We start from the raw sequence: 57,671 nt of genomic DNA on the forward strand, positions 1-57,671 counted from the left end.
GTTATCGAGCAGGTGGTTGAATGGCAAAGCCGTCCTCTAGATGCTATTTATCCCGTTGTTTATTTAGATTGTATCGTCATTAAAATCCGCCAAGATAAACGAGTTATCAGCAAGTCTATTTTCCTTGCTCTGGGCATTAACCTTGATGGCCATAAGGAGTTAATGGGGCTTTGGATAGCTGAAAATGAAGGCGCTAAGTTTTGGTTAGGCGTACTGACTGAGCTGCAACAGCGTGGCGTTGAAGATATTCTTATCGCTTGTGTAGATGGTTTAAAAGGCTTCCCTGAAGCCATCAATACTGTCTACCCTGATACGCATGTTCAGCTCTGTATTGTCCATATGATCAGAAACTCATTAAAATATGTATCGTGGAAAGACTATAAAGCTGTGACGAGCGGGCTTAAGAGCATCTACCGTTCGGCCACAGAAGAGGAAGCATTACTCGAACTCGACCGGTTCAGTGATACCTGGGACAGTCAGTACCCTCAAATTAGTAAGTCATGGCGTAACCATTGGCATAACCTAAATACGTTCTTCAATTATCCTGAGGACATACGCAAGGCTATCTACACAACAAATGCAATTGAGTCGTTAAATAGCGTGATTAGGCGAGCATTGAAGAAGCGTAAGGTCTTTCCTAATGATGACTCAGCTAAGAAAATGATATACCTTGCAATAAAAGAAGCCAGTCAAAAATGGACAATGCCCATTCAAAACTGGCGTGCTGCAATGAGCAGATTTATTATTGAGTTTGAAGACAGACTTGTGAAACATATTAACTAAAACTGCAGTTACACAGAATCTGTTACACCCTCCTTAATGCATACACTTTTAATAACGAGATTTATCAGTGATATTTCCCTTATGCTTGTTCATTAGTCTCTATAGGCTCATGGCTGCTTAAAAACTGACAACAAGCGACTAGTATCACCGCCGAAAGCATTAAGGCTGAGAACGGCACTGCTGTACCTGTATAAAATAGGGCTAACAAGGGGCCTGCTAACGCGCCAAAACCAAACCTTAAGGTACCAATTACAGCTGTTGCAGTACCTGTTTCCTTTTGAAATTTCATCAGCACAATCGCATCAGCGTTAACCGACATCACACCTAGGCAAGCCATTAAGGGCAATAACATCATCACTGTAAACAGGTAGTTTAGTCCTAATAGGTTAACTATTAGCAGAGCTGTACCTGCTATAGCGCCGAAAAAGGTTGCTACTTTGAGCATACGTTTTGAACCATAACGTCCAACGATTTTGCTATTAATCACATTGGCTAGCATTAATGCGCCTACGTTAGTACTAAACAAAATTGCAAACACTGATTTATCGAGTCCAAACACTTCCATATACACAAATGGTGATGCGGTTAAGTAGCAGAAAAAAGCAAATGAGGTTAATACGCCACTGGCTATATTGAGTTTAACTCCCTTCTTAGTAAACACGGTGGCATAAGCACCAAAAAAGGATTGTTCACTTCTACTTGAAGGATCTTTATCGCTTGGCATATTCAGCTTTAGGCTTACTAAAATAAGCAAGGTTAGTGCATAAAATGCCAGGATAAAAAAGATAAGCTGCCACTCACCAAACTCTAGAATTAAGCTCCCAATGCTTGGGGCTATTAATGGTGCTAACATCATGATTAAGCTGACATAAGACATGCCTTTAGCGGTGTTTTTCCCATACAGCTCTTTGATATACCCCGGAACAACAACCGTGGCTGCAGCGCCGATAAATGCCTGAAAAAAGCGTAAAGCCAAAAAGCTTTCTATCGTGGTGACGAACGCAAGACCTAAACTTGTGAGCATAAAGCCAGTTAAACCAAGAATGACCAATTTTTTTCTGCCAAACCTGTCGGCTAGGGGGCCGAAACAGAGCATGCCTAAGGCGTAACCTGCTAAATATAAGCTTAATGATTGCTGTACTAAGGTAATGTCAGTATGAAAACTCGATGCAAGTGTAGCCATTGCGGGGAGATACATGTCAATGGCGAGTGGCGTGATAGCGACAATAGCCGATAGCATAGGGATCAACAGCGTTAGGCTGGCACCAAAAGGATATTTATTCGTCGTCTGGTTATTTGCTGAGTTGTTCAACGGGACCTCTACATCTTGTTGCTTAATTGTGTAAATAAAACGAAAACTATCATTTCAATAGCTGAAAACTGTTTGCTTATGGCAAAAGACTTTGCGGAGAAATTTCAATTTAACGCTAAAAGTGTATGTACTCGATCTGGTGGTACTTACATTGCGGTCTAAACAGGTAAATAACGGGTTTAGCGAATGAAAGGAACACTTTAATGTAAGGAATAACTAAAGTGTCAGATGCCATTATATTAGCGTTTTAAACTTAATAATCAATCCTTGTTGAGCTTTATTTTCCGCGTTAGCCCAGGCAATTTGTAAGCAAACATCTTTGTCTTTCCAGTGTCTCTTTTCTGTAGCGAGTACCTTTATTGTCCGTTAAAGATTGTCTTAAAAATGTCTTTTAGCTGTCATCTTAGCGTCTTTTATTAGACCTAAATTGGGTGGCTTTAAACAATGCTTGTGTTTACAAGTCGTCGATAATGCCGGCTTTCTTACCCTGAAGATGGATGAAAGGAATAATAATGAATAATCAATTTAAGCTGCTCCCAGTTTTACTTGCAGCTTGTTGGGTTACCGCTTGTAGTGATGATGGTGATCAGGGCGCGGCTGGCCAAGATGGAATGAATGCGCTCGTGTCAGTCTCTGAACTTGCACTAGGCAATGACCAATGTCCATTAGGCGGACAAATGCTGACCACAGGATTAGATTCAAATTCAAATGGTATGTTAGATGACAGCGAGATTGATACGACTCAAACTCAGTATCTTTGTAAGGAAAGTACCAATGGCTCTCAAGGGGGGCTGACCGCAGAGTTGATTGGCCGCTATCAGAGTCATATTTACGGGTTAAGTGCTGCAGAGATTGTTGATTTCCATGTGGACTCACAACGGATCTTTGTCGTGAACGCTAAAAGCGGAAAAGTCGATGTTTTAGACGGTGCAAGTTTGAGTTTAGATGATGCAGTGACTGGATCGGGGGCATTAGCGCTCAATAACATCAATAAACTTACCGATATTGATGTCAGTGCGGATTTAAACTTGCAAAGGTTGGGTGGTGTAAACAGTTTAAGCGTATATGGTGATCTACTTGCTGTAGCGGTAGAGCGCGCAGATGATAAAGGTAATAGTCGGCAGGGACGCGGCTATATTGCGTTTTATCGTTTAGACAATAGTGGTGAAAGTGAATTGATCCAACAGGTTGAGGTTGGTTATTTGCCTGATAATGTTGTCTTTAACCGAGATGGGTCATTGCTGTTAGTGGCTAACGAAGGTGAGCCTAACTCGGCGTACAGTGTCGATCCTGAAGGGAGCATTTCAGTGATTGAAATCAAAGATGGCACTCCTGAACCTACTGCGACAGAAATGGGCTTTACAGCGTTTAATGTTGGCGCTTTGAGAGAAGATGAACTGAGTCCATTAATTAAAGTGAATGGACCCGGGGCGAGCGTCGCTCAAGATCTTGAGCCTGAATATATCGCAGTGAGTGAAGATAATACTAAAGCTTATGTGTCATTACAGGAGAATAATGCCATTGCAGTGATTGATCTAAAGAGCAAAACGATTGATTCAATATTGGCGCTCGGGCTTAAAGATTATGGTATTGAGCAAAATAAAATTGATGCCAGTGATAAGGATAATCGAGTTAACTTCGTTGCCTATAAAGATGTTTATGGCATGTATCAGCCAGATACTATTCAAAGCTACCAATGGAAAGGTGCTAATTTTATTGTCACTGCGAATGAAGGCGATGCACGAGATTATGATGGTTTTTCTGAAGAAGCACGAGCAGACGATTTAATCTTAGATCCTGCACACCCGCAGCTTATTGCCGCGCAAGATAAAACTCAACTTGGCCGTTTAAAAGTCACCACAAGTATGGGCGATAGCGACAATGATGGCGATATGGATCAAATCATTAGTTATGGTGCGCGTTCATTTTCTATTTGGGATGAGCAAGGGGAGCAAGTCTTTGACTCAGCATCTGATTTTTCCAGAATCACAGCCGCCGTTCTTGGTGAGCAGTTTAATAACAATAATGATGAGAACAAAGGTGATAGTCGAAGTGATGATAAAGCCGGAGAACCTGAAGCGTTAGCTATCGGCAAGATTGCTGGCAAGTATTACGCTTTTATAGGCCTTGAGCGCAATGGTGGCTTTATGATTTACGATATCAGTAACCCTTTCGAGGTCAGCTTTGTTGATTATCTTGTTAACCGAGATTTCGATGCCGATTTTGAAATTAATACCGATACAGGTGAGGTGGTAGGCGATGCGACCTTAGCGGGCGATTTAGGTCCAGAAGGAATGAAGTTTATTGGAGCAGAAAACAGTCCAACAGCACAGCCTCTGTTAGTGATTGGCAATGAGGTTAGCGGCACAACTAGCGTTTATGGGTTAACGTTTAAACAAAATTAAAAATTGCTAATGTTTTAACGTATTAGATAATAAAAAACTCCGTTACCCTAAAGTGACGGAGTTTTTTATTAATCGAAGCTAGCAAGGGGGATTGCCTCTTCAATCAGTCTTAATCAATGAAGCTTAGAAACCGCGAGGTAGTTGACCTTTACCCGCTAGCTTTTCACGCCAAAGTTCTTTTGGTGTTTTACCACCGTTTTTGGCTGCAGGTTTAGCCGCTTTTTTCACTGTTGCTTTCTTCACAGTAGCTTTCTTAGCGGCTGGCTTAGCGGCTGGCTTAGCCGCAACGGTCTTTGTTTCTACTTTAGCTGCTACAGGGGCACTATTGCCGCCAACTTCAGCTAACATCGCTTCTAACTCACTAAAGCGTAAAGATTTACCGCCATCGATTTTGTACCAGCTACCTTTCTGTTCAATCTTAACAGCTTGGCCATCACGCTGAGTTAGTGCTGTCTCAAGTGAGCTGATAACTTCTTCTTTGGTCAGTTTTGACATAATAATAACCTGTTTATTTTTGTGTGTACTTGAAGGTTTGTAATGATTTTATCGTTTAATGTACCGTAAAGTCCAATTTTAGCCGGATCTGGCTGAATTTCTATGATGTTTTGAGCACTTTAGCCTAATTGGTGAGCTAAGTCGGTGTGATTTTTGAGCAATGATTATAAATGGCGTGTTTCTGCTTCAACTATATATTTGTAGTAACAATAGGTTAAAATGCATTTTTGAGTATTCTTGGCGGATTTATGACTCGGACCGAATTAAGCCAATATTTGGCAAGTTTTTTACAAATTTCGAACTTTAAAGACTATGCACCAAATGGATTGCAGGTTGAAGGTAAGCTACAGATCAATACCATAGTAACAGGTGTCACAGCTTGTCAGGCGTTGATTGATGCTGCCATTGAGTTGAACGCAGACGCTATTTTGGTTCATCATGGATTTTTCTGGAAAAGTGAACCAGAAGTGATTGTAGGCATGAAACAAAAGCGTATTAAGGCCTTGCTGACAAATGATATTAATTTATTTGGCTATCACTTACCGTTAGATGCGCATCCTGAGATTGGCAATAATGTCCAGTTAGCAAAAGTGTTGGGGATCGTGGAGGCTGAAGTTATCGACAATGTAGCCCAAGGTTTAATTTGGCGAGGAAAGCTGGCAACGCCCACAATGGCTAGTGACTTTAATCAACAGATCTCTAATAAGCTAAACCGTCAATGCCAGCATTTAGGCTGCCAAGATGCCATGGTTAGCACTGTGGCTTGGTGTACCGGCGGCGCACAGGATTATATTGATATTGCAGCAAGTATGGGGATTGATGCCTTTATCAGTGGTGAAGTGTCTGAGCGCACTTATCACTGCGCAGTAGAGCAGGGCGTACAGTATTATGCTGCTGGCCATCATGCTACCGAGCTTTATGGTATTCAGGCGTTAGGCGCACATCTAGCAGAGCAGTTTGGGGTTAAGCATCACTTTGTTGATATCGTGAATCCGGTATAACAGCTTAATATAACAAACATTTGATAATAAAAAAGCCGCTAATTAGCGGCTTTTTTTGTTTTGAATGACTCTAAACCCGATATTGGGGTTACTTCACTTTCATGCCAGGCTGCGCGCCTTCATGTGGCTCCATGATCCAAAGATCTTTGCCACCAGGCCCTGCGGCCAATACCATGCCTTCAGATACACCAAAGCGCATTTGACGTGGGGCAAGGTTAGCGACCATGACAGTAAGCTTACCTTCTAGATCTTCTGGAGCGTAAGCTGACTTGATACCGGCAAAGACTTGCTTGGTTTCACCGCCTAAATCTAGCTCTAGTCGTAAGAGCTTGTTGGCTTCTTTAACGTGTTCAGCTTTTGCAATGCGCGCAATACGCAGATCAATTTTAGCGAAATCATCAAAGCTTATCTCTTCAGCGATAGGATCTTGCTCAAGCGGAGTCTTAATCTCTTGCTTCACTTCAGGCTCAGCAGTCACTTGCAGGTTTTCTTTTGACGCTTCGATAATTGCTTCAATACTCTTCATCTCAACGCGTTGCATCAAGGCTTTGAATTTAGCAATTTCGTGATCAGCAAGATCGACATCTAAATTGTCCCAAGTCAATTCCATCTGTAAGAAGGCTTCAACATCTTGAGCAAGTTTAGGTAGCACAGGCTTAAGGTAGGTCACCAAGATCCGGAACAGGTTAAGTGCATTACTGCAAACCTGATGCGCTTCTTCTTGCTTATCTTCTTCTTTAATTAACTGCCATGGCGCTGAGTCAGCGACATAAGCGTTAGCGATATCAGCAAGTGCCATGATTTCACGCATCGCTTTGCCGTATTCACGGGTTTCATAGAAGTTCGCAATGATTTCTTGCTTAGCTAAGAAACTTGTCGTCAGGCTAGTGTCTGCAATTTTAGCGAGCTTGCCGTCAAAACGCTTACTGATAAAGCCTGCGGTACGTGACGCCAGGTTAACCAACTTGCCGACTAAATCTGAGTTTACGCGCTGGGCAAAATCTTCTAGATTCAAGTCTAAATCATCGATTCTGCTGCTAAGCTTAGCCGCGTAGTAGTAACGAAGATATTCTGGATCTAGGTTATCAAGGTAAGTACGTGCCTTAATAAAGGTACCTTTAGACTTTGACATCTTAGCGCCGTTAACTGTCACATAACCATGTGCATAAACACTGGTAGGCTTACGCAGACCTGCACCTTCAAGCATGGCTGGCCAGAAGAGACTGTGGAAGTAAACGATATCTTTACCGATGAAGTGATAAACTTCAGCTGTAGAATCTTTGCTCCAGAAATCGTCAAAGTTTAGATCATCACGCTTATCACATAGGTTTTTAAATGAACCCATGTAGCCGATTGGCGCATCTAACCAAACGTAGAAGAATTTACCGGGTGCATCTGGGATCTCAAAGCCAAAGTAAGGTGCATCGCGAGAAATATCCCACTGCTGCAGACCTTGCTCAAACCACTCTCCCAGCTTATTGGCCATCTCTTGTTGTAGAGAGCCTGAGTTGATCCACTCTTTTAACATGCCTTCAAATGCTGGCAGGTCAAAGAAGAAGTGTTCAGTGTCCTTCATGATTGGTGTCGCACCCGATACAGCAGACTTAGGATTGATCAAGTCAGTGGTGCTGTAAGTGGCGCCGCAGTTATCACAGTTGTCGCCATACTGATCTTCTGACTTACAACGTGGGCAAGTGCCTTTTACAAAACGGTCAGGCAGGAACATTGACTTTTCAGGGTCAAATAACTGTGAAATGGTTTTGGTTTTAATATAACCCGCGTCGCGTAACTTGATATAAATTTGACTCGCTAGCTCACGGTTTTCATCACTGTGAGTGCTGTGGAAGTTGTCAAATTGAATATTGAAGTCAGCAAAATCCTTTTCATGCTCTTTTTGAACTTGAGCAATCATCTCTTCTGGTGCAATACCCATCTGTTGTGCTTTAAGCATGATTGGCGTGCCATGAGCATCGTCAGCGCAGATGTAGTGACATTCGTGCCCACGTAGCTTTTGGAAACGTGACCAAATATCGGTTTGAATATACTCAAGCATGTGACCCAAATGGATTGGACCGTTAGCATACGGAAGTGCACTAGTGACGAGGATTTTACGTTGTGAATTTGCCATCTTTTCTCAAAATCGCTGGGAACCTAATTAGAATGGCATAGATACTAACCGATCCAATAGATAGTTTCATCAAAAGCTCGCACAAGTGGATTAAATCTAGACTAATGTTTGCCAGAATATCTGGTACAATTGCGCAAATCATATTTAGGGGGTCTGCATTTTGTCTTCAACTCATCCAAATTATCATCTTGATGATGATCTACTCAGCCAGGTATTAGCGATTCTAGATACGTTTCAAGACACGTATTTGAACAAGAGTTTGTTAAGCGCTGGTATGGTAACCAAGCTTGCCATTGAAGGTAAGCGACTACAGCTCGGCCTATGTTACGCGTACCCGTGCCAGACACTGTACCGTGATATCGTTATGGCTGTGACTAAAGAGTTAGCTGTATTGGATGCAATTGACGAAGTTGAATGTGAAATTGACTTCCAACCAGAAACCGTTTCAGCAATTAGTGCAGTTGAACCTTTGCCAAACATTAAGCAAGTGATTGCTGTGGCATCGGGCAAAGGCGGTGTGGGTAAATCAACTACAGCCGTTAACCTAGCGCTAGCGTTAGCTGCAGAAGGTGCCAGTGTTGGTATTTTAGATGCTGATATTTATGGCCCATCAATTCCTATGATGTTAGGTGTTGAAGATTTCAAGCCTGTATCGCCAGATGGCAAGATTATGACGTCGGCAATAGCTCACGGCATTGTCGCGCAGTCTATTGGCTTTATGCTTGATGGCGACCAAGCTGCGGTATGGCGTGGTCCTATGGCGGCGGGTGCATTAGTACAATTGCTGACTGAAACTGAGTGGCCAGAGCTGGATTACTTAGTGATTGATATGCCACCAGGAACCGGTGATATTCAATTAACACTTTCACAAAAAGTACCAGTGAGTGGTGCTGTGATTGTGACGACCCCTCAGGATATCGCCTTGGCGGACGCTAAAAAAGGCGTGAGTATGTTCCAGAAAGTGAACATTCCTGTACTGGGTATTGTTGAAAACATGAGCTTCCACCTTTGCCCTGAATGTGGTCATAAAGATCATCCATTTGGTGCTGAAGGCGGCCAAAAAATGGCAACTCGCTACAATGTGCCATTGCTTGGTCAATTGCCGCTGCAATTGAATATCCGTGAAGATATGGATAAAGGTACGCCAACAGTAGTGGCTGATGAGTCAAGTCAAGTCGCTGGTATATATCGTGAAATCGCTAGAAAGGTCGGGGCACAGCTTGCTTTATGTCAAGCACAGCCTAAAGTATCAATTAGCATGTCTGATGACGAATAAGGTCTATTTTAATGAATTCTAAAGATTGTGTTGTAATTGGTATCGCGGGCGCGTCTGCGTCAGGTAAAAGTCTTATCGCTAAAACGATTTACGAAGAACTTTGCCGTGATTTAGGTACAGATCAAATTGGTGTGATTGCAGAAGATGCGTATTATCGCGACCAAGGCCATCTGTCGATGGATCAACGTGTATTGACTAACTATGACCATCCTAAAGCATTGGATCATGAACTATTATGCACGCATTTGCGTGAGCTTAAAGCAGGTCATGCAGTTGATGTACCTGTTTATAGTTATACAGAGCATACTCGTACTGAACAGAAAGTGACACTTACCCCTAAGAAAGTCATTATTCTTGAAGGGATTTTGTTGCTAACCGATCCAGCTCTGCGTAAAGAGATGGACGCATCTGTGTTTATGGATACACCACTAGACATTTGTTTTATGCGCCGTTTATCTCGTGATGTCGCTGAGCGCGGAAGAACGATGGAATCGGTTATGCAACAGTATACTGAGACTGTGCGTCCAATGTTCCTACAGTTTATTGAGCCATCTAAGCAGTACGCTGATATTATCGTGCCTCGTGGTGGTAAAAACCGAATCGCAACTGATATTCTCAAGGCACGTATACAGCACCTGCTCGCGAAATAAGGCAATTTTAAATATAAGGGACTCTAGCGAAACATGGGTTTAACAGAACTAGAGAGTGAAGCCTGCTTTGCTAATGCCTAAGGTTTGGGTAAATGGACAGCCCGGCATAAATGTTGATCCCCTTGATAGGGGATTAGCTTATGGTGACGGTTTATTTGCGACTATGCGAGTAGACCAAGGTGAGATCCTGTTTTTTACCGCACATATGGAGCGTCTTACTCAAGGCGCTTATCGTTTAGGGTTTCACTGGGCAGTTTCGCCTGCGCTTCAACAGCAATTACACACATTAGCGCAAGCCAATCCGCACTCTTGTATCAAACTTTTACTTACTCGAGGTATTGGCGGACGAGGTTATAGTGCGCCTGTAAATAGACCGAATTTAGCAGCAGATATAATCACTGCGGAGTTGTCGAATCAATCCGCTAATGCCTGCAGTGTTTCGACTCCGCAAAATAGCGCTCATAACACTGATCGCTCTGAGCCGCTAAACGTAACTGAAATTGTGTCTGTGAGTGATTTTCCTGCACACTATAAAAAGTGGCAACAGCAGGGGGTAGGGCTAGCTCTTTCGCCTGTGTCATTGGGTAAGCAGCCCAAACTTGCGGGGATAAAACACTGCAATCGCCTAGAGCAAGTGCTTATCAAGTCAATTGAATTACCTGAAGGAATACATGACTGGTTAGTCATTGACTTTGAAGATAATATTATTGAGTCATCGATGGCTAACATCTTCTTTGTTGTCGATGAAAAGCTCGTTACACCACGAATGAGTTATGCGGGAGTGGCGGGTATGATGCGAGAGCAAGTCATGCACCAGCTTTTACAAATGGGTCATAAAATAGAAGTAACAGATATCCAGTACAGTAGGCTTAACCAGGTAAAGCATGCGTTTATCACTAATAGCCTTTTTGGACTTGTCGATATTGTAAGGATTGACGATTTTACATTTACACCAGCAACTTGGACTCCAAGCTTAAGAGAACAACTCAGTTTGACACTATGAAAAAAATTATAATCAGCGTCTTCGCAACCGGATTTACTCTTCTTACTATCGCAGCCATGGCGGGATATTGGTGCTACCAAACACTACTTGCCTATGGTGAACAACCAATAAAAGCCACCTCTGTACAAGAGTTAACGATTAAACGGGGAACCACATTTAATCAATTTATCTCTGTTTTGGAAACTGAACAGTTAATCGACGAAGGCTGGAAACTTAAATGGCTTGTACGTTTAAAACCAGAGTTAGCACACATTCGCTCAGGCCTTTATGAAGTTACACCAAACGAAAGCCTCAATAGTCTGATGGCTAAAATCATTAGCGGTAAAGAGAAGTCTTTCGGTGTGACCCTATTAGAGGGGCAAACGGTTAAAGAGTGGTTACTCATACTGGAACAGCAAGCAAGGTTGCAGCAAGAGCAAGATGTGTTTAACCAGGTACTTGTTGCCAATGATGATGACTCCGGTTTGCCTGAGGGGAAGTTTTTCCCAGACACTTATCATTATCGAGCTGGCTCTACTGATCAGGCCTTACTCAATAAAAGTTATTTGAAAATGAAGCTTGAGCTTGAAAAAGCCTGGCAAGGACGTCAGCAAGGCTTACCGTTAAAATCGGCTTATGAGTTACTCATCTTAGCCTCAATTATTGAGAAAGAAACAGGTAAAGCAAGCGAGCGCCCCTGGATAGCTGCAGTATTTGTCAATCGTTTACGTAAAGGCATGCGATTACAAACGGACCCAACGGTTATTTACGGCATGGGCGACAGATATGCTGGCAATATCACTCGTAAAGATCTGCGTGAAACGACCGCATTTAATACATACAGAATTAATGGGTTACCACCCACGCCAATTGCTGCACCCAGTTTAGCAGCAATACAAGCCGCCGCGCATCCCGCTGACGTTGATTATTTTTATTTCGTATCACGAAATGATGGTAGCCATATTTTTTCTAAAACACTGACAGAGCATAATCGAGCAGTGAATAAATATCAGAGAAATCGATGAATACACAAACTGAACATTCCGCCAAGTTTATCGTGATTGAAGGGCTTGAGGGGGCGGGTAAATCAAGTGCAATCGCATTGGTTAGAGATTTTATTGAAAAACATATAGGGCAAGCTCCTGTTTGTACTCGTGAACCGGGAGGAACGCCACTCGCTGAGCAGATGCGTGACTTAGTTAAAGTCGCCAATGACAGCGATCCCTTATGTGATGAAGCTGAGTGTTTGCTGTTTTACGCAGCAAGAGCACAATTGGTTGCAAACGTTATCAAACCTGCTTTAGCTAACGGTGAGTGGGTATTAGGTGATAGACACAACTTGTCTTCACTTGCATATCAAGGTGGTGGTAGAAGATTAATGCCATTAGTCTCAGCTATCAGTGATGCCACGCTTAAAGGTTTTAAACCAGACCTGACCCTTTACCTAGATATTGACCCTAAGTTAGGGCTTGAGCGCGCAGCTCGACGGGGTGAGCTTGATCGTATTGAGCTGCAAGAAATTGAGTTTTTTGACCGTGCTCGTGCCACTTTCTTATCATTTGCAGATAGCGATGATTCAATAAAAATTGTCGATGCCAGCCAAAGTATGGCGCAGGTGCATAAGGACATTATTGCCATTCTTCAGCAGCAGAGTTGGTAATATGACACAGCTCCCTTGGCTGCAACATACAATTGAAACGTTTTCAGAGCAATTGAAAACGGCTCGTGTTGGTCATGCTTATCTGGTTGCGATGGATGTGGGTTACGGCGGTGAAGCGTTAACGCTTGAGCTTGCCAAGGCTGCGTTATGCAAACAAGTTGGCCGAACTGGAAGCTGTGGCTCCTGTAAGCCTTGCCAACTTGTTGAGGCAAATAGTCATCCTGATCTATACCGAGTTGAAGCTGATGGCGCACAGATTAAGGTAGATCAAATTCGTGAGCTGTGCCAAAAGCTAACCACAACGCCACAACAGGGCGGAAGGCGGGTTGCGGTTATTTTAAACAGTGAACGTTTGAATCAGGCATCAGCGAACGCATTACTTAAAACATTAGAAGAGCCCGGCAAAGATACCATTTTGTTTTTACAAACCAATTCACCCAGTCGCTTACTCGCAACGATTAGTAGTCGTTGCCAGAGACTTCATCTGGAAATGCCAAGCAAATCAATTGTTAAGCAATGGTTACAGCAAGAGTTATCGACTAATGAAGATTTGACCTGGTGCTTACCTGTTGTGGGAGGGCCCTTAGCTATCCTTTCGGCAGTCGAGAGCGGCCGAGATAAGACATTGGTATCATACAGAAAAGGCTGGATACAAAGTTTGTCGTCAGGACACCTGTGTGATAGTTTAATAAATGTTAATGAAAAGCAAATTTCTGACGCGCTTAACGTTTTATACTTAGTGGTGCATCGAATATTAGTGAAAAAGCAAGAAATCGACCCTTTGCTCAGAGCTAAGCTGGCAAATTTTGCAGCAAAAGTGATGCAATTAGAAACACGCTTGTCGGTGATGCCAAACGTTAATTCGTTGGCATTGTTTGAAGGATTAACAATTGAGTATAACCAGCTAATGAGCCAATAAAAATCTATGATGAATCTTGTTGTCAAATTTGAGTCTTTACAGCAGCTTTACCGCGCTTATATGCCATTTATCAAACCGATAGGTATGTTTGTTGCTAGTGCTGAACGCTTCAGTCTTGGACAAGAGATCATGGTTCGTTATCAACTCCCGAGTGGCTCACAGCATCACGACTTCAAAGGTTCGGTGATCTGGATTAATCCTTTAGGTGCATCGGGAGGGCGTCCTGCAGGAGTCGGCATAAAAATTTTATCCGAGCCTGATTTTCATAAACATCATATCGAACAGCTTCTTTCTCGTGAACTGGCCTCTGGAGATTTGACCTGCACTATGTAGCTGGTTAGACTTGCTGTCCTTTTTGTTGTTTGTTGGACTTTCACTGTGCTTATCGATTCACATTGTCATTTAGACCGTCTTAAAACCGCGCCAGATCAGGCTTCACTACAAGAGATCATTACCGCAGCAAAAGCCCGCGATATTGCTTATTTTCTTTGTGTGAATGTCAGGCAGCAAGGCTTCACCGAAATGAAGCAAAAAATGGCGGCCTTTGATGAGGTATTTTTGTCTGCAGGTGTACACCCGTTAGATGTGCAAGAAGGTCTAAACATCGAAGAGGTTGAGCAGTTTGCCCGTGATGAGAAAGTCATTGCTATTGGCGAAACAGGGCTCGATTACTTTTATGCCAATGAGACAAAAACACTGCAACAAACTTGTTTTGAGCAGCAGATAGATCTGGCTGTAAAGGTTAATAAGCCTCTTATTATTCATACTCGCGATGCCCGTGAAGATACTATTAACTTTTTAAAGCGAGGCAATGCTGATTCTGTTGGTGGTGTCTTACACTGCTTTACTGAAAGCTGGGAAATGGCGAAACAGGCTTTAGAACTAGGCTTTTACATCTCGGTTTCAGGTATTGTTACATTCAAAAATGCTGGCGATCTACGTAATGTGATCCGCAAGGTACCAAAAGACAGATTATTGGTAGAGACGGACTCTCCTTATTTAGCACCGGTTCCTCATCGAGGTAAAGAGAATCAACCTGCATTTGTACGTGATGTCGCGGAATTTGTCGCTGAGCTTAGAGGTGAGAAATACCCTGAACTGGCACAGTATACAACGGATAATTTCTTTAATTTGTTTAAAGACGCTGCAAAACTCGCTGGACGCTAACCAATACTAGCCTGCATACTTTAATGCTGAGGTTTAGGCTCAATTACAGGCAAAAAAAGACCCAAAACTATTCCAATTGTTCTGGGTCTAGGGGAATGGCTCACTGGGAGCCGTGCGCTACTGTTGATTACCACTACCGTTGATAACCATAATGGTAAAATAAGGCTAATCAGCATTTATCTAATGACTAATGATATAGAGTGTAGACCAGCCTTACAGATTGTGGGTGGTTATTTTTTAATGCTCGCCACCGAAATGTAACTATTTATGTATAGATGAGACTGGTATTACTGGTATAACGCAATCTTATCTTTAACTAAGTCTCTGGGAAGATTGTTTTTTAATTTATTGCCTAGGTGCTTTGCTACACCAAGAGGGTTACCGGCATAACTGACAATCACTTCTCCCTGAGGTTTAACTTTTTCGGCTAAACTGATATCGCGGCCCATTAAGAACTCTTTCGCTTGCTCGTCGCTGAGTTCAAACCGAGTGGGTGATGAGAGTGCCAAGACCGCTTCGTGTCGAACCTTATAGCCTTTCTTTAATGCGTCCGCGAGCTTAATCCCTATTCGCTGAAATCGCATTTTACCTATAAGTGGCATAACCGCTTTTGGGAACAACCAAAACTCTAAATCACGTACCATGATCTCTGCATTCGTAGGTAATGTAATGGCAAATGAATCTTCAAAATAAGCCGTTAACTCTTCAATTTGCTTGGTCTTTGCAGCTGTAAATGGAAAGTTCTTTTGCTTTTTAGGTTCAGGTAAGATGCGCTCTACAGCTGATACTTTGCGGATCTTTGCGACAAAAAAGCCCTCACTATCATAAATCTGCGGCCATACATGTAAAAATCCTTCTTCGGTACATGCTTTATCAGCGCCGGAAAATAGCGCAGTTAACGAGGCAAATTCAACCGCCTCGCCAAAGACACTTTTTAAATGATGGCAAACATCTTGGTTTTCTTGACGACTCAATGCACAAGTGGAATAAACTAAGCTTCCGCCAACCTTTAATGCAAGAAAAGCGGATTCAATTAACGCTTTCTGAGTGACTACAATGCCTTTATTGTCATTGTTATCCCAGTTTTTTAATGCGTCTGGATCTTTACGTATTGTGCCTTCGCCACTGCAGGGGGCATCGAGTAATACTGCGTCGAATGTTTCAAATAGATACTCACCGAAAACTCTAGCGTCAAAATGGGTGAGGGCACAGTTTGATACGCCCATTCTCGCCACGTTAGCATGCAAGACTTTTACACGGCTGGCTGAATACTCATTAGCGACTAAAAGCCCCTGGTTGTTCATCAGTGCGGCTATTTGCGTTGTTTTGGAGCCCGGCGCTGAAGCCATGTCTAAAACACAGGTTTGCTCTAATAGGCCAAGAGCATTCTCATTTTTGGCATGTGAGTTAAACAGCGCTGTAGGCGGTAGCATTGAGCTGGCTTCTTGAATGTAAAATAAGCCTTGTAAGTGCTCGACAGTATTACCTAACTGTATATCACTGCCTATCGTCACCCAGAAACCTTGGTCACACCATGGAATAGGCTCAAAGCTCCAGCCTTTTTCTGACATTAAGTCAATAAAGCTTGCGGTACTAATTTTGAGTGTATTGACCCGAATAGAGAGACGTAACGGTTTATTGCTGTAAGCAATAAAGTCTTCCATTGAAAGGTGAGAAGGGAGATCACGTTCAATATTGTCGAGAAAATTCTGATTAAAATGAGCCATATGTCGAAGATAATGCGGTAAAGTAGCGGGATTATAACAGATTTACCAAATGATAAGAGGGAACTTGAGTGCTAAATAAGATCTGGTTTGGCTTTTTTGCAACCGCATTATTCGCTATTTTGGCGCAGGTGCTAACAGGCCATACTCAAGTACTTTCAGAAAGTGTCAGTGCCATTTTTTCGAGTTCAAAATTAGCCGCTGAAATCGCATTGGGCTTAATCGGTGTATTATCACTGTGGATGGGCTTGATGCGTGTTGGCGAAAAGGCGGGGGTCGTTGGCTTATTCTCTAAAATGTTTGAACCTTTACTCGCTAAACTGATGCCAGAGGTACCTAGAGGGCACCCGGCTTTTGGTAGCGTCACCATGAATTTGACTGCCAATATGCTGGGTTTAGATAATGCTGCAACGCCGTTAGGCCTCAAGGCAATGCAAGATCTACAAACCTTAAACCCTAATAAGAGCGTTGCGACTAACGCCCAGATCCTGTTCTTAGTGTTAAATACCTCTTCTATAACTTTAGTGCCTGTCACAGTATTTTTGTATCGTGCTCAGCAGGGAGCTGTCGCACCAGCTGATATTTTTCTGCCGATTTTACTGGCAACAACGGCATCGACACTGGCAGGTCTAACGGTAGTCGCGATAGTACAAAGGTTATCTTTACTCAATACTGTGGTACTGGGTTATGCCGGTATCATTTTATCTTCCATTATCGGCTTGGTATTTTATTTAAGTACCTTATCTGTATCGGCTATTGGTGAAATCAGTACCAGCCTTGGTAACGGTATTTTATTGCTGCTTATTTTTAGTTTTGTACTGGTTGCTGGTATCCGAAAGGTTGCAGTTTATGATGAATTTATAGAAGGTGCGAAAGAGGGCTTTGCGCAGTCCATAAAGCTAATCCCATACTTACTGGCGATGTTACTCGCTATTGCGTTACTCAGAGCTTCCGGTGCGCTCGATTATTTGCTACAGCTTATAGCAGGCTTAGTCGCTTTTGCTGGAGGGGATGTACGCTTTGTTGATGCCATGCCTACAGCTATCATGAAACCTTTTAGTGGCTCAGGGGCTAGGGCTATGATGCTTGAAACCATGCAGCACTATGGAGTGGATTCATTTGCTGGTCGCTTAGCTGCAATATTGCAAGGCAGCACCGAGACGACATTTTATGTATTGGCCGTTTATTTTGGTGCTGTTGGGATCCGTAATGGCAGGCACGCGTTAGCTTGTGGCTTATTTGCAGATTTAGCGGGGATCATCGCGGCGATACTGGTCTGCTACCATTTTTATGGTTGATGATACCAATCAAAATAAGTAGTTGTTCTACTCAGAGTGTTTTTGGGCAAACTAATTCAAGGCGAATAGATGACATAATTGCTCGGCGATCACATGGCATTTTCCCATTAGCAAACATGCTGACAGACATAAAAAACGAGGCCTTATAGCCTCGTTTTTCTATTCAGTTGCTAGATAATCGTTATTAACTATCATTTCCAAGTTATCAACTGTTAGTTAATATTTCTTAGCAGCTGAATCGTTAGTCTGCTTTAGGTGTTTGTACTGGTGACCAAGTCATCCATTTTGCATCAAAATCAGACTGAAGCGTAAATGTTTGGTCGTTGTTGATGGTGTTTGCTACCGTGGTGGTTTCTTGTGTTGCGACCCCGATGCCACCGGCTAAAATTGTTTCCAACGAACCCGTCTCGATTTGCGCGCCTGAGAATAGGCCAAGATCAACTTTTACGCCTGAGAGATCCCAAAACACACTGGTTTGGTTTACAAGATGTTGATACTTATTTTTAATATGAACGTGCATTACAACGCCAGTGCCTTGATCTGAAAGAGCATAACTATCGACTTGGCCAATGTTTATCCCTCTAAAGAAAATGGCTGTTCCTGACTTAACCGAGCCTAAGGTGCTATTACTTAAATTAAAGGTTAACGCACCATCGATATTATGAAATGGCGTATCAACTTGTCCAACAAAGGTTGTCGCCTTGATGTTGCTTTGTCCCGGGAAGACTTCAATATAGGCACCGGTTATCAGGGTTTCAGGCGCTTTAATCCCAGCTAAAGAAATATCCGCATCGACAACAGAATACGAGGCATCTTTTTGATTAAAATTAGTGGCATATTCACCATATAAATAAGCAGTAACATTTAACTGCTTTAAATTGGCGGCTAAGGTTACCGACTCAATTTCACCGACTTTATGGCCTAAATACCGAATGGCTGCTTTGCGGGTTAATTTTACGGTCGCAGGGAAGGTGAGCTGAATGGGTACCGCCTGGCTGAATGCAAGGAACTTACTTTCATAAAGCGCGGTGCCGTTTGCGACGGTATTACCTTCAAGCAAGCCAAGGCTTATTCCGCCTTTTAAAGCTCCCATTAATGGCGCGACTTCGACCTCAACGCCACTTAAACTGGCATTGATTGATACTGCACTGTTACGCCAAAAGATTGTTTGATCAGTGAGTAAACTTTTAAAGTCACGTTCGATAGCGATATCAATTGCAAAGTCATTATTTGTGGCTTGCCACTCTACGCCAGACACCTGGCCTATTTGCATTTTCTTGTAATAGATAGGAGAGCCAGCAGTGAGATCTGCGCCATCTTGATTGTAGAGTCTTCTTTTTATAAGCTTTTGATTATTGAAAAAAGACGTAGCCTGTTTGCTGTTGCCAAAAACATACAGCGAGTCGCCGCTCTTTGCCAAGGCTTTGTTTGTGCCTCTAACTAAGCTTAACGCGCCACTAGTCAAAGTCGTCAGATCACGGGTACTGACTTTAACACCATCGAGACTCGCATCTATGGTTAATGCAGACTCTGCAATAAAGTGGCTATTTGCGCTGATAAGCGTCGCAAAGTCAGCGTCTATTTCAGCTTGATATTCTACTTGAGTAAAAGTGTTATTGAGCTGACTGGATAGTACGTGACCAATCTTGATCTGCTTATAGCGAATTTCTGCACCGGCGCTAATACCTGGGTTGCTTTTTGCGTGCAGCGTGAGGAGCAGTTTACCAGTATTTGTGGGCTCAGGTTGCTGTGTTAACAATGTATATTGTTGTTTTGCAGCTCCTGTACCTGGAATGAAGTTAATTACACTACCTGTGATTAAACGTTCAGGGTGCTTTATACCGGATAGAGATATATCGGCGCCTTCCAACCAGAAATCAGCACTTTCAGTGAGTAACTCTTTATAGGCGTTATCAATTCTTGCAGATAACACAACGCCATCATCACTTAATGCTTTATGAGTTACCTGGCCTATCTGGATCCCACGATAAACAATGGCGGTATTTTGAGATACGGCGTCGGTACCACTTGCGAGTAGGTTAAATTGCAATCCGCCTAAGGCGTCATCTTGGCTGTCATATAACGTGAATTCATGCTTATTTTCCACGGGTTCAGATAAGGTATTGGAGCTAAAGCTAATGCCACCTGCAAGTATCGAGGCTAAACTTTCGCTACTGACTTTTACACCAGATAAGGAGGCATCGATGCTGATCCCCGAGACATTCCAAAATTGAGAGTCGGTTTTAACTAGCTCAGCATATTGCTGTTGAATAAATGCTGTTACTAGAATTTGTTCCGCACTTTCAAGATGATAACCAACTACTTGTCCTACTGGGATCTGTCTGTAAAAGATAGGAGAACCCACATCAAGAGAACCTAATTTGTCAGAAGTGATATGGACAATTAGTCCTTCTACGCCGGGTGTGATGACGGGGGCAGTTGTTTCTGCTTCAAAATAGGATCTTGAGTCGCCGCCACCGGGTAACATACTAATGTAATTACCAGAAAAAAGGGTATCTAGACCTTCGATGCCGGTGATTGTTGCTTTAGGTTTAACCAACCAAAACTTGGTCCCCTGGTTGATAAATGGTGCGGCACGATAATCCATGAGAACTGAGACGTTTACGCCTTGAAGATCATCATCAATACTCATATCAACGACTTTACCCACTGTAAGCCCTTGGTACTTGACTAAGGTTTTACCTATGTCCATTCCTGTGGCACTAGGGAAATGAATCGTAATTTCAATTCCCGACTCGCGTATGCTCTTCACCCCAAGCCACGCGCCTAATGCAAGTGCAATAATGGGTAATAACCAAATCGGTGAGAATAACTTTTTCTTTACGACTTTAGGCGTTTGTACTTGAGTCATCTTTTGCTTCCAATCTATCCCAGAGTAATCGGGTATCTATAACTTTTGCAGCGAGCTGCGTGAGTAAAATAACTAAGGCGAATGCAGTTGCTGCTGGAGCCGGCTTAGCGTCGAGTAACTGTCCCATATTAACGACAGCTACAGTAAGTGAAATAACAAATAAGTCGAGCATCGACCATCGACCAATCCATTCAATAATATGAAAGCCAGTCATTAACTTCTTTTTCGAAATAGGGAGTTTGAAACTGATTGCAGATAAATAAATCGTTAAGCCTACAATTTTTAAGATCGGTACCAAAATACTCGCAGTAAACAAAATGATTGCGATGGGGATCATGTCCGTTTTAACGAGGTGAGCGATCCCAGAAAAAATGGTGTCTTGGGTCACTCGTCCCTGATTCGTCAGCGTTGTAATGGGGTAAATATTGGCAGGGATCAGCAAAATAGCTGCGGTGATTAGCAGCGCCCAACTTTTTTGGACACTGTCATAATCTCTAACCTTAAGTGGAGCATCGCAACGACTACATGTTGCAGACTTACTGCAGGTCACCTTGTGACATGTTGGACACGAGGTTAAGCCGATATCTTTCCCAAGCGTTGCTGAGTCATTTGTGTTCATCAAGAAAGCTCCACATATGTTCTAAATCGTACTCGCGCATTAAAAATAACGTCATTACAAATAACATGGTGAAACAGAATGTACCAAAACCAAAAGAGACACTGGCAAAATCTGCTAGGTTGAACGCCGCGACGAGGAAGCTGATGACATAGATTTCAAGCATGGTGAGCTGGGTGAGCATTCCTTGAATTTTTAGCAATTGTTTGAGTGTCGTCCTCAGTATGACAGAACTGAGCCCGAACTTAATAATGAGTGTTTGAGACAAAATGGATAATAACAATAGCCCCGGAGCGACAACGGCAGAAACCAACACCGCAATACCCACTAACCAATAACCTTGCTGGTAAACAGATAGCGCCCCCTCTATGACTGTAGTTGTCCTAATACTTCCAAGAAACTCAAGCTCTAAGACCGGGTATAAATTTGCAGGTGCGAAAAAGAAAACCGCCGTTAAACACAGGGCTAACATACCGTTGATAGAACAGTATGGCGTATCGTAAAGGGGGGTGTGGCACCTTGGACAGATAGCACGTACGCCAGTTGGCAGTGCTCGCTTCCTAATGACTAAGTCGCAGGACTGACACAAAGTAATACTATTATCTACTGCTTCCATAGCCATCTTTTTTTAATATCCAAGTTTGCGATATAAACGGTTAATCGAGTACGCAAGGTGAGTATTTTCACGTATGCGATTGAAAATACAGAGCCATTAACCGAATAAGTTTATCAGATATTCAAGAAAACTTGCATAAGAAGTTCAATCTATGAGACTCTTTACTGTATATAAAAACAGTGTGAGGTTGAATATGGCCGTTGTAACTCAATTTGTAGTTGTTAGAGAAGGGGTTGAAAAGATGACTTTTACATCTAAGAAGGAGGCTGATGCCTACGATAAGATGCTAGATATCGCTGATAACCTAATCCCGTTTTTAAGTAAGAGTGACTTAGGTTTGGAGGAGGTTAATATTGAAAAGTTAAGCTTTTTCTTGGCCGAGAACAAAGATGACCTGCAAGTGTTACTTAAAGGTGGATCACTAGAGAAAAAAGCATCGGTTAAGAAAACAGCTAAAAAAGCTGAGGACAAGGCAGAAAAATAAAACTCCTTGTTAATGCAGGTAGGTTTGTTGTTAGAATTTTGTAAGTATGCTTTTTTGTTTTAGATATAACGGTTGGATAGTATTAATGGAAGACGCTTTTTACGGCACGCTAGAACGTCAGGTGCGGGCATTATTTACAGATGAAGATGACACTATTGCAGCATTGGCAAATTTTTCAGCTTTTATCAATGACAACCTTGATGATCTTAATTGGGTTGGCTTCTATCTATTGAAAAATGATCAATTAGTATTAGGGCCGTTTCAAGGTAAGGTAGCTTGTTCTCGCATTCCAGTCGGTAAAGGTGTCTGTGGTACCGCGGTGGCATTAAATTCAACACAACGAATTGATGATGTTCACCAGTTTGCAGGTCACATTGCATGTGATAGTGCCAGTAACTCAGAATTGGTTGTACCTTTACGACAAAACGGATCTGTTATCGGTGTGCTGGATATTGATAGCCCATCGTTATCAAGGTTCAGTAAAATTGATCAACAAGGGGTCGAAACTTTGGTAAAAAGTCTCGAATTTTGCCTATTTGGTTAATCTACGACCAATTATCGCTAATTGGAGGTCGCAATCATTTGAAGCCTCTCTATAATAAGCGGTTTGAGTAATGAAAAAAACAAACACGTTTACATTCAAGATATGAATGCTTAGAGTTTGTGTATTATTGTTGCTAAGGTAGGTTTGATTTTAGGTATAAAAACAAATGTTAACGATTTTTCATTTGTTGTTTATGCGCAGATCAGACAAATATAAACGACACTTAACTGATACGAGTGATAAAGCTCTACGGTGGTGTCCCTTTTTTAAACTGTGGAAGTAAAGATGGAATCAACAGAAAAGTTGACCGATACCAACGCTATTCTTGCGTATTTGTACGAAACATTTCCTTTATGCTTTATAGCTGAAGGTGAAACTAAGCCATTAAAAATTGGGTTGTTTCAAGATTTAGCGGAAAGGTTAGCTGATGATTCTAAAGTCAGTAAAACTCAGCTCAGAATCGCGTTAAGAAGATACACGAGTAGCTGGCGCTACTTAAAGTGCGTGAAAGCAGGCGTACAGCGTATTGATTTAGACGGTAATGCTTGTGGTGAATTAGAGCAAGAGCACATTGATCATGCTCAAGCTACACTAAAAGAGAGCCAAGACAAAGCTAAGGCGAAAAGAGTTGCACAGGCCAAGAGTGCTAACCCAGCTGCAAAAACGGCTAAGAAGCCTGTTAAGAAGCCAGTTGCTAAACGTCCTAAGCAAGCTCAAAGCAGCAAACCTGCAAAAGAGCCTGTTGTGGCAGAAAATTTAGTACCTGCGGTTTTAGCTGAACTGAAACCAAAGCAGCGTGTTAATGTCAAATTAGGTAAGGCACCAGTAGCTGGTGTGATTTTGGACATCAAAAAAGAAGATGTTCAAGTTCAGTTAGACTCTGGTTTAACCATCAAAGTTAGAGCTGAACATATACTGCTGTAATGGCTTATTAGCACCTAAAGGAGTAACTTGTTGATGCGAAAACTTTCTCTGGCTGTATCCATTGCCGGTATTTTTGTCGGATTCTCGGCGTGGGCCGTAAGCCCTACTATTCAATTCAGCGAGTTGCCCGCTCTTAAGCAGGAACCGCAACATAAGGTTGCCAGTAAACGAGTGACAGGTTTATTCACTCGCTCCCACTATCATCGTTTTGATATGGATGACGCCTTCTCTGAACAGGTATTTAATCGATATCTAAAGCAATTAGATTATCGCAAGAATGTATTGTTGCAGTCTGATATCGATAGTTTCAAAGGCTATTCATCTGAATTTGATGATATGTTGAAAAGTGGTGATTTGAATCAAGCTTATAAGATGTTTGAGCTTGTTCAAAAGCGTCGCTATGAGCGATTTGCTTATGCATTGTCTTTGCTTGATGAAGAGATGGCATTTGACGTTGCTAATGACGTTTATGAATACGACCGCGAAGATGCAAACTGGCCAACAACCGAAGCTGAGTTAAACGAGCTTTGGCGTCAACGTGTAAAATACGATGCATTAAACCTCTCTCTTACTGGTAAGAATTGGGATGAAATCGTCGAAGTCCTTGAGAAACGTTATAACAATGCGATTAAACGTTTAAGCCAAACCCATAGCGAAGATGTCTTCCAAGGCGTAATGAATGCATTCGCCCGCACAGTGGAGCCTCATACAAGCTATCTTTCCCCTCGAAATGCTGAGCGTTTCCAAATGGAAATGAATTTGAGCTTAGAAGGCATTGGTGCAGTGCTTCAAGTCGATGATGACTATACAGTGATCAAGAGTCTGGTTGCAGGCGGCCCGGCAGCATCAAGCGAAAAATTATCACCTGAAGATAGAATTATTGGTGTAGGTCAAGAAGGCAAAGAGATCGTTGATGTCATCGGCTGGCGTCTTGATGATGTTGTCGAACTGATTAAAGGTCCAAAGGGCAGTAAGGTTGTTCTTGAGATTTTACCAAAGAAAGGCGGCACCAACGCGAAAACGTTCGAATTGACAATTGTTCGCGATAAAATTCGTTTAGAAGATAGAGCTGCAACGTCTAAAGTGATTGAGCCAACAGACGGCCCTTACGCAAATCGTAAAGTGGGTGTGATTCAAATACCCGGTTTTTATATGGATTTGTCAAAAGACGTTTCTAAAGAACTTGCCGAATTAAAAGAAGCTAAAGTCGAAGGTATTATTATTGACCTTCGTGGCAATGGCGGCGGTGCATTAACTGAAGCAACGTTGTTAACAGGTTTGTTTATTGAACAGGGTCCAGTGGTTCAAATTCGAGATGCGAACGGTCGAGTATCACAAAATCGCGATAATGATGGACGAGTCACTTATGATGGTCCGTTAACCGTGATGGTTGACAGATACAGTGCATCGGCTTCTGAAATTTTTGCTGCAGCACTTCAAGATTATGACCGTGCACTTATTGTTGGCGAGTCTACCTTTGGTAAAGGTACGGTGCAGCAACATAAGAGCCTTGGTCGTATCTATGATATGTACGAAAAGCCTATCGGGCATGTGCAGTACACGATTGCTAAGTTTTACCGCATCAACGGTGGAAGTACTCAGCTTAAGGGTGTTACACCAGATATTCCATTCCCGAGCGCTTTAGAGCCAGGCGAGTATGGTGAAGCTGAAGAAGAAAATGCATTACCATGGGACAAAGTACCAGTAGCACAATACGGTACACTTGGTGAAATTTATCCGCAGCTTATTCAGAACTTGGACGGTAAGCATAAAGATCGTATTCAATCTGATGTTGAATTTAGTTATATTTTCCAAGATATTGCTGAGTTTAAAGAAAACCATGATGATAAAACGGTTTCTTTAGTTAAGACGGAACGTCTAGCTGAACGAGAAGCAAACGACAAGAAACAACTTGATCGTGCTAACGACCGACTCGTAAGAGAAGGCCAAGAAAAAGTTAAGTCATTGGATGATATTTCTGATGATGTCGAAGTAGCCGATGCTTTCTTAGATGAAACAGCCTTTATCACGCTAGATTTAGCGGATATTGAAAAATTGGCAAAGAATCAAAAAAAGTAAAATCGACTCAATAAAAAAACGCGCTTTATGCGCGTTTTTTTTAATTCAAAATTAATAAATTAGAGGTTTATTCATGTCACAGCCCCAAGCAAAATTCCTCAAAGATTATCAACAACCACAATTTAAGATCAGCCATATCGATTTAGCATTTTCACTTGCAGGAAAAGAAACACAGATCATTGCGACCAGTCAGGTTGTTCGTCACGGACAACATAATGAGGCATTAGTCCTCGTCGGTGATGAGATTGAGCTGCTAAGTGTTACCGTCGATGGGAAAGATACTGCTTTTCAACAGCAGTCGGGTGAGCTGATTGTTGATACCAAGCTTAATGAATTTGAATTAAAAATAACGACTAAGTTAGATCCTGAGGCAAATACCAGTCTGGAAGGCTTATATATGTCGGATGGTGCATACTGTACTCAGTGTGAGGCTGAAGGGTTTAGGCGTATAACGTACTTTTTAGACCGCCCAGATGTATTGGCTATCTATACTGTGCGTATTGAAGCAGATAAACAGGCCTTCCCTTATTTATTGAGTAACGGAAACTTGGTCGATTCAGGTGACACAGAAGATGGTCGGCATTTCGCACTGTGGCATGATCCCTTCCCAAAGCCTGCTTATCTGTTTGCGCTAGTAGCAGGTGACTTTGACCTGTTGGAAGACAGCTTTACTACCTGTAGTAATCGTGAGGTTAAGTTGCAGGTATTTGTTGATAAAGGTAATTTAAATAAAGCTCACCATGCAATGGCATCACTTAAAAAGTCGATGGCTTGGGACGAAAGTCGCTTTAATTTAGAATATGACTTAGATATTTACATGATTGTGGCGGTCGATTTTTTCAATATGGGTGCCATGGAAAATAAAGGACTCAATGTATTTAATACTAAGTTTGTATTGGCGGATAAAGCTTCTGCGACTGATGATGATTACCATGGAATAGAGTCTGTTGTAGGGCATGAGTACTTTCATAACTGGACTGGTAACCGGGTAACTTGCAGAGACTGGTTTCAGTTAAGCTTGAAAGAGGGCTTAACCGTATTTAGAGACCAAGAGTTTAGTTCTGATCTTGGTTCTCGCGCGGTAAACCGTATTCATGCCATTAAAGTAATGAAGAACCAACAGTTTGCAGAAGACTCTGGGCCAATGGCACACGCTATCAGACCCGAGTCAGTGATTGAGATGAATAACTTTTATACGGTTACTGTTTACAATAAAGGTGCTGAAGTTATTAGAATGATGCATACCTTATTAGGCGAACAGGCATTCCAAAAAGGCATGGCCTTATATTTTGAGCGTCATGATGGACAGGCTGTGACTTGTGATGATTTTGTGTCAGCAATGCAAGATGCAAGTCAAGTTGATTTAAGTCAGTTTAAACGTTGGTATAGCCAAGCAGGCACACCGCAAGTTGAAGTCGAAGAGCACTATGATGCTGCAAATAACAGCTACAAGCTAACATTGTCTCAGTCGACCCCTGATACACCTGGCCAAACTGATAAGCAGCCCTTACATATCCCATTTGATGTGGAGATGATCAGTGCTCATGGTGATTCAGTTATTAGCGAAGTTCTGAATTTTACTGATAAACAACAAACCTTTACTTTTAGTGGCATGACTTCAAAGCCTATACCGTCGTTACTGCAAAATTTTTCTGCGCCAGTTAAACTGAGTTTTGATTACTCCATTGAACAACTTGTTCATATTATGCGTTTTGCTACTAGCGAAGTCGCCAAATGGGAAGCATCAGTTTCACTATTTAGTCAATCTGTGTGGCAAAATGTTGAACGATTACAACATAAGCAAGCAATGTTTATCGACCCAAGGATCCTTGATGCTTTTAAAGGGGTCATCCTGGCACAAGATCTTGATAAAGCACTCATGGCTGAGATCCTAACCCTGCCAAGCGCTGGTTCACTGATTGAACAGAAAAGTGCCGTTGACCTAGATAACCTCGCATTAGCAAGAGAGTTTGTTGTGCTTGAGATTGCGTCAGACGGTGAAGATGAGTTATTGGCTAAAGTGCGTGAGTTAAGCAGTATCGATGAGGCTGCAGCTCGTTCATTAAAAAATATCTGCCTAAGCTTACTTTTAAAAATAGAGAAAAGTTACGGCGAAGTGGCTAAGTCACAGTTCGATTCGGCTGATAATATGACTGACAGTTTAGGCGCTCTATCGGCATTAAATTGTGAGTCGTCAGCTATTCGTAATGAATTGATGAGGAAATTTGAACAAGAGTGGATCGATACTCCTTTGGTCATGGATAAATGGTTTGCTTTACATGCGACCTTAAATAGCCATGATTGCATCGAAAAGTTGCAGTCTTTATTTGAGCATCAAGCATTTAGTTTTAATAACCCGAATAGAGTTCGTTCTCTAATCGGCGCATTTGCAGCTGGCAATACGCTTGAGTTCCATAGAAAAGACGGGCAGGGCTATCAATTTTTGGCCGATGCCATTATTAAGTTAAATAAACTTAACCCGCAAGTCGCAGCTAGGATTATTACGCCGCTGATCCAATTCAAAAAGTTTGATAATCAAAGACAAGCATTGATGAAGAACGAACTGCAGCGAATCTTAGAAATTAAAGCACTTTCGAAAGATCTATATGAGAAAGTCACTAAAGCACTGGTTTAATCTTCGATAAAGTTATGGGGTCTTAGCCTGTTAAGACGATTACTGCAGGTCTAAGCCCCTATGTTAATGAGAATGTCACCGTGGCACCCAATAAAGTATTTAATTTCCCACTCAATATCAGTTATCAAACATTCTTACCTTATTATCGAGGCGAGATAAATAAAGTTGAAGTCATCGACCTTAATGGCCAAACATTATGGATTAACGCTAGGCATTTTCGGCCCTTTTTGACTCGTGAGGGTATAAAGGCATATTTTACTATGACTGTAGATAGCCAAGGAAACCTAATTAGCCTTATTAAATGTTAGAGTAATTACTTCAAACGGTCGATTGCTTTAAACATGAATTCTTTATTGGCTATCTAACTTATAAGTTATTGTAATTACATTGTATATAAGCTTAAAAGTAGACGCATACCACTTCATCAATTACTGATTTAAATACAGCAACAAATTCTTGCTTGCTTACCTCCCTTAAGTGACGAAATCTTTTAAAGATTTTCCATGTTTCAACCTTGCTCGCCTCGTAAAAATGCTGTAACAATAGTGTTACCTGTAAGCTAACAGCATGTTGGTTAACAATTCCTATAACAAAAGAATCCAGCAGGTTACGGAGAGAAGCTAAAATGAAAAAGGTTAAAAACGGCTTAAATAAGTCGACGCTTGCTTTGGGGATAGTCGCGGCGCTCGGTTTTGGCATAACAAATCAGGCCAATGCGGTCTCATTTAATTGGGGAGAAGTAGAAGGAACATTCGATTCGACATGGACTGCTGGTGCTAGTTGGCGTGTTGAAGGTCGAGATTGGGATAATCAAATAGGTAAGGTGAATCACCCACAATTTGATTGGTCTGGATATTCAGCATTCGGTAACACTAAATACAGTGCCGCTGAGATTTGGGCGCAACCAGGTTCTTATTCTAGTAATGGCGATTTAGCCGATCTGCTATATACGCAAGGTGATACGACTGCAGAGATTGTTAAAGGACTACATGAGCTTTCTTTAAAGTATAAGAATTTCGGTGTATTTGCTCGTGGTATGTATTTTTACGATCGTAAGGCAAATGATGGAGATTATGGCTATAGCAATCCATTAACAGGCAAAGAGTACGATCCTTGTGAAGATAAAAAAGCTTCAGAAGTACAATGTAAAGATATACGTCTACTAGATGCGTTTGTTTATGCTGACTTTGACTTTAATGATGGTGCAAATCCTCTTTCAATTCGTGTGGGTAATCAGGTTGTCTCTTGGGGAGAAAGCACACTGATTGCACACGGAATTGGTGTCATCAATCCAGTTGATTTAAATATTCTTAATGCACCAGGTGCAGAACTTAAAGAAGCATTTAGACCACAAGGTATGGTTTGGGTTTCTCTTGGGGTGACCGACAATTTATCTGTTGAAGGTTTCTACCAATATGATTGGGAGCCTGTTTGGGTACCAACACCAGGCTCATTCTTATCAACTAATGATTTCGCCGGCTATGGCGGCTATTACCAAAATGCACAGCTAGGTTTTAACGCAAACCCAGATATGGATCTCGACTTCTTGTTGTCTGAATACAATACCCTCGTTGGTATGGTCGGCTCAGGTGCTGTTGATCCCGCTGATTTGGCTAAACTTGCACTGGCTTATCCAACAAAAGCAACGTTAGTTGAAGATCCTGCATCGGCAAGTGATGATGGTCAATGGGGTATAAAGCTCGGTTACTACGCACCAGAATTGGGCGAGACTGAATTCGGTTTGTATTACATGAATTACCACAGTCGTCGTCCACTCATTAGTGGTACTACTGCTAACTTCTCTGAAGAGGCTATTGGCCGCGACTTACAACGTCTAGGCGGCAAAGCACAGTCTGGCGAAGCCATGACGCGCGAAGACTTGTTAGCGTTAGAAACATTCTCTAAGGCGCAGATTGTTTACCCTGAAGATATCCAATTAATGGGTGTGAGCTTTAATACACTGCTTGGTGACACTTCTGTTGCGGGAGAAATTGCTCACCGCCTAGATGAACCATTACAAATTGATGATGTAGAGTTACTATTTGCGGCAATGCCACAGCAGTTAGCGAATGCAGGTTTGCGCCCAGATTTGGACGGTATTTCTCAAGTTGAAAATTACGGCCCAGGCGAATATGCAGAAGGCTTTATCCGCCTAGATACCACTCAAGCACAGACGACATTTACCCATCTATTTGGCCCGACATTGGGCACCGATAATCTTACTATGTTAGCTGAAGTTGGTGGCGTGTGGATCCATGATATGCCAAGCCATGATGAACTTAGATTAAATGGTCCTGGTACTGCGCGCTCAGGTGGTAACCCAGATATGCCGGGGATCATTGAGGCACTTCATAACGGACCTGAAACGAACCCTTTCCCTACTGACTTTGCTTGGGGTTATCGCCTCGTTGCGAAAGCGGACTATAACAACGTGTTGGGTGGGGTAAATATTGCGCCTCGGATCATTTTCTCTCATGACGTTGATGGTATTACGCCAGATCCGATGTTCCTGTTTACCGAAGGCAAAAAATCAGTGGCATTAGGCGTGAACTTTGATTATCAAAGTCGTTGGGGCGCAGATATCTCTTATAACACCTTCTTTGGTGGCGTCGGCACGACAAATTCATTAGCTGACCGAGATTACGTTTCGTTCAACCTTAAGTATTCAATCTAAATCACAAGGACAATAACAATGAATAAACTTGCGATATTGCCTGTAGCAGTGATGTTTGCTTTAAGTGCTCCAAGTGCTTTGGCTAAAGTCTCTGAAGCAGATGCAGCTAAATTAGGCACTGAGTTGACGCCACTTGGCGGAGAAAAAGCGGCAAATGCAGATGGTTCTATTCCTGCATGGGACGGTGGCATCACTAAACCTGTAGCAGGATATAGCCAAGGAATGCATCACCCAGATCCATTCCCAAGCGATAAAATAGAATTTACTATTACTAATGCAAATAAAGATCAGTACAAAGAGTTTCTCTCTGATGGTCAAATTAAGTTGTTTGAGTTGTATCCTGAGACATTCAAGATGAATGTCTATCAGACTCGCCGCTCAGCTTCTGTACCGCAGTTCGTCTATGATGCGACTAAAGAAAATGCAACCCGTGCAGAGTTAATTGATGGTGGCAACGGTATTACGGGAGCCTCAATTGGTATTCCGTTCCCAATGCCTGAAAATGGTTTAGAAGTTATCTGGAACCATGTACTTCGCTTTCGCGGTGTAGATATTAAAACATCTCGTAGTCAGGCTGCACCGACTGCTGGGGGTAGCTATACCTTAGTTGAAACGGCAGAAGAAATTCGTTTCCAATACTCTCGTCCAGAAATGACACTGGATAAGCTGTCCAAAGATAATACGCTGTTTTTCTTTAAACAAGTTGTTACTCAGCCTGCACGTTTAGCGGGTACCGCATTGTTAGTTAAAGAAACCATGGATCAGGAAAAATTGCCTCGCCAAGCCTGGACCTACAATACCGGCCAACGTCGAGTGCGTAAGGCGCCAAATGTTGCTTTTGATACGCCTGGTACCGTGTCAGACGGCCTGAGAACAACAGATGATTTTGACATGTTTAACGGCTCGCCCGTGCGCTACAACTGGGAGTTAGTAGGTAAGCAAGAGCTGTTTATTCCATACAATGACTACAAGTTGCACTCGGATAAGCTTAAATATGACCAAATCATTACGCCTGGACATATTAATCCTGACCACGTGCGATACGAAAAGCACCGTGTGTGGGTCGTAAAAGCAACGCTTAAGGAAGGAATGCGTCATATCTATAAGGCACGTACTTTCTATATCGATGAAGACTCATGGCAGGTATCCGTTGCCGATCTTTACGATAACCGTGATGAGCTATATCGCGTGGCAATAGCCCATGGCTTGAACTATTACGAAGTGCCGACTCAGTGGAGTACATTGGAAGTGTTCCATGATCTTCAGTCACGTCGTTATATTGCTATGGGTCTAGATAATGAAGGCCGTATGTACGACTTCGATGCAAAATTGAGTGAAGCAAACTTTACTCCAGCTGCATTGCGCCGTGCAGGTATTCGTTAATCCACCATAAAAGAGGGGCGCAAGCCCCTCTCTATTTAAAGGAAGTTTGTATGTCGTTTAGCATGCTTCGATTAATCTCAATATTGAGTGTATTAAGCCTTTTTCAGTCTTTTTCGTTACTAGCACAAGAGGCAACATTCGAACAACAAATACAGCCTCTTGCCGCAGACTCACTCGTTTTAGATATTACAAAAAATCAACATACCTTAGTTGCAGTTGGTGAGCGAGGCCATGCCTTTGTTTATCAAGATGCCTGGAAACAGGTTGAGACTCCCACACAAGCTTTATTAACCAAAGCGTTTTTCATCACGCCCAAAAAAGGTTGGGCGGTAGGGCATGACGCCACAATTTTGCATACCGAAGATGCAGGCCAATCTTGGCAGTTGCAAATGCAATCAGCAGAGATAGAAAAGCCATTGTTAGATATTTTATTCTTTAATGAGCAACAAGGTGTCGCAGTCGGTGCGTACGGTTTGTTTTACCGTACTGAAGATGGTGGAAACAGCTGGAACAGCGAATATCATCAAGAATTACTATTCGAGGAGGATGTCGCCTATTTAGAAGAGCTTAAAGCCGAAGATGAAGCATTGTACTTATCTGAGCGAAGTACATTATTGCCGCACTTTAACCGTATTATCCCGGTAACGGACGATATGCTGATTATGGTTGGCGAGCTTGGCTTAGTTGCCACCTCAGTTGATCAAGGTCGCAGCTGGATTAAACAGGATTTTATCTACGAAGGTTCATTGTTTAACGCCGCTATTGTCGATGACACTGCATATGTAATGGGCCTTAGAGGCAATGTTTTTACCTCTGACTTAACTCTTATTGATTGGAGAAAAGTAGCGCTTCCAGTTGATTCCACCATTAATGCAGGTATTAAGTTGGGCGAGGGCACATTACGGGTTATTGGTAATGCAGGAGTCATTATCGATATTTCAGCCTCTGGTGAAAGCCAGCTAGTGGAGCAACGACAGGGTGAAAATCTAGTCGCTATTGCTGAAGACTCAGAAGGAAACTTATGGGTCGCAGGTAATAAAGGTCTCATCAAATTAGAACAAAAAAAATAGGACCTTACTATGTTAGATAAATTAGTTAATGGATTTGAATCTTATCTATTTCGTCATAGAGCTTTTGTCATATTTCTATTTGCTATCGTAACCCTCTTTTTAGGCTTACAAGCAAGTAACCTAAAAATGGATGCGGCATTTGTAAAGAATATCCCGCTTAATCATAGTTATATGCAGACCTACCTTAAGCACCAAAAGCAATTTGGTGGTGCTAATAGCATTATGGTGGCAGTCGAAGATACTAGCGGTGATATCTTTAACGCTAACTTTTTTGATGCGTTAAAGAACGTACATGACCAACTGTTTTTTATTCCCGGTGTAGATAGAGCTCAGGTTAAATCGCTGTTTTCTCCCTCGACTCGGTTTACTGAAGTGGTTGAAGATGGTTTTGCTGGGGGGCCTGTTATTCCTGCAGATTTCTCAACCACAGAGCAGGGCTTAAAAATTGTTCGTGGAAATATTGAAAAGGCAGGCATTGTTGGTCGTTTAATTGCTGAAGATTATTCAGCGGCCATGGTTAGCGCCCAATTAATGGATTTTGACCCACAGACGGGTGAGGCGCTTGATACCTTAGCATTTGCCGCGCAACTTGAAAAAGAGTTACGTGAGCAGTATGAAACTGATGACATAAAAATTCATATTATCGGTTTTGCAAAGATGGCTGGTGACGTGGCTGATGGCGCAAAAGGTGTGCTGCTGTTTTTCTTAATAGCCATCCTAGTGACGGCAGTCATGGTGTACTTCTTTTCAAAATCGGTTGCACTGACTATTTTACCGCTTGTTTGTAGTTTAATCGCGGTTATTTGGCAATTAGGCTTATTAACCGTTGTTGGTTTTGGTTTAGATCCAATGTCGATACTCATACCATTCTTGGTATTTGCGATTGGTGTCAGCCACAGTGTGCAGATGATCAATGCGGTGAGGAGGCGGGTAACAGACGGGCAAACGACGAAAGCTGCGGCGGCATTAGCCTTTAGAAGCTTGTTGATCCCAGGTGGTGTCGCATTGCTATCAGACACCATTGGTTTTATGACACTACTGGCCATTGATATTGGAATTATCAGAGAGTTGGCTATTTCTGCATCGCTTGGTGTCGCTGTCATTATTTTAACCAACTTAATGTTATTGCCGCTGCTTATTTCATTTACTACAGTAACGCCAAACAAAGATGCGCAAAATGCACAGTCGAGTAAAATCTGGATAACACTATCAAATTTTGCCACGCCAAAATATGCGGTTTGGGTGCTTATCATTACAGGGATCCTTTACGGAGTGGGCCTACAGCAGGCCAACAAGATGAAGATTGGTGATCTGCAAGGTGGCGCGCCAGCTTTGCATTTAGACTCTCGATATAATCAAGATACGTTTTTTATTACTGATAAGTTTTCAATTACTACCGATGTCATGACCATTATTGTGGAAGCATTCCCTGAGGCGTGTACTTATCACTCGGTATTGACGCAAATAGATGACTTTGAATGGCAAGTGAGTAATACCCCAGGCGTTGAGGCGACAGCGAGCCTGGCATCTGTCGCTAAGCGTGTTAATGCTGGTTTTAACGAAGGTAACCCTAAATGGAGTGTATTGCCGCGTACAACTGCGAGTTTGGTACAAGCCGTTGGACGGGTTCCTACAACTTCAGGTTTACTTAATAGCGACTGCTCGGTAATGCCTGTGTATCTGTTTCTTAAAGATCATAAAGCTGAAACCATAGAAGTTGTTATTGATAAAGTTAATCAGCTTAAAAAGCAGATGGATAACGATAAGATCCAATTTAAGTTAGCATCTGGTCCTGTTGGTGTGATGGCTGCAACTAATGAAGCGGTAGCTGAAGCGCAATTGCCTATGATGTTATATGTCTATGGCGCGGTCTTTATTCTTTGCCTAATTAGCTTCCGTTCATTACGTGCCACGATTGCAGTGATTTTACCGCTATATGTAGTGTCTACATTAGCTCAGGCATTGATGACTCAGCTTGATATTGGCCTTGCGGTAAGTACTTTGCCTGTTATTGCACTCGGTGTTGGTATCGGGGTCGATTACGGGATCTATATTTTATCGACGATGGCGGTTCGTTTAAGAGACGGCATGCCAGTTCAGCAAGCATATTATGAAGCATTAGTTGAACGCGGGAGTGCGGTTATTTTCACCGGCCTGACTTTGGCAATAGGTGTGAGTACTTGGTTCTTCTCGGCGCTTAAGTTCCAAATGGACATGGGAATATTGCTAACATTTATGTTTTTGGTAAATATGTTGGGGGCAATAATTATCCTACCGGCCATCGCCGCGATGTTTTGGCGGCAGCCCAAGTAGAATCGACTAAAGAGGAGCATTAGCTCCTCTTTTTTTATGCATAAAAAAACGTTATATACGATTGTTATGTCATCAGTGTGAATAAAATCGGTACAAGGTTAATATTGATGAGGATGTACCACTAAAATAGTTCTCGAAATATAGGGGATTTAGTAATAAACTTCGCGCTATGACCTAGGTCACAGAAATAGCTCAGGTCCGTTTGATAAGCATCCATAAAAATTAAAAAGCGCTGCCATAGCCCCCTAAGGAAATAGCAACATGGCCTTGAAAGATGCAATGCCTTCAGTACTGCTCGAAAATGTAGTCAACCTAATTCACGCTAAAGTACCCAATTCACAAGCAAAACAAGTAGAACAGTTCGCTACTTGCCTCTATGCGCACATGTCAAAAGATGACCTCAACGCGCGTAATGACAGTGACCTATATGGTGCTGTTTTGAGTCAATGGAATGCACTAAATAAGACCGCCGTCGGGGAAGGTCATATTAGAGTATTTAACCCTAGCCAGTCTAAGCATGGTTGGCAGTCAAGCCATTCAATTATTGAGATCATTCAACCCGACATGCCATTTCTTGTTGATTCTGTTGGCATGGCAATTAATCGTCTCGGTATTACGGCACATATGATGTTGCATACACCGATGGCAATTGAGCGAAAAGACGGCTCAGTGACGCATGTAAGCTATAGCTCAGACGATCAAAGTAATGTTGATAAAGTCGCTGTATTTCTAATTGAAATCGATAGACAAAGTAGCGACGCTGACATTAAAGCACTCACTAAAGAGATTGAATCGGTAATTGGTGACGTAGGCGCCGCGGTCAATGACTGGCAAGCTATGTCTACTAAGCTTTGCGATACAATTGCTGAGCTCGACGAGCGTCCGTACCCTGGCACTAAAGAAGAGCTTAACGAAGCGAAGAACTTTTTATCTTACCTAAATGATCACCACCTCACCTTACTTGGTTATCGTCGCTATGATTTGCATAAAGTTGAGGGTGATTTAGAGTTAGTCGCTGATAAGTCGACCAGTTTAGGTTTAATGACTAAATCAGCCAAAGCTAAAACAGAAACAGGCTTACTGCTGTCTAATTTCTCTGAAAGTGCCCGTAAAGAAGCACTTGATAAGAGTTTATTAGTATTAACCAAGAGTAGCGAGAAAAGCCGAGTTCACCGTCCTGCTTATGTTGATTATATCGGTGTAAAGCGTTTTGATGAGCAAGGTAATGTGATTGGTGAAGACAGATTTATAGGTCTTTACGCATCTAACCTTTATAACCGCAGTCCTCGTGAAATTCCGCTTTTAGCTCAAAAAGTTCAACGTGTACTCGACAACTCCGGTCTTACCCCACGTTCGCATGACTATAAAGCACTGATGCATATCCTTGAGACCTTGCCACGTGATGAGCTTATTCAAGCAAGTGTTGAACAGTTAGCCTCAATTGCTCATGGTGTTTTAGAGATGCAAGATCGCGACAAACTTAAATTGTTTGTCCGTAAGGATGGCTTCGGCCGGTTCTTCTCTTGTCTCGTTTATGTCTCAAAAGATAGATATAACACTAAATTACGTGAAGATACTCAACGCATCCTTGCTCAACACTTTAATAGTTCAGAGGACGTTGAATTTACAACTTATTTCTCAGAGTCTACTTTGGCAAGAACCCATTACATCATCAAAGTTGACAACAATAATATGGACGTCGATGTGGCAGCGATAGAGAATAATTTGACTGAAGCAGCTCGCTCTTGGGAAGATAAACTTGCAAGCGCTGTATACAGTGCTCAAGGTGAAGAGTTAGGTAATAGCCTAATTAAGCGTTATGTAGACGCGTTCCCACGTAGTTATAAAGAAGATGTGTTACCAAGTTCATCAGTGGTTGATATTCAGCACTTAGAAGAACTTGATGATGACCATAAGTTGGGAATGCTGTTTTATCAGCCGCAAGAGACTGCTCTCAATAACAGCAAAGTTCGCTTAAAACTTTTCCATAAAGATGAGCCTATCCATCTTTCTGATGTGTTGCCTATGTTAGAAAACTTCGGCTTACGGGTTATCAATGAGAGACCGTACGAAGTTAAAACAGCTGATGGAGCGACTTACTGGATCTTAGATTTCTTGATGACAACCCAAAATGTTGCCTCAGATGATTTAGCAGACAGTCAAGAACGCTTCCAAACTGCCTTGTCTCAAGTATGGAAGAAAGAGCTTGAAGACGATGGCTTTAACCGCTTAGTACTGTCTACCGGTTTAACTGGCCGTGAAGTTTCTGTGCTGCGTGCATATGCTAAATATATGCGTCAAATCGACTCTACATTTAGCCAAGCTTACATTGAAGAAACATTCTCAAGCTATCCGCAAATTGCTGATCTGCTAGTTAAAATGTACATACGAAAGTTTAATCCTAAGCTGAAAACACGGACACTAAACAAGTTTATAGAGCAGATAGACATTCGTCTTGACGATGTATCTAGCCTAGATGATGACCGTATCATTCGCCGTTATCTCGATTTAATTAATGCGACCAGTCGTACTAACTTCTATCAGTTAGCTGAAACGGGTTTACCTAAAGCATACATTTCATTCAAGTTTGAGCCAGCATTGATCCCTGAGATGCCTAAGCCTCTGCCTAAGTATGAAATCTTTGTCTATTCACCACGCGTTGAAGGTGTGCACCTTCGTGGCGGTAAAGTGGCTCGTGGTGGTCTACGTTGGTCTGATAGACGTGAAGATTTCCGTACCGAAGTACTGGGTCTGGTTAAAGCGCAGCAGGTAAAAAATACGGTTATTGTTCCTGTTGGTGCAAAAGGTGGTTTTGTTTGTAAACAATTGCCAACGGATGGCGGTCGTGAAGCTTTCTTCGCAGAAGGACAAGAGTGCTATCGTCTATTTATTCGTGGCTTACTTGATATCAGCGATAACATCATCAATGGTGAAGTGGTTGCCCCCGAAAATGTGGTTAGACACGATGAAGACGATCCGTATTTAGTTGTTGCGGCCGATAAGGGCACGGCAACCTTCTCTGATATCGCCAATGAAATCGCTATCGAATATAACTTCTGGTTAGGTGATGCATTTGCCTCCGGTGGCAGTAACGGCTACGACCATAAGAAAATGGGTATTACCGCACGTGGTGCGTGGGAATCGGTTAAACGCCATTTCCGCGAGATGGGGGTTAATTGTCAGACGACTGATTTCACCTGTTTAGCAGTAGGCGATATGGCGGGTGATGTATTTGGTAATGGCATGTTGTTATCTAAGCACACTCGTTTAGTTGCTGCCTTTAACCACATGCATATCTTTATCGATCCGAATCCTGATGCTGCGACTAGCTATGTTGAACGTGAGCGTTTATTTGCGCTACCTCGTTCAAGTTGGGAAGATTACAACCAAGCGCTTATCTCTAAAGGTGGCGGCATATTCTTGCGTTCTGCTAAGTCAATTCCGTTGTCTGCAGAAATGAAGAAAATGCTGGGTAGTCAAAAAGCGTCAATGGCGCCACTTGAGTTACTCAAAGAGCTACTTAAGATGCAAGTTGATCTTATTTGGAATGGCGGTATTGGCACATACGTTAAGGCGACAAGTGAATCGCATGTTGAAGTTGGCGATCGAGCTAACGACGCAATTCGTGTTAACGGCAATGAAGTTAAAGCTAAAATTATTGGTGAAGGTGGAAACTTAGGGTGTACCCAATTAGGCCGTATTGAATACTGCGCTAATGGTGGCCGTATGAACACTGATTTTGTTGATAACGTTGGTGGTGTCGATTGCTCTGATAATGAAGTTAACATTAAGATTTTGCTTAACGCTTTAGTTGCTGACGGTGAGATGACGCTTAAACAGCGTAATCGCTTGCTAGAAGAGATGACTGATGAAGTTAGCCGCATCGTACTGCAAGACTGTAAAGATCAGACTCGTACGATTTCGGTCACACAAGTACGAGGTGCGGAGCAACTAAAAGAGCAAGTTCGCTTCATTCACTATCTTGAGAAAGAAGGTAAGTTGGATAGGGCTCTTGAGTTCTTGCCAAATGAAGATGAGCTTGCCGATCGCCTAGTAAATGGTAAGTCTCTTACTCGTCCAGAGTTATCTGTACTTGTTGCTTACGCTAAGATGGTCCTAAAAGAGCAGTTGCTAACATCAGAAATTACTGAAGATAGCTTCTTAAGTCAGCTTTTAGTTGAGTACTTCCCTAAGCAACTGCAAGAGAAGTATATCGACAACATGGCTGCGCATCCGTTACGCGGTGAAATTATCGCCACGTCTTTAGCCAATGAATTGGTTAATGATATGGGACTTAATTTCGTTCAACGTATGCAAGATGAGACAGGTGCCTCAGTAGCAGAAGCTGCCATTTGTTATACTATGGCTCGCGAAGTATTTGGTTTAGCTGATTTAACTAAATCTATTACTGATTTAAATGGTGTTATTCCAGCCGTTGTACAGTGTGAAATGCTGCATCAGTTGCGCCGTAATATCCGTCGTGCGAGTCGTTGGTTCTTGCGTCATCGTAATCGTAGCTTGAATATTGAACAAACAATTGAGTTCTTTAAACCTGTATTTGATGAATTAAAAGCAAGTGTTCACCAATATATGGTTAATGAAGAGGTTGAGGGTATTCGAGCTGAATCGAACGCATTGATCAAAGAAGGTGTACCTGAAGATGTCGCTATGGTAGTGGCTAATGTCAGCACCTTGTTCTCTGCATTGGATATTGCACAAATCTGTACTCTAGAAAACAAGCCCGTACCATTAGTTGCTGAAACGTACTTTAAGCTTGGTGCTAGTGTTGATTTACACTGGTTCCTTGAGCAAATTAGTGCGCAGCCTGTGACTAACCATTGGCAAGCATTAGCAAGAGCGGCCTTTAGAGAAGAGCTTGATTGGCAGCAGCGTTCATTAAGTTCAGTCGTTTTAAGAACTTGTACTGAAACATGTGATGCGAATAAGATCATTTCAGAATGGATTGAGTCAAATCAAAGCCTATTGGAGCGTTGGTTCCATATGCTTGCTGACTTCAAGACTTCGCAAAGCCATGAGTTTGCAAAGTTCTCTGTAGCCCTACGTGAACTTAATCTTTTGATCCTTCACTGTGAAGGTCAAAAGTAATCTGATTTAAATCAGAAGCCCTGGCAAATGCCGGGGCTTTTTTCGGTCTAGGAGAAAACATGTTTTATAAAATCGCACAAAAGTTCATGTTTCAGATGGATCCAGAACTGGCGCATAATTTCGCTATTGGCAGTTTAAAATCTACTGGTAATACGCCTTTAAATTGCTTTTATGCGCAAAATATCAAGCCAGCGCCTGTCACTATGATGGGACTGACATTTCCAAATCCAGTAGGTCTTGCCGCTGGCATGGATAAAGACGGTGAATGTATTGATGCATTTCATGCTATGGGTTTTGGCCATATTGAAGTCGGCACAGTAACACCGCGTCCACAGCCAGGTAATGATAAGCCACGCTGCTTTAGACTAAAGCCTGCTAAAGCGATTATTAATCGCATGGGTTTTAATAACAAAGGGGTAGATAACCTAGTTGAAAACCTCAAAGCAGTTAAGTCTAATGCGATGGTCGGCGTCAATATTGGCAAGAACAAAGATACACCTGTAGAGCTGGGTAAAGAGGATTACTTAATCTGTATGGATAAGGTGTATGCTTATTCAGCTTATATTGCAGTAAATATCTCTTCGCCAAATACGCCTGGTTTGCGATCGCTTCAATATGGCGATCTATTAGATGATCTGCTTGGCTCTCTAAAGGCAAAACAAAAAGAACTCGCTGAAAAACATGGTAAGTACGTACCCATTGCTTTAAAAATTGCTCCAGACTTGTCAATTGAAGAGATTGAAAAAATCGCTGAAGCACTTATAAAGAGTGAATTTGACGCTGCTATTGCGACCAATACGACGCTAACTCGTGACGGTGTTAGCGGTTTGCTGAATGCTAATGAAGCGGGTGGGTTAAGTGGTAAGCCATTGAATTCATTGTCAACAATGGTTGTTAAGCAATTGGCGGACTGTTTGAAAGGTAAACTACCGATTATTGGCGTCGGTGGTATTAATGCGGCTGAAGATGCATTAGATAAATTAGATGCTGGTGCTGAAATGGTCCAGATTTATTCAGGATTTATTTATCAAGGACCAAAACTAATTAAAGATATTGTAGAAGCATATCGAATTAAGTAATCTGACTTCGATCTAATATTATTTATTAGATCATAAAACGATCATTAAGATCCGTAAAGGATCTCAGTGATCGTTTTTTTATTCCACTATTAATTATTATCTCGAATTAAATTTATTTTGATATTGGTGAAATAATCATCTATTATTCAATTGTATCTAAATAAAGGTAAACGTTATGTTATTAATGCCAAAAAGGGATTGGCAGTGGGGATATAATGAAGCGTACGGAGTATTAAGCGTTTCGTTAGGGGATGATATGGAATTTTTATCGCCTTATAAATTAAAATCCTTAATACCTGATGCCAAAGAAACAATGGAGTTTAGCGTAGAGCACGCTAAGTTCTATATTGACTTGGTCGACCGTTTATCAAAGTCCATGTCGTTAAATGATGCACTATTAGTGCAAATTGCATTGAATGCTACCGCTGCTCATTTCTTACTGAAACCTCAGATGCCAAAATCTTGGTTTTTTAATGTCTCACATCAATGTGCTTATAGTGAAGTGGGTAAACTCTTTCAGTTAACCACGAGTCAGCATACTGTCATTGCTATGGTTATCGAGTCTGGTTTGCAAGCCTCATTGGTGATGATTATGTCGACAGAATGTCGATTAACCGACTCTAAAAAGCTTGATCAATTTGATACGATAAAAGTGATGCATGACAGGCTTTCACCTATGTCAACTCAAAGACAAGTTAACGCAGCTTAGAACGATTCATAGCATTATTTACTCTTGAACTTAAGCTGTTTTTTGGCAGGATTTTCTCTACAGTCTTTAATAATTAGCCAAGATAACTAGCTTGGCTTGGTAAGTAGTTTGGCTTGATAACTAGCTTGGATAGTTTTGGGGAATTTTTATGCCGAGGAGACTTTCACGGTGCCTTGCTTATGAAAAGTCGAATCCAGTTGACTGTTAATCCATTAGATAGATTATTGGCCATCCAATAACAAAAATTGTTTGCCCGTTCCCTTAATGATTATGAGCCAACATAACTGACGATAATATTAATGAGGCGCTTGCAGCATAATTAAACGCCTCATTATTACTGCTTAATTACTTGAACAACTCGTTTCAATAACTGAGTTAATCAAGATTTCTGATAAAGGTACGTCATTGGCTCCAGTTTTTACAATGCTTATTTGATCGACCACATCCATTCCTTTAATGACTTTCCCAAATACCGCATATCCATAATTTGAGGCAGAGGCATCAAGTTGTGGATTATCGAGTACGTTAACGAAGAACTGAGTCGTGGCAGAGTCCGGTGCGTTTGTGCGCGCCATTGCAATCGTGCCGCGTACATTGCTAATGCCAACATGAGCTTCATTAACAATTGCTTCTTTTCCCGGTTTGGCGACTAAGCCAGTGTTAAAGCCACCACCTTGGATCACAAAGTTGTTTATGCTGCGGTGAAATAGTGTTCCTGGGTAGTAATCACTATCGACGTAATCTTTAAAATTATTCCCTGTAATAGGCATATTGGTTAAATCGATGGCAAATGTCATCTCTCCCATCGTTGTAGACATGATATAGCAGACATCGGCTTGAAGCTTCGGCGCTTGTACTGGAGGCGGAGGTGTTTCAGTACTATCGCTTCCGCCACAAGCAGTTAAAGCAAGACAAAGTAGCAGAGGAAGTGTTTTTTTCATAAGGTACTCACTTTTAAAACTCGCACAACGTATGTAGTGAAAGTGTGTTTATTGTTATTTTTGTGTGAGTTTTTATTTTAAGGGTTTCTATCTGCAGATCAATGAAATGCCTGTAATGGTTACAAAGTGTCGCATCTTGGTATTAATAGGATGAGACATCAATAATTTTGCTGTGGGAAAAGTGTAATTAGCTAACAAACGCATTCTATAAATTTTTATACAAATGTAGAAATTAAGTTCTTCGGGTCTATGTCTGAATAAGCACAGTTCAAGGCTTATTTAAATAGCTCCTATTCACAAGCAAATCTTAACACCACTCATAAAATTTAGACCAAGGTTTTACGGCGAGTCATTTTTTTGGAGGGGCACATCAGCTTATGTAAGGTTAGATAGCGGGTCTAACCCACGAAGAGCTACACATTATATCGACTTCTATTATCGTTAACGTTTGGATTGCTCCTCCTTTTTAGATGAAAAATGGGCTTTTTTTATAAAGTTGGTCATATCCACCATCACTGACTACTCTTAATTCCTGAATACAACGATAAAACAAATGATTTCAATAAGCACAAAAAACAGTCGATTTAAGCGTGGAACACCAGACTAGGCTAAGGAGAAGGCGGTATGCATCTAACCCCGAGAGAAACAGATAAACTATTAATTTACATGATGGCTAGCGTGGCGTTAAAGCGCAAAGATAAAGGCTTGAAATTAAACCATCCTGAGGCCGTGGCAGTTATTAGCGCCAGTGCATTAGATGGTGCCAGAGAAGGCAAAACGTTGGAAAAAGTAATGGAAGAAGCCAGGCAAGTATTAGGTCAGGAAGATGTGATGCCTGGCGTCACTGATATGATCCCTTATGTTCAAGTCGAAGCCGTTTTTACTGACGGTAGTCGCTTGATCACTGTGCACGATCCCATTCAATAACGAGGTTAGTCATCATGGCCAATAAAAGTTCAACTGATATGACAGGTATTGCCGTTGGTGGGTTAGTCCTTGGTAAAGGCGACCTAGAGTTCAATGCCGGTTACCCAACCACCGAAATGAAAGTCAGAAATACCGGCGACCGGCCAATACAGGTTGGTTCACATTTTCATTTTTTCGAAGTTAACTGCAACCTCGAATTTGACCGTGAAGCTAGCTTTGGTAAACGGTTGAATATTCCGGCAACTACCGCATTACGTTTTGAGCCCGGTGATGAGAAAGAAATTTCACTAGTACCGTTCCAAGGTAAGCAGAGGGTAATAGGTTTTAATAGTTTAGTTGATGGTTGGGTTGGTAATGAGCATGACCACAGTTATCGTCCGCGTTTATCCGAAGCGATTGAAAAGGTGAAGCGTTACGGGTTCAAAAATAAGTCATAAACCTATCGTCAGCAGGATAACATTTTACGGAGCATATCATGCCAAAAATTTCCAGACATCAGAATGCAGATCTATTTGGACCGACCACTGGTGATAGAGTTCGGCTTGGTGATACTTGCCTACTAATTGAAATCGAGAAAGATTTACGAGTATATGGTGAAGAGGCTGTGTACGGTGGTGGTAAAACACTCCGTGATGGCATGGGCTATGACTGCGAGTTGACTAGCGCCGCAGGATCCCCCGATTTAGTCATTACTAATGTCACTATACTTGACGCTGTACAGGGAGTGATTAAAGCTGATGTTGGCATTAAAAATGGTCATATTTGTGGCATAGGTAAAGCAGGTAACCCCTCCATCATGAACCAGGTTACCCCAGGGCTCGCGCTTGGGCCAGGTACTGAAGCAATTTCAGGCGAGCATTTAATTTTAACCGCGGGTGGTATTGATGCCCATGTTCACTTTGTCTCACCACAACAAGCTGAACATGCACTCAGTAACGGTATTACGACCTTGTTTGGTGGTGGAGTAGGACCAAGCGATGGAACGAATGGTACAACCATTACTCCCGGTGTCTGGAATATTGAAATGATGCTGCGCGCTTTTGATGAATGGCCTGTCAATGCGGGGTTAATGGCGAAAGGTAACTGTTCAGCTGCTGCCCCCTTGTATGAGCAAGCTAAGGCTGGGGCTGCCGGTTTTAAAATTCACGAAGATTGGGGAAGCACACCAGGGGCAATTCGCAACGCATTAGCGGTAGCGGATAATCTGGATATCCAAGTTTGTATTCATACCGATACACTTAATGAAGCCGGTTTTGTGGAAAACACCATTGCTGCCTTTGAAGGCCGCACAATTCATACTTACCACACCGAAGGTGCAGGTGGCGGGCACGCGCCAGACATTATCAGGGTGGCTAGTTTATCTAACGTTTTGCCCAGTTCAACGAATCCAACCATACCCTATGGCATTAACTCTCAGGCTGAACTGTTTGATATGACGATGATCTGTCATAACCTCAGTCCAAAGATTCCGACTGACGTGGCCTTTGCTGAAAGTCGGATCCGAGTCGAGACCATTGCGGCAGAGAATGTGTTGCACGATATGGGTGCTATATCCATTATTTCCAGCGATTCACAAGCGATGGGCCGAGTAGGTGAAACCTGGCTACGCGCTATTCAGGCTGCCGATGTGATGAAGAAATCTCGCGGTAAATTACCTGAAGATAGTACTAACAATGATAATTTCCGCGTATTACGTTATGTAGCCAAAGTAACAACTAATCCTGCTATCGCGCAAGGTATTAACCACATTGTCGGTTCTGTTGAAGTCGGTAAACTAGCAGATTTGGTGCTATGGGATCCGGCATTTTTTGCTGCCAAACCAAAGATGATTATTAAAGGGGGCATGATTTCATGGGCATTAATGGGAGACCCTAACGCCTCACTTCCAACACCTCAGCCCGTCACTTATCGTCCTATGTATGGCGCAATGGGCGCGGCGAAGCAAGCAACCCGAATCACCTTTACCTCACAATGTGCACTAGATGATGGTGTAGTTGATAAATATCAGCTCAAATCACGGGTTGAAGCTGTCTATTCTACGCGTACAGTGACTAAGCAGCATATGATCCGTAATAACGCCATGCCAACGATCGAAGTGGATCCTGAAACCTTTGCTGTAACAGTTGATGGTGAGAATGCCACTGTTGAGCCGATGGATTCTATTGCATTGAGTCAACTGTACTTTTTTAGCTGATTAGAGGTGCGGGCAACCCCGCTCGTAGGAGTGGCAAAACATGACTGGATTAGATGTTATGTGGGTAGGTCTAGGTGGTGGAATCGGTTCTGTGCTGCGATGGTTAATGGGCCGTTGGGTTGGTACCTGGTATCACGGTAGCTTTCCTACCTCGACTTTTATTTTAAATGTATCGGGGGCATTTGTTATCGCTTATTTATCGGTCCTTTTAGGGGTTGATTGGCAAAATCGATATGGTGCCCCCCTTAATGCATTGATATTAACTGGCATATTGGGTGGCTATACCACCTTCAGTTCAATGCAATTAGATGCATTAAAGTTAGTCGAGGATAAACAGCGCCTGATGGCCGTTTTTTATCTGCTAACTTCAGTTGGTGTTGGTTTTATTGCGGCTGCGGCAGGCATAGCATTAGCCCTTATCTAAGGTGGATATATGTATGGTCTAGCACTTGTTGTTTTTATTGGGGGGGCTTTGGGCGCTATGGTTCGTGAATTTATCATGCTGGCAACCCCGCCTTTAGCGGATGGTTTTCCACTGGATATTTTACTCGCAAATATACTGGCGTCATTTTTACTTGGTCTTGCAACGGCTCATCACCGTTTAAAAAATATTTCAGATGAACTCATTTTACTGTTTGGTGTTGGTGCTATGGGAGGGATGTCGACCTTTTCCAGTTTTGCCTATGGTGCGGTAAGTGAATTAATGAAGCCCGGTGGGTTAATCATTTCGGTGGTGTATATGCTGTCTAGCTTGGTACTGGGTTTTATTGCGGTATGGCTTGGCTTGCAGCTGGCAAAAGAAATTAAGGAATAGGGACATAGCTATGATACTTGTTGAAAAAATTGTTGGAAATAGCACGGAGCCAAGTTGGATAAATGCCTTAGAGGGCTACGAAATAGATTATTTAAATTTAGAACAGTGGGAAGCACCAAAAAATAGGATCAGAAAAAACTCGCAACGAGGCTACGAAATTGCCATCTCGTTACCCCGAACGGAACAATTGAAAAATAAAGATATTATTTATATTGATGAAGTCAACAAAGTCGTAGTGATTACCCTGATTGCTTTAAAGGATGTCATGGTTATTCATTTGACTCAACTAGAAAAAATAGCGGAATGGCAGCGTTTATTGTTTCAATTAGGTCACGCATTAGGTAATCAGCATTGGCCAGCAATTTTTAAACATAACTGCGTTTACGTCCCCTTTTATGTCGACCGGAAAATTATGACGTCGGTGATGGGGACTCATGCTTTTGAAGGGCTAACGGTTGAATTTAAGGCCGGTGATGACGTTGCGCCATTACTGGAAGCCAATGAACTCAGGTTGCTCTTTGCTGGTGCTGAAGCGTCCACCCATAAACATCATATAGCAGCCGAAGATGAGAATAATCACGAACATAACCATGAGCATAAACACGATCATAAACATAGCGATACAGCGCATTAAGCAAATAGCCATTGAGCCTTAGCTATCGATTACAGGAGTAATAAATGATGCCAGCGTTAACGCTTACTCAATTGGTTAGAATGGTGCAACTGACTGACTCTGCATTACCCATAGGTAATTTTGCCTTTTCCAATGGTCTAGAATCCGCTTTACAAACAGGTATTGTCCGCAATGCGGCGGACCTTAAATCATTTACAACCGTCGCGCTAAATCAGAGTGCGAATATGGACTGTATTGCATTACTTCATGCCCATCGTGCGGCCTTACACCGTGATATACCGACATTGATTAATATTGACAATGAACTCTGGTGTCGACGTGTTGGTGACGAGCAACAACTAATGATGCGCCGTATTGGCCGTAAGTTTCCAGAGCTGGTTGATAAAATTTCATCGACTCCGTTACTTAAGGAGTGGTTGCAAGCGATCACTCAAAAACATACTCAGGGGACTTTTCCGGTGAGTCATGCGGTTATTTTTGCCGAAATGGGCATCGGGGAGCGGGAAACCTTCGCCGTCCATCAATATGGCGTGGCTTCTATGATCTTAGGAGCTGCAATGCGACTAATGAAAATTGATCATTATACCACGCAAAAAATACTGTTTGAGATCAATGAAACGCTTGATGCCAGCTATGACAACATAGCCGATAAGTTACTGGATGATATGAATTCTTTTGCCCCAATACTTGATTGTTTAATCGGACATCACAATCAGGCTCACGTCAGAATGTTCATGAATTAACCTTCAGTTAATCACACCATTAGAAAAGGATTGAAAATGAAGAAGATAACCAGAATTGGTATAGGTGGCCCTGTAGGATCAGGAAAAACTGCGATTATTGAAGCGATTACACCAAAATTAATTACTATGGGTGTCAAACCTATCATCATCACTAATGACGTGGTTACCACGGAAGATGCCAAACAAGTTCGACGCACATTACAAGGAGTGTTGGTTGCGGAGAAAATTGTTGGGGTCGAAACGGGAGCATGCCCCCACACCGCAGTTCGTGAAGACCCATCGATGAATATTGCCGCTGTGGAAGAGTTAGAGGCCGCGTACCCTGAGAGTGACGTTATTTTTATCGAGTCCGGTGGAGATAATCTGACCTTAACCTTCAGTCCAGCATTAGCAGATTTCTATATTTACGTCATTGATGTTGCAGCTGGCGATAAGATCCCTCGTAAGAATGGAGCTGGCGTTTGCCAATCCGATATATTGGTCATTAATAAGCAGGATTTAGCACCGTATGTGGGAGCTGATCTTGCTGTCATGGATCGCGACTCTAAATTAATGCGTAAAGATAAACCGTTTGTATTTACCAATTGTAAAACCGGTGAAGGCATCGATCAGTTAATCGCATTGATCATGTCGATGGCACTCTTTGATATCGATGTGCAATTAGTCTCGCCTGAGTTGGAGAGCCGCCATGCATGAGCGTCTGAAGGCTATTGATGATGCCAAAGAACTCAGCCGATTTCATAGTCAACCTAAGCAGATGCGCGCGGGGGCTCCGGGGAAAATTGGTGAGTTGAAATTGGCTTTTTCATTAAAAAATAATCGCCACGTTCTTAGTCATCTCTACCGAGTAACGCCATTACTGGTGCAGCAAGCACTGTATTGGGATGAAGCCATGCCAGAGCTGCCTATTTGTTCGATCATTTCAGTGGGAGGCGGTGTGTTACAAGGCGACCGCTACCACATCGATATTCGGGTAAATAAAGATGCTTGCGCGCATGTAACGTCTCAAGGGGCTAATAGAATCCATCGCATGGATGCCAATTATGCCTCGCAATATCAGAGCATAACCTTAGAAGAAGGCGCCTATCTGGAGTTCATGCCCGACTTTACCATTCTCTACAAGCAATCTCGCTATATTACCGAGACGGATATCGTTGTCGGTAAGGGGGCTTCGTTACTGTATGGCGAAATGGTGATGCTAGGGCGACTCCATCATGAAGATGAGCGAATGGAGTTTGATTTACTGTCGTTACTTACCCGTGTAGTCACAGTGGATGGCAAAAAACTATTTACAGAAAAAATTCTACTGGAACCCGATGGCAATGACCCCGAGTTGGTCAGTCAAATGCAGAGGTTTAATGTATTTGCCAATATCTTATGTCTCACTTCGGTAGAAAATGCCACATTGATTATGGCGGAGTATGAGGCTTATTTTGCTGAAGACAACAGCATGTTTGCCGCGGTGTCAAAACTGCCCAATGATGCCGGTTTAATGTTACGCGTGGTTGCTCAGGAAAGTCACCAAGTTAGCCGTCAGGTTAAAACTTTTTGGGGTATTTTTAGGCGCGTAGTGAAAGATAAAGCATTACCTGAGGCATGTCTTTGGCGCTAACGTCTGCAGAGTCTATGGGAGATAACAATTCAATGAAAGATAACACTTCAATACGAGATTGTTTTTCGATACACGATAACTATGTCACTTACTGCTTGCGTGGGACCAGTCAGGTCTTTTTTATGGAAAATGCCTTCACTGGAGTATTGTTTTTTATCGCAATGGGGAATGCCTCCTATGACAGCGGACACTGGTCTACTACATTTGGTGCCTTGCTCGGGGTCTTAGTCGCCACAGCCACTGCCATGATAACTCATGGTGATAAAGACATGACTAAATCGGGTTTGTACGGTTTTAATGGTATTTTAGTGGGCGCAGCATTACCGACCTTTATCGCACCTTCAATAGTGCTCTGGCTATTTATTATCATTGGCGCTGCATTTAGCACTGTGGTTACTAATGCATTTAAAAACATTCTAACTAACACCTTAGGAATTCCCGGTTCGACAGGCCCTTTTGTACTGTGTGGTTGGCTATTTATGATATCAGCCTACAGTTTTGGCCATTTGGATGTCAGTATGTTTTCCAACCCCAGCTTACCCACCGATTACCTGCTAGGACGCACGGCTGTCCCGTCATTACCGGAGCTTATCGCCATATTCTTTAGAAATATTGGCCAAGTGTATCTGCTGGGATCTGCAGTCAGTGGTGCCATTATGTTACTCGGTATCTTTATCGCCTCGGTTCCTGCTGGGATCGCTGCGTCATTAGGCTCGCTGATTGCGATTGTCTTTTCAGTTATGTTCGGCGCCAACCCCGATGTCATCCATGCCGGATTGTACGGTTTTAGTCCGGTTCTCACCGCAATGGCCGTGGGTGTTATTTTTATTTCACCATCGTGGAGAAGTGCTATTTATGCATTATTTGCCACCATAGTGACCGTAGTCGTACAGGGAGCGCTGGATGTATTTATGGAACCTGACGGACTGCCATCATTTACCTCTCCCTACGTTTTAACTATGTATTTGTTTATTGCAGCTAAAAATATTATCGAGCCTGCAGCATCTAATGTGAGTGGAAACGCTTAGTTCATTGAACGATATTTTAGTTTACGGAACGATATTTAGTTTAAGGACAAATATATGCACATGAATGATGCGCTATTATCAAGCGATGTAGGGCTGCCGTTACTGGCACTGTCTGGAGGGGCTTTAATCATTGCTTGTAAGATTGCTCAACAACGTATTTTCCGTAGCAATGAATTAATGGTGTTAATGGCCGTGCTGGGGGCCTTTGTGTTTGCAATTCAGATGATCAACTTTGCAATCCCAGGTACCGGAGCCAGCGGTCATATTACGGGTGCTATACTATTGTCAGCATTATTGGGCGCTCCCGCAGCTTTTGTGGTGATAGCCTCGATATTAATTGTTCAGGCGCTATTTTTTGCAGATGGTGGATTGCTAGCATTAGGCGCTAACCTCGTTAATCTGGGTATCGTACCTTGTTTTATCATTTTCCCTTTGGTTTGGCAGCCATTGGCAGGGCGATCATTGAGTAGAACGCGTTTAGCACTAGCCTCGATCTCGGCCTGTATGCTGGCCTTAATAGCTGGTGCTGCAGGAATTGCGATAATGACACATCTGAGTGGCATCACGCGCTTGCCGTTAGCCGAATTTTTGTTATTCATCATCCCGATCCATGCGGTCATCGGTATTGTTGAGGGGGCTGCAACAGCGGCAATCCTCTATTTTGCCTATCATCAGACTCAATTTTCCAGTCAAGCTAACACCTTGGTATTAGCTTCAAGAAGATCACAGGTGATTGCATTTGGTATGGCGGCTTTATTGTGCGCAGCGGTACTTAGTCGGTTTGCGTCAAGCAGCCCAGATGGTCTGGAATGGACCATGGATAAACTAACGCTTAATGCAATCCCACAATCGCTTCCGGCTGAGGCTTTGCAAAAATCCCAACAGGCATTAACACTGTTTCCGGACTATCAAGTTGCAGGTGTGACTCCGTTATTGCAAACCCCCATGGCAGGGGTGATTGGAAGTCTGGTTACCCTGGGGATTATTTTAGCCCTATTCGCAATGATCAAAGTGATAAAGCGCGCGACTCGTTATGCCGGAGCAAACAAATGAGGACGTTAACCAGTGCGCTAAATGATTTTCGGGCAATTGATGATTATAGTCGTCAAGAAACCTTGATTAATCGACTCGATGCTAGGGCTAAGTTAATCAGTTCTGTTGCGATATTAATGGCCGTTGTTAGCCAAGATAGTTATGCCATTGCGGCCTTATTGCCTTTGTATTTATATCCTATGGTGATACTGGTGACTGCAGATATCCCTATGCGTTTTATACTGCCAAAGTTATTACTGGCACTACCTTTCATCATATTGCTTGGGATCCTCAATCCTTTACTCGATACGAGCATATGGCAGACGCCGTGGGGGAGTTACGTATCGGCGGGCTGGTTATCACTGATGTCGATCATACTGCGCCTACTCCTGTGTGTCAGTATTGCCATTTTATTACTGGCGACGACGGGGATACAAGGCATCGTCGCCGGTTTACAGCGCCTGGCTGTGCCAAATGTACTAACGACGCAAATTTACCTGCTTTATCAGTTTTTTTTCATTATTGCCCAAGAGTTATTGGTCATGCTAAATGCCTATCAGTTACGACGGATCAATCGGCAAGCGGCAATTCCATTGCATTTTTATCAGCATTTGATGATTAGTTTGTTTCATAAAACTGTGCAGCGTTGCACTCGAATTTATGAGGCGATGTTAGCGCGGGGATTTCGTGGTGAGTTAAAACAATTTGCTGCCACACGTTGGAGTTCGTTAGATACAGTTTGGACCTTATTTTGGTGTACCTACGGTCTTTTATGCCGTTTATATAATCTTCCTGATGCGCTAACGCAAGTACTGATGAGGTAAATCATGAGTCATCATTTAATTACCTTCGACAAGGTTTCATATCAATATAGTGACGGTACTCAGGCTTTGAATGAGGTCGCTTTTCAAATCCACCATGGTGAGAAAATAGGCCTATTGGGTTCTAATGGCGCTGGAAAATCGACTCTAATTAACATTCTTTGTGGATTTCTCACTCCGGCGAAGGGCGCTGTTTATCTAGGTGATTTATCTATCAATGAGAATAGTCTGCTTACAGTTCGTCGCACATTAGGTGTGGTTTTTCAAAATCCTGATGATCAACTGTTTATGCCAACAGTGTATGACGATATTGCTTTTGGGTTACAAGAACTAGGCGTCAGTGCAGCAGATATTGCAGGGAGAGTAGATTCGGCATTAATTAAGGTCGATGCCTTGGCGATTAAACATAAACCGCCATTTCGGTTATCACTTGGGCAAAAAAAAATGGCGGCCATAGCTGGAGTCATCGCAATGGAGCCACAGGTATTAGTTCTTGATGAACCTACCGCCAGTTTGGATCCGTTAGCGCGTGAGAAAATAATTTCTTTGATGCTGTCGTTCAGCCATAGCCAGCTTATCGCGACCCACGATCTGGATATGGTATTGGCGGTGTGCGATCGCGTAATTGTCTTGCATCAAGGTGAAGTTGTTGCAGCAACCACACCGGAGGCCTTATTTTCTGATGAGCAGACAGTCAGACAATACGGTTTAGCGTTGCCGCTATCTATGCAGCAAATTAGTCGTCCAGCTAAAAAAACATTTAATTAATTGCACTTAAAAAGTACTTCATAAGCACTAAATAAGGAAAGGTTATGGATATATTAAATACTGGCGATACTGCATTTTTGCTGTTATGTACAGCTCTGGTGCTTTTAATGACCCCAGGACTAGCCCTCTTTTATGGGGGACTGGTAAAAGAAGCCAACATGCTAACCATTATGATGCAGAATTTTATTTGCATGGGGTTAGTCTCCATTATATGGGTGTTTGGCGGCTTTAGTCTGGCATTTGGTAATGATATTGCCGGTGTTATTGGTTCATTAACTGAATATATGGGACTTTATCATATTGGCGCGGAACCGAATGACACTTACGCTAAAAGCGTGCCATTTATCATCTTTTTTGCATATCAAATGATGTTTGCCATTATTACACCGGCATTGATGACAGGGTCTTTTGCGGGGCGTTTTAAGTTTCCTGCTTACCTTAAATTTGTCACGTTATGGACCTTGTTAGTCTACATCCCTGTGGCTCATTGGGTATGGGGCAACGGCTTTTTAGCATCTATGGGCGTCGTTGATTTTGCAGGGGGGTTAGTCGTACATACGACAGCAGGGATTTCAGCACTGACGGTTGCCATGTATGTGGGTAAACGACGCAGTACGTTAGCGGGTAAAAAAGAGCAACCGTCTAATTTACCTTTGATGGCAGTTGGGTTTGGATTGTTGTGGTTTGGCTGGTTTGGTTTTAATTCAGGAGGGGCATATGCGGCCAATGAGTTGGCCGCATATGCTTTTACTAATACGACCCTAGCGGGTTCAGTGGCTATGTTGGTCTGGATGTTTTGGGAGTGGCGCGAAAATGGCAGACCTTCTTTTAGCGGTATCTTAGTGGGGGCGGTTGCAGGGTTGGCGACGATCACCCCAGCAGCGGGTTATGTAGAGCCCAGCTCAGCGCTGCTTATTGGTGCGCTTGGCGCGACAGCTTGTTATTTTGCTAAGTATGTGCAAGAAAAACTTGAAATTGATGATGCTCTTGAAGTTTGGCGTGCCCATGGAGTGGGCGGAATCGTCGGCTCACTTTTGATTGGTATCTTTGCCAGCGAGGCAATCGATCAAGTTGATGCAGGGGCCCAACAATTTTTTGTTCAACTATTGGCTGTTATTATTATTAGTTTTTATTCTTGGGCACTGACCAAAGGAATACTCAAAATTGTTGACCGCAACGGTGATTTAAAAATTTCTGATGAAGAGCAGGACGCCGGTCTTGATTTTGTTGAGTTTGGTGAGCATGCCTACAACAATGATAATACTTGCGAAGACGAAGTGACGACGGAGGTGAAGGGGACATCATCGGATAATATTTCAGAAACGGAAATCGAGAATGTGACAAAAAACGATAAGCCTGATTAAGTGTGGGTAAATAGGGTAAATAGGGTGAATAGCTTACAGAGTGTTCGCCCTTGCTATTGATTACACGTTTGTTGGCGAGTTAAATCCGCTGCTTGCAGGCTTATGGCTAACCGGGTTGCTGCTATGTACTTGCAATTAAAGCCCCCATCGTTAACCACTTGAATTTTACTGCTAATTCACGGCCTCATTGTTGGGTGGTAAGAATGGCAAGTCTTTGTTCCCCCTCAAACACCTCTATTTCGAGAGGCCTAGTTTTGAGCTTTACTCCGTTGACACGAAAGCAGCGATTCAAGGCATAAGGTGCCAAAAACCCGTAGATTACTGGATTAAATCTAGCTTTAGCCAATAACTTTTATCATTTAGTAGTACTAACAGGTATAATGTCGAACTAATTTTTACTGTGTGTCGACTTAATCAATGTTAAATTTTTTTGCTGCAGCTCCTCGGGGCTATGAATATGCGTTATCACTTGAACTCGCTGAGCTTGGCGCTTCTAATATTAAAGAAAGTGTAGCGGGCGTTTATTTTTCTGCTTCGCTAGAGCTGGGATATCGTATTACGCTATGGTCACGCTTGGCGAGCAGAATCATTTTTGTCATTTATAAAGGTCCATGCGAGTCACCTGAGCAGCTATATAACGCCGCTTACGGTATCGATTGGCAGATGCAGTTTTCAAATCGCAGTACTTTTAGTATCGACTTCCATGGCTTGGGTGGTTTTATTAAGAACACTCAGTTTGGTGCGTTAAAAATTAAAGATGCGATTGTAGATCGTTTTCGCGATGATGATTTTTCTCGTCCAAACGTTGAAAGAGTTGATGCCGACTTTAGAATTGATGCCCACTTTAGACGTGGCGAGATCACTATTGGTATTAATTTCTCAGGTCCTGCACTACACAAGCGTGGATACCGTTCTACTACAGGTGAAGCACCACTAAAAGAGAACCTTGCAGCCAATATGCTGGTCCGAAGTGGTTGGCAGGCGGCACAAGTAGATTTGCTCGATCCTTTCTGTGGTAGTGGTACCATTTTAATCGAAGCGGCGATGATGGCTTGTGATATTGCACCTGGTATTCACCGTGAGCGTTTTGGTTTTGACCATTGGTTACCTCACAACAAAAAGGTATGGGAAGAGTTATTAAACGAAGCAAGTGCTCGCGCATCCATCGGTAAAACCCGTTGCGAAATTAAGTTCTACGGCTCAGACATCGATTCTAGACTCGTTGCGCTTGCGAAGCGCAATGCTGAAAATGCAGGCGTGCTTGATTTAATCGACTTCAGCGTGGCAAACGCATTAGATATTAAGGTTCCAGCTGAATCTGGTTTCCTAATATCTAACCCACCGTATGGTGAACGTTTAGGTAATGTAACCTCATTGCTTCAGCTTTATTATCAACTGGGTGATAAGTTCAAGGCCGACTTCGGTGGCTGGAGTATCGCTATTTTAAATAGTGATGTAGAGCTTTTATCTGCACTTAAATTGAAAGCAGATAAGCAGATGAAGATGAATAACGGCGCTTTAGAGTGTGCGTTTAACCTTTATACTGTTCATGCTGAAAATACTCGTCGAGTCGATCCTACCAATATCAAGATTGAAGGTGATGTGAGTGACATCGCAGTGCCTTTTGCTAACCGTATTAAAAAGAACTTTAAGCAGTTAGAGAAGTGGGCTAAGAAAGAGGGTATTGATAGCTACCGTTTATATGATGCTGATCTGCCGGAATATAATGTTGCGGTTGATAAATACCTTGATTACGTCGTTATTCAAGAGTACTCAGCACCTTCTGAAATTCCAGAAGCCGTGACTAAGCGTCGATTAACCGACGTATTGATCTCTTTACCTAGTGCGATTGGTATTGACCCTAATCACATCATTTTGAAAACCCGTGA

General features: G+C 42.4%; 47 protein-coding genes and 1 pseudogene (1 of these 48 running past the window's edge). 40 read left to right on the top strand and 8 right to left on the bottom strand.

Annotation, left to right across the window (positions count from 1 at the left end):
* The coding region (locus ACVBIO_RS00005) for an IS256 family transposase (RefSeq protein WP_447171724.1) at positions 1-783 on the top strand (783 nt) is incomplete at its 5' end.
* A gap of 79 nt (positions 784-862) precedes the next feature.
* Here ACVBIO_RS00005 and ACVBIO_RS00010 read toward each other — a convergent pair.
* Positions 863-2,095: a multidrug effflux MFS transporter gene (locus ACVBIO_RS00010; protein ID WP_447161351.1), complete on the bottom strand. Its 1,233-nt coding sequence runs from the start codon at positions 2,093-2,095 to the stop codon at positions 863-865.
* Between the two features lie 512 nt (positions 2,096-2,607).
* Between ACVBIO_RS00010 and ACVBIO_RS00015 the strand changes: the two genes are divergently transcribed.
* Complete coding sequence (locus ACVBIO_RS00015) at positions 2,608-4,500, top strand: choice-of-anchor I family protein (RefSeq protein ID WP_447171725.1); 1,893 nt, start codon at positions 2,608-2,610, stop codon at positions 4,498-4,500.
* A 123-nt stretch (positions 4,501-4,623) separates the two neighbouring features.
* Here ACVBIO_RS00015 and ACVBIO_RS00020 read toward each other — a convergent pair whose 3' ends face one another.
* Positions 4,624-4,995, bottom strand: a complete 372-nt coding sequence (locus tag ACVBIO_RS00020) for a hypothetical protein (RefSeq protein WP_447171726.1) — start codon at positions 4,993-4,995, stop codon at positions 4,624-4,626.
* Positions 4,996-5,243: 248 nt separating this feature from the next.
* Here ACVBIO_RS00020 and ACVBIO_RS00025 point away from each other — a divergent pair, with 248 nt between their 5' ends.
* Positions 5,244-5,996, top strand: a complete 753-nt coding sequence (locus tag ACVBIO_RS00025; RefSeq protein ID WP_447161348.1) for a Nif3-like dinuclear metal center hexameric protein — start codon at positions 5,244-5,246, stop codon at positions 5,994-5,996.
* Between the two features lie 88 nt (positions 5,997-6,084).
* On the opposite strand, the gene metG is transcribed toward ACVBIO_RS00025, so the two are convergent.
* Entirely contained in the window at positions 6,085-8,124 is a 2,040-nt protein-coding gene (metG, locus tag ACVBIO_RS00030) for a methionine--tRNA ligase (RefSeq protein WP_447161347.1), read from the bottom strand.
* Between the two features lie 160 nt (positions 8,125-8,284).
* On the opposite strand from metG, the gene apbC reads away from it, so the two are divergent.
* The 8 genes from apbC to ACVBIO_RS00070 all read left to right on the top strand — a co-directional run bounded on the left by apbC (position 8,285) and on the right by ACVBIO_RS00070 (position 14,778).
* Complete coding sequence (gene apbC, locus ACVBIO_RS00035) at positions 8,285-9,400, top strand: iron-sulfur cluster carrier protein ApbC (RefSeq protein ID WP_447161346.1); 1,116 nt, start codon at positions 8,285-8,287, stop codon at positions 9,398-9,400.
* Between the two features lie 11 nt (positions 9,401-9,411).
* The gene (gene udk / locus ACVBIO_RS00040) at positions 9,412-10,050 is read left to right on the top strand and encodes a uridine kinase (protein WP_447161345.1); all 639 of its coding nucleotides are present in this window, start codon (positions 9,412-9,414) and stop codon (positions 10,048-10,050) included.
* A 73-nt stretch (positions 10,051-10,123) separates the two neighbouring features.
* The gene (gene pabC, locus ACVBIO_RS00045; protein ID WP_447162896.1) at positions 10,124-11,053 is read left to right on the top strand and encodes an aminodeoxychorismate lyase; all 930 of its coding nucleotides are present in this window, start codon (positions 10,124-10,126) and stop codon (positions 11,051-11,053) included.
* Positions 11,050-12,057 (top strand): endolytic transglycosylase MltG, encoded by a 1,008-nt coding sequence (gene mltG, locus ACVBIO_RS00050; RefSeq protein ID WP_447171727.1) that lies wholly within the window; start codon positions 11,050-11,052, stop codon positions 12,055-12,057. The genes pabC and mltG overlap by 4 nt, the downstream gene beginning before the upstream one ends.
* Positions 12,054-12,692: a dTMP kinase gene (gene tmk, locus ACVBIO_RS00055; RefSeq protein ID WP_447162844.1), complete on the top strand. Its 639-nt coding sequence runs from the start codon at positions 12,054-12,056 to the stop codon at positions 12,690-12,692. Before mltG ends, tmk begins: the two co-directional genes overlap by 4 nt.
* Position 12,693: 1 nt before the next feature.
* Complete coding sequence (gene holB, locus ACVBIO_RS00060; RefSeq protein WP_447171728.1) at positions 12,694-13,611, top strand: DNA polymerase III subunit delta'; 918 nt, start codon at positions 12,694-12,696, stop codon at positions 13,609-13,611.
* 6 nt (positions 13,612-13,617) lie between these two features.
* Positions 13,618-13,944, top strand: a complete 327-nt coding sequence (locus tag ACVBIO_RS00065) for a PilZ domain-containing protein (RefSeq protein WP_447169695.1) — start codon at positions 13,618-13,620, stop codon at positions 13,942-13,944.
* Positions 13,945-13,989: 45 nt separating this feature from the next.
* On the top strand, positions 13,990-14,778 hold the full coding sequence (locus ACVBIO_RS00070) for a TatD family hydrolase (protein WP_447171729.1): 789 nt from the start codon (positions 13,990-13,992) through the stop codon (positions 14,776-14,778).
* Between the two features lie 287 nt (positions 14,779-15,065).
* Here ACVBIO_RS00070 and rsmF read toward each other — a convergent pair whose 3' ends face one another.
* The gene (rsmF, locus tag ACVBIO_RS00075; protein WP_447162841.1) at positions 15,066-16,505 is read right to left on the bottom strand and encodes a 16S rRNA (cytosine(1407)-C(5))-methyltransferase RsmF; all 1,440 of its coding nucleotides are present in this window, start codon (positions 16,503-16,505) and stop codon (positions 15,066-15,068) included.
* Positions 16,506-16,573: 68 nt separating this feature from the next.
* On the opposite strand from rsmF, the gene ACVBIO_RS00080 reads away from it, so the two are divergent.
* On the top strand, positions 16,574-17,800 hold the full coding sequence (locus ACVBIO_RS00080; RefSeq protein WP_447161338.1) for a nucleoside recognition domain-containing protein: 1,227 nt from the start codon (positions 16,574-16,576) through the stop codon (positions 17,798-17,800).
* A gap of 241 nt (positions 17,801-18,041) precedes the next feature.
* Here ACVBIO_RS00080 and ACVBIO_RS00085 read toward each other — a convergent pair whose 3' ends face one another.
* The 3 genes from ACVBIO_RS00085 to ACVBIO_RS00095 are packed head-to-tail and all read right to left on the bottom strand — an operon-like array spanning position 18,042 to position 21,910.
* On the bottom strand, positions 18,042-20,672 hold the full coding sequence (locus ACVBIO_RS00085) for an MlaD family protein (protein ID WP_447171730.1): 2,631 nt from the start codon (positions 20,670-20,672) through the stop codon (positions 18,042-18,044).
* Positions 20,650-21,291: a paraquat-inducible protein A gene (locus ACVBIO_RS00090; protein WP_447161336.1), complete on the bottom strand. Its 642-nt coding sequence runs from the start codon at positions 21,289-21,291 to the stop codon at positions 20,650-20,652. The genes ACVBIO_RS00085 and ACVBIO_RS00090 overlap by 23 nt, the downstream gene beginning before the upstream one ends.
* Positions 21,278-21,910 carry a paraquat-inducible protein A gene (locus tag ACVBIO_RS00095; protein WP_447161335.1) on the bottom strand — a complete coding sequence of 211 codons (633 nt, stop codon included), beginning with the start codon at positions 21,908-21,910 and terminating at the stop codon, positions 21,278-21,280. Before ACVBIO_RS00095 ends, ACVBIO_RS00090 begins: the two co-directional genes overlap by 14 nt.
* 187 nt (positions 21,911-22,097) lie before the next feature.
* Between ACVBIO_RS00095 and ACVBIO_RS00100 the strand changes: the two genes are divergently transcribed.
* The 13 genes from ACVBIO_RS00100 (at position 22,098) to ACVBIO_RS00160 (ending at position 42,904) form a co-directional block, all read left to right on the top strand.
* The gene (locus ACVBIO_RS00100) at positions 22,098-22,388 is read left to right on the top strand and encodes a YebG family protein (RefSeq protein WP_447161334.1); all 291 of its coding nucleotides are present in this window, start codon (positions 22,098-22,100) and stop codon (positions 22,386-22,388) included.
* Between the two features lie 85 nt (positions 22,389-22,473).
* Positions 22,474-22,932, top strand: a complete 459-nt coding sequence (locus tag ACVBIO_RS00105) for a GAF domain-containing protein (RefSeq protein WP_447161333.1) — start codon at positions 22,474-22,476, stop codon at positions 22,930-22,932.
* Between the two features lie 285 nt (positions 22,933-23,217).
* Entirely contained in the window at positions 23,218-23,856 is a 639-nt protein-coding gene (gene proQ, locus ACVBIO_RS00110; RefSeq protein WP_447161332.1) for an RNA chaperone ProQ, read from the top strand.
* Between the two features lie 33 nt (positions 23,857-23,889).
* Positions 23,890-25,935: a carboxy terminal-processing peptidase gene (prc, locus tag ACVBIO_RS00115; protein WP_447162838.1), complete on the top strand. Its 2,046-nt coding sequence runs from the start codon at positions 23,890-23,892 to the stop codon at positions 25,933-25,935.
* A gap of 73 nt (positions 25,936-26,008) precedes the next feature.
* On the top strand, positions 26,009-28,570 hold the full coding sequence (pepN, locus tag ACVBIO_RS00120) for an aminopeptidase N (RefSeq protein WP_447161330.1): 2,562 nt from the start codon (positions 26,009-26,011) through the stop codon (positions 28,568-28,570).
* A gap of 80 nt (positions 28,571-28,650) precedes the next feature.
* Positions 28,651-28,878, top strand: coding sequence for a DUF2835 domain-containing protein (locus tag ACVBIO_RS00125; protein WP_447169691.1), 228 nt, complete (start codon positions 28,651-28,653; stop codon positions 28,876-28,878).
* A 317-nt stretch (positions 28,879-29,195) separates the two neighbouring features.
* Positions 29,196-31,244 (top strand): DUF1302 domain-containing protein, encoded by a 2,049-nt coding sequence (locus tag ACVBIO_RS00130; RefSeq protein WP_447162837.1) that lies wholly within the window; start codon positions 29,196-29,198, stop codon positions 31,242-31,244.
* Positions 31,245-31,262: 18 nt separating this feature from the next.
* Positions 31,263-32,627, top strand: a complete 1,365-nt coding sequence (locus ACVBIO_RS00135; RefSeq protein WP_447161328.1) for a DUF1329 domain-containing protein — start codon at positions 31,263-31,265, stop codon at positions 32,625-32,627.
* Between the two features lie 50 nt (positions 32,628-32,677).
* Complete coding sequence (locus tag ACVBIO_RS00140) at positions 32,678-33,697, top strand: YCF48-related protein (protein ID WP_447161327.1); 1,020 nt, start codon at positions 32,678-32,680, stop codon at positions 33,695-33,697.
* A gap of 9 nt (positions 33,698-33,706) precedes the next feature.
* Positions 33,707-36,010 (top strand): efflux RND transporter permease subunit, encoded by a 2,304-nt coding sequence (locus ACVBIO_RS00145; RefSeq protein WP_447161326.1) that lies wholly within the window; start codon positions 33,707-33,709, stop codon positions 36,008-36,010.
* 261 nt (positions 36,011-36,271) lie between these two features.
* A complete protein-coding gene (locus tag ACVBIO_RS00150; protein ID WP_447171731.1) occupies positions 36,272-41,116 on the top strand; it encodes an NAD-glutamate dehydrogenase in 4,845 nt (1,614 codons plus the stop codon).
* 59 nt (positions 41,117-41,175) lie between these two features.
* The gene (gene pyrD / locus ACVBIO_RS00155; RefSeq protein ID WP_447171732.1) at positions 41,176-42,195 is read left to right on the top strand and encodes a quinone-dependent dihydroorotate dehydrogenase; all 1,020 of its coding nucleotides are present in this window, start codon (positions 41,176-41,178) and stop codon (positions 42,193-42,195) included.
* Positions 42,196-42,370: 175 nt separating this feature from the next.
* Positions 42,371-42,904, top strand: coding sequence for a cell division protein ZapC (locus ACVBIO_RS00160; protein WP_447161323.1), 534 nt, complete (start codon positions 42,371-42,373; stop codon positions 42,902-42,904).
* Between the two features lie 341 nt (positions 42,905-43,245).
* Here the strand turns inward: ACVBIO_RS00160 and ACVBIO_RS00165 are convergent, their stop codons facing one another.
* Complete coding sequence (locus ACVBIO_RS00165) at positions 43,246-43,845, bottom strand: peptidylprolyl isomerase (protein ID WP_447171733.1); 600 nt, start codon at positions 43,843-43,845, stop codon at positions 43,246-43,248.
* A 624-nt stretch (positions 43,846-44,469) separates the two neighbouring features.
* Here ACVBIO_RS00165 and ACVBIO_RS00170 point away from each other — a divergent pair.
* The 15 genes and pseudogenes from ACVBIO_RS00170 to rlmKL all read left to right on the top strand — a co-directional run.
* Positions 44,470-44,772: an urease subunit gamma gene (locus ACVBIO_RS00170; protein WP_447166166.1), complete on the top strand. Its 303-nt coding sequence runs from the start codon at positions 44,470-44,472 to the stop codon at positions 44,770-44,772.
* Positions 44,773-44,810: 38 nt separating this feature from the next.
* A pseudogene (locus ACVBIO_RS00175) lies at positions 44,811-45,116 on the top strand (urease subunit beta); the annotation flags it as partial.
* Positions 45,117-45,247: 131 nt separating this feature from the next.
* Positions 45,248-46,966, top strand: a complete 1,719-nt coding sequence (locus tag ACVBIO_RS00180) for an urease subunit alpha (protein WP_447171734.1) — start codon at positions 45,248-45,250, stop codon at positions 46,964-46,966.
* A 40-nt stretch (positions 46,967-47,006) separates the two neighbouring features.
* Positions 47,007-47,390 (top strand): fluoride efflux transporter FluC, encoded by a 384-nt coding sequence (locus tag ACVBIO_RS00185; RefSeq protein WP_447166168.1) that lies wholly within the window; start codon positions 47,007-47,009, stop codon positions 47,388-47,390.
* A gap of 9 nt (positions 47,391-47,399) precedes the next feature.
* Positions 47,400-47,780 (top strand): CrcB family protein, encoded by a 381-nt coding sequence (locus ACVBIO_RS00190; protein WP_447166169.1) that lies wholly within the window; start codon positions 47,400-47,402, stop codon positions 47,778-47,780.
* Positions 47,781-47,790: 10 nt separating this feature from the next.
* Positions 47,791-48,414 (top strand): hypothetical protein, encoded by a 624-nt coding sequence (locus ACVBIO_RS00195; protein WP_447171735.1) that lies wholly within the window; start codon positions 47,791-47,793, stop codon positions 48,412-48,414.
* 44 nt (positions 48,415-48,458) lie between these two features.
* Positions 48,459-49,157: an urease accessory protein UreF gene (locus ACVBIO_RS00200; RefSeq protein ID WP_447166171.1), complete on the top strand. Its 699-nt coding sequence runs from the start codon at positions 48,459-48,461 to the stop codon at positions 49,155-49,157.
* A gap of 36 nt (positions 49,158-49,193) precedes the next feature.
* Positions 49,194-49,853 carry an urease accessory protein UreG gene (gene ureG, locus ACVBIO_RS00205; RefSeq protein WP_447166172.1) on the top strand — a complete coding sequence of 220 codons (660 nt, stop codon included), beginning with the start codon at positions 49,194-49,196 and terminating at the stop codon, positions 49,851-49,853.
* On the top strand, positions 49,846-50,769 hold the full coding sequence (locus ACVBIO_RS00210; RefSeq protein WP_447166173.1) for an urease accessory protein UreD: 924 nt from the start codon (positions 49,846-49,848) through the stop codon (positions 50,767-50,769). The genes ureG and ACVBIO_RS00210 overlap by 8 nt, the downstream gene beginning before the upstream one ends.
* Before the next feature lie 32 nt (positions 50,770-50,801).
* Positions 50,802-51,797 (top strand): urea transporter, encoded by a 996-nt coding sequence (gene yut, locus ACVBIO_RS00215; RefSeq protein WP_447171736.1) that lies wholly within the window; start codon positions 50,802-50,804, stop codon positions 51,795-51,797.
* A 54-nt stretch (positions 51,798-51,851) separates the two neighbouring features.
* Complete coding sequence (locus ACVBIO_RS00220) at positions 51,852-52,850, top strand: energy-coupling factor ABC transporter permease (RefSeq protein ID WP_447171737.1); 999 nt, start codon at positions 51,852-51,854, stop codon at positions 52,848-52,850.
* Positions 52,847-53,653, top strand: coding sequence for an energy-coupling factor transporter transmembrane component T family protein (locus ACVBIO_RS00225; RefSeq protein WP_447166176.1), 807 nt, complete (start codon positions 52,847-52,849; stop codon positions 53,651-53,653). The genes ACVBIO_RS00220 and ACVBIO_RS00225 overlap by 4 nt, the downstream gene beginning before the upstream one ends.
* A gap of 3 nt (positions 53,654-53,656) precedes the next feature.
* Positions 53,657-54,418, top strand: coding sequence for an energy-coupling factor ABC transporter ATP-binding protein (locus ACVBIO_RS00230; protein ID WP_447166177.1), 762 nt, complete (start codon positions 53,657-53,659; stop codon positions 54,416-54,418).
* A 44-nt stretch (positions 54,419-54,462) separates the two neighbouring features.
* Positions 54,463-55,782 carry an ammonium transporter gene (locus tag ACVBIO_RS00235; protein WP_447166178.1) on the top strand — a complete coding sequence of 440 codons (1,320 nt, stop codon included), beginning with the start codon at positions 54,463-54,465 and terminating at the stop codon, positions 55,780-55,782.
* Between the two features lie 417 nt (positions 55,783-56,199).
* Positions 56,200-57,671: the 5' portion of a bifunctional 23S rRNA (guanine(2069)-N(7))-methyltransferase RlmK/23S rRNA (guanine(2445)-N(2))-methyltransferase RlmL gene (gene rlmKL, locus ACVBIO_RS00240; RefSeq protein ID WP_447162832.1), read on the top strand. It continues 664 nt past the right edge of the window; 1,472 of the gene's 2,136 nt are visible here — the first part of the coding sequence; the start codon lies at positions 56,200-56,202; its stop codon lies beyond the right edge, outside the window.

It is taken from the genome of Shewanella sp. 0m-8, from assembly GCF_052977265.1.

Excerpts from the sequence above, each read along its gene's own strand:
- ACVBIO_RS00015 (WP_447171725.1), top strand. The coding sequence starts at position 2,608 with ATGAATAATCAATTTAAGCTGCTCCCAGTTTTACTTGCAGCTTGTTGG.
- ACVBIO_RS00020 (WP_447171726.1), bottom strand. The coding sequence starts at position 4,995 with ATGTCAAAACTGACCAAAGAAGAAGTTATCAGCTCACTTGAGACAGCA.
- ACVBIO_RS00025 (WP_447161348.1), top strand. The coding sequence starts at position 5,244 with ATGACTCGGACCGAATTAAGCCAATATTTGGCAAGTTTTTTACAAATT.
- metG (WP_447161347.1), bottom strand. The coding sequence starts at position 8,124 with ATGGCAAATTCACAACGTAAAATCCTCGTCACTAGTGCACTTCCGTAT.
- udk (WP_447161345.1), top strand. The coding sequence starts at position 9,412 with ATGAATTCTAAAGATTGTGTTGTAATTGGTATCGCGGGCGCGTCTGCG.
- pabC (WP_447162896.1), top strand. The coding sequence starts at position 10,124 with ATGCCTAAGGTTTGGGTAAATGGACAGCCCGGCATAAATGTTGATCCC.
- mltG (WP_447171727.1), top strand. The coding sequence starts at position 11,050 with ATGAAAAAAATTATAATCAGCGTCTTCGCAACCGGATTTACTCTTCTT.
- tmk (WP_447162844.1), top strand. The coding sequence starts at position 12,054 with ATGAATACACAAACTGAACATTCCGCCAAGTTTATCGTGATTGAAGGG.
- holB (WP_447171728.1), top strand. The coding sequence starts at position 12,694 with ATGACACAGCTCCCTTGGCTGCAACATACAATTGAAACGTTTTCAGAG.
- ACVBIO_RS00065 (WP_447169695.1), top strand. The coding sequence starts at position 13,618 with ATGATGAATCTTGTTGTCAAATTTGAGTCTTTACAGCAGCTTTACCGC.
- rsmF (WP_447162841.1), bottom strand. The coding sequence starts at position 16,505 with ATGGCTCATTTTAATCAGAATTTTCTCGACAATATTGAACGTGATCTC.
- ACVBIO_RS00085 (WP_447171730.1), bottom strand. The coding sequence starts at position 20,672 with ATGACTCAAGTACAAACGCCTAAAGTCGTAAAGAAAAAGTTATTCTCA.
- ACVBIO_RS00090 (WP_447161336.1), bottom strand. The coding sequence starts at position 21,291 with ATGAACACAAATGACTCAGCAACGCTTGGGAAAGATATCGGCTTAACC.
- ACVBIO_RS00095 (WP_447161335.1), bottom strand. The coding sequence starts at position 21,910 with ATGGCTATGGAAGCAGTAGATAATAGTATTACTTTGTGTCAGTCCTGC.
- ACVBIO_RS00100 (WP_447161334.1), top strand. The coding sequence starts at position 22,098 with ATGGCCGTTGTAACTCAATTTGTAGTTGTTAGAGAAGGGGTTGAAAAG.
- ACVBIO_RS00105 (WP_447161333.1), top strand. The coding sequence starts at position 22,474 with ATGGAAGACGCTTTTTACGGCACGCTAGAACGTCAGGTGCGGGCATTA.
- proQ (WP_447161332.1), top strand. The coding sequence starts at position 23,218 with ATGGAATCAACAGAAAAGTTGACCGATACCAACGCTATTCTTGCGTAT.
- prc (WP_447162838.1), top strand. The coding sequence starts at position 23,890 with ATGCGAAAACTTTCTCTGGCTGTATCCATTGCCGGTATTTTTGTCGGA.
- pepN (WP_447161330.1), top strand. The coding sequence starts at position 26,009 with ATGTCACAGCCCCAAGCAAAATTCCTCAAAGATTATCAACAACCACAA.
- ACVBIO_RS00130 (WP_447162837.1), top strand. The coding sequence starts at position 29,196 with ATGAAAAAGGTTAAAAACGGCTTAAATAAGTCGACGCTTGCTTTGGGG.
- ACVBIO_RS00135 (WP_447161328.1), top strand. The coding sequence starts at position 31,263 with ATGAATAAACTTGCGATATTGCCTGTAGCAGTGATGTTTGCTTTAAGT.
- ACVBIO_RS00140 (WP_447161327.1), top strand. The coding sequence starts at position 32,678 with ATGTCGTTTAGCATGCTTCGATTAATCTCAATATTGAGTGTATTAAGC.
- ACVBIO_RS00145 (WP_447161326.1), top strand. The coding sequence starts at position 33,707 with ATGTTAGATAAATTAGTTAATGGATTTGAATCTTATCTATTTCGTCAT.
- ACVBIO_RS00150 (WP_447171731.1), top strand. The coding sequence starts at position 36,272 with ATGGCCTTGAAAGATGCAATGCCTTCAGTACTGCTCGAAAATGTAGTC.
- pyrD (WP_447171732.1), top strand. The coding sequence starts at position 41,176 with ATGTTTTATAAAATCGCACAAAAGTTCATGTTTCAGATGGATCCAGAA.
- ACVBIO_RS00160 (WP_447161323.1), top strand. The coding sequence starts at position 42,371 with ATGTTATTAATGCCAAAAAGGGATTGGCAGTGGGGATATAATGAAGCG.
- ACVBIO_RS00165 (WP_447171733.1), bottom strand. The coding sequence starts at position 43,845 with ATGAAAAAAACACTTCCTCTGCTACTTTGTCTTGCTTTAACTGCTTGT.
- ACVBIO_RS00170 (WP_447166166.1), top strand. The coding sequence starts at position 44,470 with ATGCATCTAACCCCGAGAGAAACAGATAAACTATTAATTTACATGATG.
- ACVBIO_RS00180 (WP_447171734.1), top strand. The coding sequence starts at position 45,248 with ATGCCAAAAATTTCCAGACATCAGAATGCAGATCTATTTGGACCGACC.
- ACVBIO_RS00185 (WP_447166168.1), top strand. The coding sequence starts at position 47,007 with ATGACTGGATTAGATGTTATGTGGGTAGGTCTAGGTGGTGGAATCGGT.
- ACVBIO_RS00190 (WP_447166169.1), top strand. The coding sequence starts at position 47,400 with ATGTATGGTCTAGCACTTGTTGTTTTTATTGGGGGGGCTTTGGGCGCT.
- ACVBIO_RS00195 (WP_447171735.1), top strand. The coding sequence starts at position 47,791 with ATGATACTTGTTGAAAAAATTGTTGGAAATAGCACGGAGCCAAGTTGG.
- ACVBIO_RS00200 (WP_447166171.1), top strand. The coding sequence starts at position 48,459 with ATGATGCCAGCGTTAACGCTTACTCAATTGGTTAGAATGGTGCAACTG.
- ureG (WP_447166172.1), top strand. The coding sequence starts at position 49,194 with ATGAAGAAGATAACCAGAATTGGTATAGGTGGCCCTGTAGGATCAGGA.
- ACVBIO_RS00210 (WP_447166173.1), top strand. The coding sequence starts at position 49,846 with ATGCATGAGCGTCTGAAGGCTATTGATGATGCCAAAGAACTCAGCCGA.
- yut (WP_447171736.1), top strand. The coding sequence starts at position 50,802 with ATGAAAGATAACACTTCAATACGAGATTGTTTTTCGATACACGATAAC.
- ACVBIO_RS00220 (WP_447171737.1), top strand. The coding sequence starts at position 51,852 with ATGCACATGAATGATGCGCTATTATCAAGCGATGTAGGGCTGCCGTTA.
- ACVBIO_RS00225 (WP_447166176.1), top strand. The coding sequence starts at position 52,847 with ATGAGGACGTTAACCAGTGCGCTAAATGATTTTCGGGCAATTGATGAT.
- ACVBIO_RS00230 (WP_447166177.1), top strand. The coding sequence starts at position 53,657 with ATGAGTCATCATTTAATTACCTTCGACAAGGTTTCATATCAATATAGT.
- ACVBIO_RS00235 (WP_447166178.1), top strand. The coding sequence starts at position 54,463 with ATGGATATATTAAATACTGGCGATACTGCATTTTTGCTGTTATGTACA.